Annotated in this window: 45 protein-coding genes and 6 pseudogenes (2 of these 51 only partly in view); 25 read left to right on the top strand and 26 right to left on the bottom strand. The window is 70.0% G+C overall.

From position 1 onward, the window contains the following. A protein-coding gene (gene ngcE, locus QFZ76_RS37785) for an N-acetylglucosamine/diacetylchitobiose ABC transporter substrate-binding protein (protein WP_307677879.1) crosses the window boundary here: on the bottom strand, positions 1-1193 show its 5' portion. The gene continues 262 nt to the left of window position 1, outside the view; 1193 of the gene's 1455 nt are visible here — the first part of the coding sequence; the start codon lies at positions 1191-1193; the stop codon falls past the left edge of the window. Positions 1194-1676: 483 nt separating this feature from the next. Here ngcE and QFZ76_RS37780 point away from each other — a divergent pair, with 483 nt between their 5' ends. Continuing rightward, a complete protein-coding gene (locus tag QFZ76_RS37780; protein ID WP_307680241.1) occupies positions 1677-5423 on the top strand; it encodes a GH92 family glycosyl hydrolase in 3747 nt (1248 codons plus the stop codon). Between the two features lie 21 nt (positions 5424-5444). Continuing rightward, a complete protein-coding gene (locus QFZ76_RS37775) occupies positions 5445-7418 on the top strand; it encodes an alpha-glucuronidase (RefSeq protein ID WP_307677878.1) in 1974 nt (657 codons plus the stop codon). Positions 7419-7450: 32 nt separating this feature from the next. On the opposite strand, the pseudogene QFZ76_RS37770 reads toward QFZ76_RS37775, so the two are convergent. The 6 genes and pseudogenes from QFZ76_RS37770 to QFZ76_RS37745 all read right to left on the bottom strand — a co-directional run bounded on the left by QFZ76_RS37770 (position 7451) and on the right by QFZ76_RS37745 (position 14160). Then, a pseudogene (locus QFZ76_RS37770) lies at positions 7451-9429 on the bottom strand (beta-galactosidase). Then, positions 9426-10109, bottom strand: a complete 684-nt coding sequence (locus QFZ76_RS37765) for a DUF624 domain-containing protein (RefSeq protein ID WP_307677877.1) — start codon at positions 10107-10109, stop codon at positions 9426-9428. The pseudogene QFZ76_RS37770 and the gene QFZ76_RS37765 overlap by 4 nt, the downstream one beginning before the upstream one ends. Further along, entirely contained in the window at positions 10106-10600 is a 495-nt protein-coding gene (locus tag QFZ76_RS37760; RefSeq protein ID WP_307677876.1) for a hypothetical protein, read from the bottom strand. Before QFZ76_RS37760 ends, QFZ76_RS37765 begins: the two co-directional genes overlap by 4 nt. Further along, a complete protein-coding gene (locus tag QFZ76_RS37755; protein WP_307677875.1) occupies positions 10597-12252 on the bottom strand; it encodes an extracellular solute-binding protein in 1656 nt (551 codons plus the stop codon). Before QFZ76_RS37755 ends, QFZ76_RS37760 begins: the two co-directional genes overlap by 4 nt. Positions 12253-12289: 37 nt before the next feature. Then, positions 12290-13171, bottom strand: coding sequence for a carbohydrate ABC transporter permease (locus QFZ76_RS37750; RefSeq protein WP_307677874.1), 882 nt, complete (start codon positions 13169-13171; stop codon positions 12290-12292). Continuing rightward, a complete protein-coding gene (locus tag QFZ76_RS37745; RefSeq protein WP_307677873.1) occupies positions 13165-14160 on the bottom strand; it encodes a sugar ABC transporter permease in 996 nt (331 codons plus the stop codon). Before QFZ76_RS37745 ends, QFZ76_RS37750 begins: the two co-directional genes overlap by 7 nt. A gap of 267 nt (positions 14161-14427) precedes the next feature. Between QFZ76_RS37745 and QFZ76_RS37740 the strand changes: the two genes are divergently transcribed. Next, a complete protein-coding gene (locus tag QFZ76_RS37740; RefSeq protein WP_307677872.1) occupies positions 14428-15426 on the top strand; it encodes an acetylxylan esterase in 999 nt (332 codons plus the stop codon). Positions 15427-15680: 254 nt separating this feature from the next. On the opposite strand, the gene QFZ76_RS37735 is transcribed toward QFZ76_RS37740, so the two are convergent. The 3 genes from QFZ76_RS37735 to QFZ76_RS37725 form a co-directional block, all read right to left on the bottom strand. Then, on the bottom strand, positions 15681-16772 hold the full coding sequence (locus tag QFZ76_RS37735) for a lytic polysaccharide monooxygenase (RefSeq protein ID WP_307677871.1): 1092 nt from the start codon (positions 16770-16772) through the stop codon (positions 15681-15683). A 266-nt stretch (positions 16773-17038) separates the two neighbouring features. Then, entirely contained in the window at positions 17039-17254 is a 216-nt protein-coding gene (locus QFZ76_RS37730; protein ID WP_307677870.1) for a hypothetical protein, read from the bottom strand. A gap of 25 nt (positions 17255-17279) precedes the next feature. Beyond that, positions 17280-18815, bottom strand: a complete 1536-nt coding sequence (locus tag QFZ76_RS37725) for an ATP-binding protein (RefSeq protein WP_307677869.1) — start codon at positions 18813-18815, stop codon at positions 17280-17282. A 358-nt stretch (positions 18816-19173) separates the two neighbouring features. Here QFZ76_RS37725 and QFZ76_RS37720 point away from each other — a divergent pair. The 3 genes and pseudogenes from QFZ76_RS37720 to QFZ76_RS37710 all read left to right on the top strand — a co-directional run. Then, positions 19174-20232 (top strand): annotated as a pseudogene (locus tag QFZ76_RS37720) (S8 family serine peptidase); the annotation flags it as partial. Positions 20233-20302: 70 nt separating this feature from the next. Then, positions 20303-22852, top strand: coding sequence for a S8 family serine peptidase (locus tag QFZ76_RS37715; RefSeq protein WP_307680240.1), 2550 nt, complete (start codon positions 20303-20305; stop codon positions 22850-22852). A 57-nt stretch (positions 22853-22909) separates the two neighbouring features. Beyond that, complete coding sequence (locus QFZ76_RS37710) at positions 22910-23929, top strand: response regulator transcription factor (protein ID WP_307677868.1); 1020 nt, start codon at positions 22910-22912, stop codon at positions 23927-23929. Between the two features lie 73 nt (positions 23930-24002). On the opposite strand, the gene acnA is transcribed toward QFZ76_RS37710, so the two are convergent. After that, on the bottom strand, positions 24003-26720 hold the full coding sequence (gene acnA, locus QFZ76_RS37705) for an aconitate hydratase AcnA (protein ID WP_307677867.1): 2718 nt from the start codon (positions 26718-26720) through the stop codon (positions 24003-24005). Between the two features lie 220 nt (positions 26721-26940). Here acnA and QFZ76_RS37700 point away from each other — a divergent pair, with 220 nt between their 5' ends. The 3 genes from QFZ76_RS37700 to QFZ76_RS37690 all read left to right on the top strand — a co-directional run bounded on the left by QFZ76_RS37700 (position 26941) and on the right by QFZ76_RS37690 (position 29600). Beyond that, positions 26941-27762, top strand: a complete 822-nt coding sequence (locus QFZ76_RS37700; protein WP_307677866.1) for a hypothetical protein — start codon at positions 26941-26943, stop codon at positions 27760-27762. A gap of 24 nt (positions 27763-27786) precedes the next feature. Continuing rightward, entirely contained in the window at positions 27787-27987 is a 201-nt protein-coding gene (locus QFZ76_RS37695) for a DUF4236 domain-containing protein (RefSeq protein ID WP_307677865.1), read from the top strand. An 83-nt stretch (positions 27988-28070) separates the two neighbouring features. Continuing rightward, positions 28071-29600: a UDP-N-acetylglucosamine 1-carboxyvinyltransferase gene (locus tag QFZ76_RS37690; protein ID WP_307677864.1), complete on the top strand. Its 1530-nt coding sequence runs from the start codon at positions 28071-28073 to the stop codon at positions 29598-29600. A gap of 44 nt (positions 29601-29644) precedes the next feature. On the opposite strand, the gene QFZ76_RS37685 is transcribed toward QFZ76_RS37690, so the two are convergent. Continuing rightward, positions 29645-29995 carry a hypothetical protein gene (locus QFZ76_RS37685; protein ID WP_307677863.1) on the bottom strand — a complete coding sequence of 117 codons (351 nt, stop codon included), beginning with the start codon at positions 29993-29995 and terminating at the stop codon, positions 29645-29647. A 431-nt stretch (positions 29996-30426) separates the two neighbouring features. Continuing rightward, positions 30427-31401: an NAD(P)H-binding protein gene (locus tag QFZ76_RS37680; RefSeq protein WP_307677862.1), complete on the bottom strand. Its 975-nt coding sequence runs from the start codon at positions 31399-31401 to the stop codon at positions 30427-30429. 150 nt (positions 31402-31551) lie between these two features. Here QFZ76_RS37680 and QFZ76_RS37675 point away from each other — a divergent pair, with 150 nt between their 5' ends. Further along, complete coding sequence (locus tag QFZ76_RS37675) at positions 31552-31764, top strand: hypothetical protein (protein ID WP_307677861.1); 213 nt, start codon at positions 31552-31554, stop codon at positions 31762-31764. Between the two features lie 25 nt (positions 31765-31789). Here the strand turns inward: QFZ76_RS37675 and QFZ76_RS37670 are convergent, their stop codons facing one another. From QFZ76_RS37670 to QFZ76_RS37655, 4 genes and pseudogenes are all read right to left on the bottom strand, one after another. After that, positions 31790-32359, bottom strand: coding sequence for a TetR/AcrR family transcriptional regulator (locus QFZ76_RS37670; protein WP_307677860.1), 570 nt, complete (start codon positions 32357-32359; stop codon positions 31790-31792). Then, a complete protein-coding gene (locus QFZ76_RS37665) occupies positions 32256-33176 on the bottom strand; it encodes a hypothetical protein (protein WP_307680239.1) in 921 nt (306 codons plus the stop codon). The genes QFZ76_RS37670 and QFZ76_RS37665 overlap by 104 nt, the downstream gene beginning before the upstream one ends. Before the next feature lie 97 nt (positions 33177-33273). Next, positions 33274-33510, bottom strand: a pseudogene (locus tag QFZ76_RS37660) (dihydrodipicolinate synthase family protein); the annotation flags it as partial. Positions 33511-33701: 191 nt separating this feature from the next. After that, positions 33702-34667 (bottom strand): LysR family transcriptional regulator, encoded by a 966-nt coding sequence (locus tag QFZ76_RS37655; RefSeq protein ID WP_307677859.1) that lies wholly within the window; start codon positions 34665-34667, stop codon positions 33702-33704. Between the two features lie 126 nt (positions 34668-34793). Here QFZ76_RS37655 and QFZ76_RS37650 point away from each other — a divergent pair, with 126 nt between their 5' ends. The 4 genes and pseudogenes from QFZ76_RS37650 to QFZ76_RS37635 all read left to right on the top strand — a co-directional run. Beyond that, the gene (locus QFZ76_RS37650; RefSeq protein ID WP_307677858.1) at positions 34794-35801 is read left to right on the top strand and encodes a tripartite tricarboxylate transporter substrate binding protein; all 1008 of its coding nucleotides are present in this window, start codon (positions 34794-34796) and stop codon (positions 35799-35801) included. A gap of 5 nt (positions 35802-35806) precedes the next feature. Then, complete coding sequence (locus QFZ76_RS37645) at positions 35807-36301, top strand: tripartite tricarboxylate transporter TctB family protein (protein ID WP_307677857.1); 495 nt, start codon at positions 35807-35809, stop codon at positions 36299-36301. 36 nt (positions 36302-36337) lie between these two features. Then, a complete protein-coding gene (locus QFZ76_RS37640) occupies positions 36338-37843 on the top strand; it encodes a tripartite tricarboxylate transporter permease (RefSeq protein ID WP_307677856.1) in 1506 nt (501 codons plus the stop codon). After that, positions 37837-38290, top strand: a pseudogene (locus tag QFZ76_RS37635) (transposase family protein); the annotation flags it as partial. The gene QFZ76_RS37640 and the pseudogene QFZ76_RS37635, both read left to right, overlap by 7 nt. Before the next feature lie 160 nt (positions 38291-38450). Here QFZ76_RS37635 and QFZ76_RS37630 read toward each other — a convergent pair. Next, positions 38451-39047: an NmrA family NAD(P)-binding protein gene (locus QFZ76_RS37630; protein ID WP_307680238.1), complete on the bottom strand. Its 597-nt coding sequence runs from the start codon at positions 39045-39047 to the stop codon at positions 38451-38453. A gap of 517 nt (positions 39048-39564) precedes the next feature. On the opposite strand from QFZ76_RS37630, the pseudogene QFZ76_RS37625 reads away from it, so the two are divergent. Together QFZ76_RS37625 and QFZ76_RS37620 are read left to right on the top strand one after the other, a co-directional pair. Next, positions 39565-39917 (top strand): annotated as a pseudogene (locus QFZ76_RS37625) (helix-turn-helix transcriptional regulator); the annotation flags it as partial. A gap of 102 nt (positions 39918-40019) precedes the next feature. Beyond that, complete coding sequence (locus QFZ76_RS37620; RefSeq protein ID WP_266448013.1) at positions 40020-40472, top strand: flavodoxin family protein; 453 nt, start codon at positions 40020-40022, stop codon at positions 40470-40472. Between the two features lie 19 nt (positions 40473-40491). On the opposite strand, the gene QFZ76_RS37615 is transcribed toward QFZ76_RS37620, so the two are convergent. Beyond that, positions 40492-40917, bottom strand: coding sequence for a DUF6299 family protein (locus tag QFZ76_RS37615; protein ID WP_307677855.1), 426 nt, complete (start codon positions 40915-40917; stop codon positions 40492-40494). A 247-nt stretch (positions 40918-41164) separates the two neighbouring features. Here QFZ76_RS37615 and QFZ76_RS37610 point away from each other — a divergent pair, with 247 nt between their 5' ends. Then, positions 41165-41359: a DUF5999 family protein gene (locus tag QFZ76_RS37610; RefSeq protein WP_266432615.1), complete on the top strand. Its 195-nt coding sequence runs from the start codon at positions 41165-41167 to the stop codon at positions 41357-41359. Between the two features lie 51 nt (positions 41360-41410). On the opposite strand, the gene QFZ76_RS37605 is transcribed toward QFZ76_RS37610, so the two are convergent. Continuing rightward, positions 41411-41809: a RidA family protein gene (locus QFZ76_RS37605; RefSeq protein ID WP_307677854.1), complete on the bottom strand. Its 399-nt coding sequence runs from the start codon at positions 41807-41809 to the stop codon at positions 41411-41413. Beyond that, positions 41806-43053 (bottom strand): acyl-CoA dehydrogenase family protein, encoded by a 1248-nt coding sequence (locus tag QFZ76_RS37600; protein WP_307677853.1) that lies wholly within the window; start codon positions 43051-43053, stop codon positions 41806-41808. The genes QFZ76_RS37605 and QFZ76_RS37600 overlap by 4 nt, the downstream gene beginning before the upstream one ends. A 169-nt stretch (positions 43054-43222) precedes the next feature. Here QFZ76_RS37600 and QFZ76_RS37595 point away from each other — a divergent pair, with 169 nt between their 5' ends. The 5 genes and pseudogenes from QFZ76_RS37595 (at position 43223) to QFZ76_RS37575 (ending at position 48471) form a co-directional block, all read left to right on the top strand. After that, a complete protein-coding gene (locus QFZ76_RS37595) occupies positions 43223-44839 on the top strand; it encodes an AMP-binding protein (RefSeq protein ID WP_307677852.1) in 1617 nt (538 codons plus the stop codon). A 15-nt stretch (positions 44840-44854) separates the two neighbouring features. After that, positions 44855-45667: a PaaX family transcriptional regulator C-terminal domain-containing protein gene (locus QFZ76_RS37590; RefSeq protein ID WP_307677851.1), complete on the top strand. Its 813-nt coding sequence runs from the start codon at positions 44855-44857 to the stop codon at positions 45665-45667. A gap of 114 nt (positions 45668-45781) precedes the next feature. After that, positions 45782-46336 (top strand): adenylyl-sulfate kinase, encoded by a 555-nt coding sequence (gene cysC / locus QFZ76_RS37585; protein ID WP_307677850.1) that lies wholly within the window; start codon positions 45782-45784, stop codon positions 46334-46336. Beyond that, complete coding sequence (gene cysD, locus QFZ76_RS37580) at positions 46333-47241, top strand: sulfate adenylyltransferase subunit CysD (protein WP_307677849.1); 909 nt, start codon at positions 46333-46335, stop codon at positions 47239-47241. The genes cysC and cysD overlap by 4 nt, the downstream gene beginning before the upstream one ends. Before the next feature lie 2 nt (positions 47242-47243). Further along, positions 47244-48471 (top strand): annotated as a pseudogene (locus tag QFZ76_RS37575) (sulfate adenylyltransferase subunit 1). Here the strand turns inward: QFZ76_RS37575 and QFZ76_RS37570 are convergent. Then, complete coding sequence (locus QFZ76_RS37570; RefSeq protein ID WP_307677848.1) at positions 48455-50815, bottom strand: bifunctional salicylyl-CoA 5-hydroxylase/oxidoreductase; 2361 nt, start codon at positions 50813-50815, stop codon at positions 48455-48457. The pseudogene QFZ76_RS37575 and the gene QFZ76_RS37570 overlap by 17 nt on opposite strands. Further along, a complete protein-coding gene (locus QFZ76_RS37565; protein ID WP_307677847.1) occupies positions 50815-51642 on the bottom strand; it encodes an enoyl-CoA hydratase family protein in 828 nt (275 codons plus the stop codon). Before QFZ76_RS37565 ends, QFZ76_RS37570 begins: the two co-directional genes overlap by 1 nt. Before the next feature lie 370 nt (positions 51643-52012). On the opposite strand from QFZ76_RS37565, the gene QFZ76_RS37560 reads away from it, so the two are divergent. After that, positions 52013-52465: an ATP-binding protein gene (locus QFZ76_RS37560; RefSeq protein WP_307677846.1), complete on the top strand. Its 453-nt coding sequence runs from the start codon at positions 52013-52015 to the stop codon at positions 52463-52465. A 54-nt stretch (positions 52466-52519) separates the two neighbouring features. Here QFZ76_RS37560 and argF read toward each other — a convergent pair whose 3' ends face one another. Together argF and QFZ76_RS37550 are read right to left on the bottom strand one after the other, a co-directional pair. Then, positions 52520-53533: an ornithine carbamoyltransferase gene (gene argF, locus QFZ76_RS37555; protein WP_307677845.1), complete on the bottom strand. Its 1014-nt coding sequence runs from the start codon at positions 53531-53533 to the stop codon at positions 52520-52522. Positions 53534-53647: 114 nt separating this feature from the next. Further along, positions 53648-54871, bottom strand: a complete 1224-nt coding sequence (locus QFZ76_RS37550; RefSeq protein ID WP_266432638.1) for an arginine deiminase — start codon at positions 54869-54871, stop codon at positions 53648-53650. 132 nt (positions 54872-55003) lie between these two features. Between QFZ76_RS37550 and QFZ76_RS37545 the strand changes: the two genes are divergently transcribed. Then, the gene (locus QFZ76_RS37545) at positions 55004-56041 is read left to right on the top strand and encodes an SPFH domain-containing protein (RefSeq protein ID WP_307677844.1); all 1038 of its coding nucleotides are present in this window, start codon (positions 55004-55006) and stop codon (positions 56039-56041) included. Continuing rightward, positions 56038-56937, top strand: coding sequence for a hypothetical protein (locus QFZ76_RS37540; protein WP_307677843.1), 900 nt, complete (start codon positions 56038-56040; stop codon positions 56935-56937). Before QFZ76_RS37545 ends, QFZ76_RS37540 begins: the two co-directional genes overlap by 4 nt. An 18-nt stretch (positions 56938-56955) precedes the next feature. Here the strand turns inward: QFZ76_RS37540 and QFZ76_RS37535 are convergent, their stop codons facing one another. Continuing rightward, positions 56956-57671: the end of an HEXXH motif domain-containing protein gene (locus tag QFZ76_RS37535; RefSeq protein ID WP_307677842.1), read on the bottom strand. 1033 nt of this gene lie beyond the right edge of the window; only the last 716 of its 1749 coding nucleotides appear in the window; the start codon falls outside the window, past its right edge; the stop codon is at positions 56956-56958.

The following is a 57671-nucleotide window of genomic DNA, read 5'->3' as shown; positions in this document are numbered from 1 at the left end:
GCGGTCAGCGACTTGACCTTGCTGGTGAAGTTCTTCGAGGACGCCTCGCTGAGCATGATGCGCAGCTGCTCCATACCGCCGGCGCCGTTCTTCGCCTTGGCCGGGACGATGAAGGGTTCACCGCCGGAGGCCCAGATGGTGCCGAAGGGCATCTTGTCGGAGGAGTCGATGCCGGTGGGCGCGGAGACGGCGAGGTTGAAGTCGGCCGGGATGACGTTCGCCGACTCGTTCTCCACCCAGGAGCCGTTCGGGATGAACAGCGCCTTGCCCTTGGCCCACGCGGTCTGCGACTGGATGTGGTCCAGACCAGGGGTGCCCTTGAGGATGTAGCCCTTCTTGTAGAGCTCGTAGTAGGCCTCGAAGCACGCCTTGACCGCGGGGTGCTTCCAGGCGTTCGGCTCCAGGTTGTCGATGGCGTCGAGGACTTCGACGCCCCCGACCTTGCCGATCATCGGGTACAGCGAGAAGGGCAGGTAGTACGGGTACTTGCCCGCGTACGTCCAGCCCGCCATGCCCTTCTTCTTGGCCTTCTCGCAGACCGCGAGCATCTCGTCCCAGGTCTCGGGATACGTGGCGTCGAGCGAGTCCAGGGCCTTCTGCGAGTACCAGACGCCGTACACCGTGTAGGCGTAGTACATGATCCAGACCGGGTCGCCCTCCAACTGGCCCATCTCCACGATGCCAGGGCGCAGCGTGTCGCGGACCTTCTTGTTCGGGTCGTCGTAGGACGGGGCGTCGAGGAGCGCGGTGAGGTCGGTGAGCTGGTTCTTGCCGGCCAGGACGCCCATGTCCATCTGCTCGGCGCCGGAGTTGTCGATGAGGTCCGGCGGGGTGCCCTGGTTGAACCGGGGCTGGAGGGTGGACTGGATCTTCTGGGTGGCGGAGAACTTCACCTTGGCCTTGGGGAAGTTCTTCTCGTAGATCTTCACGGCGTCCTCGGCGTACTCCTTGCCGAAGCCGCCGTCGAACAGGACGAATTCCATCCCCGCGGTGTCGTTCACACCCAGCGGGTTCTTCGCGGTCTTCTCTCCGCTCTCGGCCTTGTCCCCGTTGTCGTCGCCGCCACTGCTGGCGCACGCCGACAGGAAGCTCATCGTGGGGACGGAGATCAGGCCCAGCGCGGCGGACCGCTTGATCAGATCGCGGCGGCCGACGCCACCGGTGCCGTTGTTCTCGGCGGAAGTGGATCCCATGCTCAAGTCCTCGCCTTCTCCAGGACTCAGGCGGTGTACCGGATCCTCCCGGGCACCGCGGTCAGGTCAAGCAGGTTCGTGCGGATCATGACGTGCGGATCGTGACGTGCGGATCGTGACGTGCGGATCGTGACGTGCGGATCGTGACGTGCGGATCGTGTGAATCGTCGACAGGTATAGTCCACTTCAGGTCGCTGGAGCAAGATCGAATGCAAGGTTGGCTGCGGGTCTTTCCCGAGTTGAGACCTCCCGGAAATATGAGCGACCTGTGTGCACCTTGCCGGAAAAATCCCTGACATAGAGCCCGAATGCCACAGTCAACACCCTTGACATCACAGTTCACTTGAGCCACAACTGATCCTTGCGCAGAGCAGTTGACAACGTTGTCCACACACGCGCAGGGGAGAGTGCTCGCGTATGCAGCAGCACAGGGTTCGGCACAGACGTGGTGCGGCGGTCCGGGTGTCGGTGGCCGCCCTGATCATGACGGTGGGCTCGCAGGGCGCGGCGGTCGCCCTGCCTGAGGCACCCGCCGCGGCCGACCGGTCCTTCGCCTCGTCCTTCGAGACGGGCGACCCGGCACCCGACTGGCTCAACACCGTCGACACCGCCCCCGACGGCGGCAAACGGGCCTCAGGCGTCGACGGCGGCTACAGCACCGGCATCCCCGGCAACGTCACCGACCACGTCACGGACGTCCGGGCGAGCGCCGAGAACACCGGCGGCGGCGAGGTGAAGGAGAACCTCGTGGACGGCGAGCCGGGCACCAAATGGCTGGCCTTCGAGCCGACCGGCTGGGCCGAGTTCGACCTGGACAAGCCGGTGAAGGTGGTGACGTACGCACTCACTTCCGCGAACGACTTCGCCGAGCGCGACCCGAAGGACTGGACGCTCCAGGGCTCCGCGGACGGCACGGAGTGGAAGTCCCTCGACACCCGCTCCGGCGAGTCGTTCGAAGAGCGGTTCCTGACGAAGACGTACGACCTCGCGGAGCCGGTCGCCGAGTACCGGCACTTCCGGCTCGACGTCACGAAGAACAACGGCGCCTCCGGAGTGTTACAGCTCGCCGACGTCCAGTTCTCCACCGGCGGCAGCGACGGTCCGGTCCCGCAGGACATGCTCTCGCTGGTCGACCGCGGCCCGAGCGGCTCGCCGACCGCGAAGGCGGGCGCGGGCTTCACCGGCAAGCGGGCACTGCGGTACGCCGGCAGGCACACGGCCGACGGACGGGCGTACTCGTACAACAAGGTCTTCGACGTGGACGTGGCGGTTCGCCGGGACACGGCGCTGTCGTACCGGGTCTTCCCGTCGATGGCGGACGGCGACCGGGACTACGACGCCACGAACGTCTCCGTGGACCTGGTCTTCACCGACGGCACCCAGCTGAGCGGGCTGGGAGCCACCGACCAGCACGGGTTCGGGCTGTCGCCGCGGGCGCAGGGGGCCGCCAAGGTGCTCTACGTCAACCACTGGAACAACGTGGTCTCGCGGATCGGGTCGGTCGCGGCTGGGAAGAGGGTCGACCGGATCCTGGTGGCGTACGACTCCCCCGCGGGCCCGGCGAGGTTCCGGGGCTGGCTCGACGACGTGAGGATCGAGCCGGTCACCCCGGAGAAGCCGAAGGCCCATCTGTCCGACTACGCGCTCACCACCCGCGGCACCAACTCCAGCGGAGGTTTCTCGCGCGGCAACAACTTCCCGGCGACGGCCGTCCCGCACGGCTTCAACTTCTGGACGCCGGTGACCAACGCCTCCTCGCTGAGCTGGCTGTACGACTACGCGCGAGCGAACAACGCGGACAACCTGCCGACCGTCCAGGCGTTCAGCGCGAGCCATGAGCCCAGCCCCTGGATGGGCGACCGGCAGACCTTCCAGGTGATGCCGTCCGCCGCGCCCGGCACCCCGGACACCGGCCGTGAGGCCCGCGAGCTGGCCTTCCGGCACGAGAACGAGACCGCGCGGCCGTACTACTACGGCGTGCGCTTCGAGAACGGCCTGAAGGCGGAGATGGCGCCGACGGACCACGCGGCGGCGCTCCGCTTCACCTACCCCGGCGACGACGCGAGCGTGCTCTTCGACAACGTGACCGACCAGGCGGGGCTGACCCTGGACAAGGCCGCGGGGGTCGTCACCGGGTACTCGGACGTGAAGTCGGGACTGTCGACGGGCGCCACCCGGCTGTTCGTGTACGGCGTGTTCGACAAGCCGGTGACCGAAGGCACCTCCAACGGGGTCAAGGGCCATCTGCGCTTCGACGCCGGCGACGACCGCACGGTCACGCTCCGTCTGGCCACCTCGCTGATCAGCCTGGATCAGGCGAAGGACAACCTGCGCCAGGAGATCCCGGACGGCACCTCCTTCGACGCGGTCAAGTCGCGCGCCCAGAAAAAGTGGGACCGGATCCTCGGCAAGGTCGAGGTCGAGGGCGCGACGCCGGACCAGCTGACCACGCTGTACTCCAGCCTGTACCGGCTGTACCTGTACCCCAACTCGGGCTTCGAGAAGGTCGGTTCGAAGTACCAGTACGCCTCTCCCTTCTCGCCGATGCCGGGCCCCGACACGCCGACGCACACCGGCGCGAAGATCGTGGACGGCAAGGTGTACGTCAACAACGGTTTCTGGGACACCTACCGGACGACCTGGCCCGCATACTCACTGCTGACGCCCGATCAGACGGGCGAGATGGTCGACGGGTTCGTGCAGCAGTACAAGGACGGCGGCTGGACCTCGCGCTGGTCCTCGCCCGGGTACGCGGACCTGATGACCGGCACCTCCTCGGACGTGGCCTTCGCGGACGCGTACGTCAAGGGCGTCGACTTCGACGCGAAGGCGGCGTACGACGCGGCCCTGAAGAACGCCACGGTCGTGCCCCCGTCGCCCGGCGTGGGCCGCAAGGGCATGGCGACCTCGCCCTTCCTCGGCTACACCAGCACCGACACCCACGAGGGCCTGTCGTGGGCGCTGGAGGGCTACCTCAACGACTACGGCATCGCGCGGATGGGCCAGGCGCTGTACCGGAAGACCGGCGAGAAGCGGTACCAGGAGGAGTCGGAGTACTTCCTCGACCGGGCCCAGGACTACGTGAACCTGTTCGACTCCAAGGCCGGCTTCTTCCAGGGCCGGGACCCGAAGGGCGACTGGCGGGTCGAGTCGTCCGCGTACGACCCGCGGGTGTGGGGCTACGACTACACCGAGACGAACGGCTGGGGGTACGCCTTCACCGCACCCCAGGACTCGCGCGGACTCGCCAACCTGTACGGCGGACGCTCCGGGCTCGCGGAGAAGCTCGACACGTACTTCGCGACACCGGAGACCGCCTCGCCCGAGTTCGTCGGCTCGTACAGGGGCGTCATCCACGAGATGACCGAGGCCCGTGACGTCCGGATGGGCATGTACGGGCACTCCAACCAGGTCGCCCACCACGTCAACTACATGTACGACGCGGCCGGACAGCCCTGGAAGGCCCAGCGGAACGTGCGCGAGGTGCTGTCACGGCTGTACACCGGCAGCGAGATCGGACAGGGCTATCACGGCGACGAGGACAACGGCGAGCAGTCCGCCTGGTTCCTGTTCTCGGCGCTCGGCTTCTACCCGTTGGTCATGGGCAGCGGTGAATACGCCGTCGGGTCACCGTTGTTCACGAAGGCGACCGTTCATCTGGAGAACGGCGAGGATCTGGTGGTGCGGGCGCCGAAGAACAGCGCGCGGAATGTGTACGTGCAGGGGCTGAGGGTCAACGGCCGTTCCTGGTCGTCGACTTCCCTGCCCCACACGCTGCTCGCCCGCGGTGGCGTTCTGGACTTCGACATGGGTCCGCGGCCCTCTTCGTGGGGTACGGGCAAGAACGCGACCCCCGTGTCGATCACCAAGGACGACAAGGTGCCGGCCCCGCGTGCGGACGTGCTGAAGGGCGAGGGTGCCCTGTTCGACGACACGTCGGCGACCGAAGCCCCGGTGTCCACGGTCGAGTTGCCGATCGCCGGGGATGCGAGGGCGGTGCAGTACACGCTGACGTCGTCGTCGGACCGCACGAAGGCACCGACCGGGTGGATGCTCCAGGGCTCGGCCGACGGAACCAGGTGGAAGACCCTCGACGAACGCTCCGGGGAGTCCTTCACGTGGGACAGACAGACACGTGCGTTCTCGGTGAAAGCCCCGGGTAACTACGAGAAGTACCGTCTGGTCGTCGACGGCGAGGCGGTGGTGTCCGAGGTCGAACTGCTCGCCTGAGCAGCCGAGTTGGGGGTCCTCATGCCGCTTCCCGTGCCCGTACCGCCCGAGGGTGTCGACCCGGCCTGGCTGCCACCGGACGCCTTCCGGGCGGTCGGGACCCGGCGGACGCTGATCCGAGGATCCGGGCTGCTGGTGGACTCGGCGCACGCGGAAGTGGCGGAGGCCTGCGCCCGGTTCGGTGGTCGTGTCGTACGCGACGCCGGGCCGGGCGCTCCTTCGTACGACCTGGTGCTGGAGCTGACGGGCACCGACGGCACCGAGGCGTTCACGTACGTGCGCGAGGGCGGCCGTACGACCGTCACCGCGTCGGGACAGGCCGGGCTCCTGTACGGGTTGTTCCATGTCGTACGGCTCGGCGAGGACGCCTTCACGGGTGAGTGCCCACAGGAGGAACACCGTCCGGCACTGGCGCTGCGGATGCTGGACCACTGGGACAACGTGTCGGTGCACCCGGTCATGGGGCAGGTGGAGCGCGGGTACGCCGGCGGGTCGCTGTTCTGGCAGGACGGGCGGGCGCGCGGCGACCTGGAGCGGGTGCGGGCGTACGGCCGGCTGCTGGCGGCCTGTGGAATCAACGCCGTGGCGGTGAACAACGTCAACGTGCACGACACCGAGGCACACCTGCTCACGGACCGGATCGGTGAAGTCGCCGAGATCGCGGGTGCGTTGAGGCCGTACGGCATCAGGACGCATCTGTCGGTGAGCTTCGCCGCGCCGATGGTGCTCGGCGGGCTGCCGACGGCCGATCCGCTGGACGCCTCGGTACGGGCGTGGTGGGCCGGGGCGACGGCGCGGGTGTACGAGGAGATCGAGGACTTCGGCGGGTACGTGGTGAAGGCCGACTCCGAGGGCCAGCCCGGCCCGTTCGCGTACGGCCGCAGCCACGCCGACGGGGCGAACCTGCTCGCCGCCGCGCTCGAACCGTACGGCGGCACCGTGCACTGGCGGGCCTTCGTCTACGACCACCGCCAGGACTGGCGGGACCGGACGACGGACCGGGCGCGGGCCGCGTACGACCACTTCACTCCGCTGGACGGGGAGTTCGCGTCGAACGCCGTGCTCCAGGTCAAGCACGGGCCGATGGACTTCCAGGTACGGGAGCCGGTGTCCCCGCTGATCGGCGCGATGCCGCGGACCCGGCTCGCGGTGGAGGTGCAGGCCACGCAGGAGTACACCGGGCAGCAGCGGCATGTGTGCTGGCTGGGGCCCATGTGGAGTGAGGTGCTGCGGTCCCGGGTGGACGGCGAGACGGAGGTCGGCTCGCTGGCGCGGGGTGGGCTGGTGGCGGTGTCCAACGCGGGCGACGACCCCTTCTGGACCGGGCATCCGCTCGCCCAGGCGAACCTCTACACCTTCGGGCGGCTGGCCTGGCGGCCGGACGCTGATCCGGACGGCGTTCTCGACGAGTGGATCCGGCTCACCTTCGGGACGGGTCCTGCGGCGGGACTGCGCGCGGTGCTGGCAGGCTCCTGGCGCACGTACGAGAAGTACACCGCGCCGCTCGGCGTGGGCTTCATGGTCCAGCCTGGGCACCACTACGGGCCGAGCGTCGACGGCTACGAGTACAGCCCCTGGGGGACCTACCACTTCGCCGACCGGAACGGCGTCGGCGTCGACCGGAGCGCGGCGACGGGCACGGGGTTCGCGGCGCAGTACGCCAAGCCCTGGTGCGAGGTGTACGAGTCGCCCGACACCTGCCCCGACGAACTGCTGCTGTTCTTCCACCACGTGTCGTACGACCACGTACTGCACAGCGGGAAGACGGTGATCCAGCACATCTACGACACGCACTTCGAGGGCGTCGAGGAGGTGGAGGAGGCCCGGGAGGTGTGGGTTTCGCTGGCGGGCGTGATCGATCCGGCGCGCCACGCGCGGGGGGTGGAGCGTTACGAGGAGCAGCTCCGCAGTGCCCGCGAGTGGCGCGATCAGATCAACAGCTACTTCTTCCGGAAGTCGGGTGTGCCGGACGCGCAGGGGCGCCGCATCTGTTGATCTGCTCTGTTGATCTGCTCTGTTGATCTGCTCTATTGCATGCGCAGGATCGCTGTGCCGAGTGGGTCGAGGGTAAGTGGTTCCCCCTGTTCGACCCGCTTGCCGGTCAGCAGGTCGGTGGCGGTGGCGTGGGCGGTCAGGTGGGCGGGGTCGGTGGTGTGGTTGAGGAGGAAGAGGAGGCCGGTTCCGTCCGGGGCGACGCGGGTCGCGGACTCCAGGCCCGGCTGGTCGGCGTACGGGCCGAGCAGGTGGTGGCGGGCGAGAATGCGGCGTACGACGTGGTCCACGCCCGGCTGGTCGAGGGCGGTGGCGACGTACCAGCCCTCGCCCTCGCCCTCGCCTTCGCCGAACCGGTTCCGGGTCACGGCCGGGGTACCCGCGTAGAAGTCGGTGCCGTAGGTGGCGACCGGCTCGGCGCCGCGTGGCTGCACGATCTCGAAGACGAGACGGGCCTCCGCCCCCAGCTCGGGGACGGTCTGGACGAACTCCGGCGCGCGGGAGTCCCATTCGTCGATCCGGATGCCCATGAGGGGGGCGAGCGGGCCGGGGACGTCGGTGAGGAACGCGCGGTCGTGTTCGTCGACGCGGCCGGAGAGGAAGGTGGTCAGGACAGTGCCACCTCGTGCGGCCACCGCCTCCAGGCGAGCCGCCAGGTCGCCCTTGATCATGTGCAGGGCGGGGGCGAGGACCACGTCGTACGGGGTGAGGTCGGCGGTCTGGGGGATCACGTCCACGTCGGCGCCGGCCTCGCGGGCGGCACGGTAATAGGCGTGGACGGTGTCCTGGTAGCGGACGAGGCGGGAGGGGCCGTCGGAGATCTCCAGGGCCCACCAGCTGTCCCAGTCGAAGACCAGGGCGGTGCGGGCGGGGGTGCGGGCGCCGAGGCTCGCGTCTCCTAGCAGCTCCAACTCCCTTCCCAGGTCGGCTACTTCGCGGAAGACGCGGGTGTCGTCGCGGCTGGCGTGGCCGATGACCGCCCCGTGGTACTTCTCGCAGGCGCCGCGGGAGGCGCGCATCTGGAAGTACAGGGCCGCGTCGGCGCCGTGGGCGACGGCCTGGAAGGTGGCGAGGCGGAGTTCGCCGGGGCGCCTGAGGGGGTTGACGTCGCGGCAGGCGGTGGTGGACGGGGTCTGTTCCATCAGCCAGAAGGGGGCGCCGCCCTTGAGGCCGCGCATCAGGTCGTGGGCGAGGGCGGGCCAGGTGGGCGGTGCGTCGAGGGGCGGGTAGCTGTCCCAGGAGGCGAAGTCGAGGTGGGGCGCCCAGCGGTGGTAGTCGAGGGGGCGGTACATGCCCATGAAGTTGGTGGTGACGGGGGTGTCCGGGTCGTGGGCGCGGATCGCGTCCTTCTCGGCGAGGAAGCAGCCGAGGAGGGCGTCGGTGGTGAAGCGGAAGTAGTCGAGGGTGGTGCCCTGGAAGGCGGTGTGGTCGGGGCCGCGCCAGTGTTCGGTGAGGGCGTTCGGGGGCTCGATCTCGGCCCAGGTGGTGCACCAGGCGTGTACTTCTCGCGGAGCCAGTCCCTGAAGGCCTCGGCGCACAGCTCGCAGTAACAGGCGCCGCCGTACTCGTTGTTGATGTGCCAGGAGAGCAACGCCGGATGCCGGGCGTATCGTTCGGCGAGGCGGGCGGCCATCGCCGTGGCCTGGCGGCGGTACGCCGGTGAGCTGGGGCAGAAGTTGTGGCGCTGTCCGTAGCGGTGCCGGCGGCCCTCGAAGTCGGTGCGGTTGACCTCGGGGTACTTCTTCGCGAGCCAGGGCGGGAGGGCGGCGGTGCCGGTGGCGAGGCAGACTCGGCGGCCCTCGGCGGCGGCACGGTCGAGGATGCGGTCGAGGACCGTGAAGTCGTGGGTGTCCTCAGCGGGCTGGGTGAGCGACCAGGAGAAGACGCCGACGGTGAGGGTGTCGATGCGGGCCGTCTCGAAAAGGCGGTGGTCCTCGTCCCAGACCTCCTCCGGCCACTGCTCGGGGTTGTAGTCACCGCCGTACGGGATCTTGGGAGTGCCGGGCACGGTCATGCGGTGAAGTCCTCCTGGGTCTCGGCGATCACCGGGCGGCCGCTGTGGAGCAGGGACAGCAGCAGCGGGGCGGCCAGCAGGGCGGGCAGGGCCTCGGTCAGCAGGGCGGTCAGTCCGGCGGCCAGGACGAGCAGCGAGGCGGCGCCGAGGGTGGCGCGGCCGTGCCGGAACAGGAAGTACGCGGCGAGGCGGGCCGTGTCGCGGGTACGGAAGGCGAAGAGCGAGGTGAGCACCAGGGCGTGCGCGCCCCAGAGGAGGGAGCCGGCGCCGACGGCCGCGAGCAGCACCGCCCACCAGCCGGGCAGGCCGGTGGCGGAGAAGTGGGTGAGGGTGAAGGCGAGGACGGTCAGCCAGGCGAGCAGCGGCGTCCACAGCTTCAGGGCCGGGAGGGCGTTGAGCCGCCAGCCCCGCCAGTAGGTGCGGGCCGGGTGGAGGTCGGTGAGGTCCCGGTCGCGGTGGTGGAGGGCGTACAGGGCGGCGGACAGGGCCGGGCCGAGGGGCAGGAGGCACAGGGCGGCCAGGGGGAGGTTGGCGGCGTCGGGGCCCACCAGCAGCAGTCCGGCCAGGCCCGGCGCGGCGGCGGCGAGCAGCAGCGCTTCGACGGTGACGAGGGTGTGGATCAGGGCGGCGGCCCGGGAGAGGACGCCCTCCCCGAAGGTGACGGACGTGCTGGTGCTCACTGCGGCTCCTTCCCCAGAGGCCGCCGCTCGTCCGTCCACGGCGGTGCCTCGTCCTCGACGGGGGTCACCTCGACGAGGGTGACCTCATGGCGGCTCGGTGTCAGGTCCAGGTCCACCCGGCCGTCCTGGGCCGGCAGCCTCAGGTGCGGGCGGGCGGGCTCGGCGGCTTCGTGCAGTACGTCGATCTGGTGCGGGCGGGGCGAACGCGGGCCGGCCATGCGCTGCCAGGCCGTACGGGCGTTACCGTGCTCCTCGTCCACGAGCGAGCGTCGTACGAAGGCCTCCCGTGCGGCGACGGGGACGGACCGGCGCGGTGCGTGCCGCTCGGACCCGGGCGTCTCGCCGCTCGCGTCGACCGGCGCCCGGGCGAGGACGGTCACCCGGCCGTCGCCGTGCCGCGTGACCAGGGCAAGATCGAGGCGGCCGGTGCCGACGCGGAACCGCCAGGCGCCGGAGAGCCGGCCGCTCGACCCGGCGGGCACACGGCTCACCCGTTCTCCTTCTTGAAGCGGTCCTGCGCCTTGTTGTGCAGGTCGACCAGCCGGTCCATGTTCTTCGCCTTCAACTCGGCGACATAGGCGTCCCATTCGGACAGCGGGCGCTTGCCGAGGGCGAACTTCAGGGTGTTCTGGGTGACGTGGTCCCGGAGCGGGGTGTCCCAGAGCGTCGCCTGCTCCTGCTCGAAGGACTGGAGCGGGTGCGCCGGGGCGATGGGCAGCTCTCTGCGCTCCGCCATGGCGGCCTGGAACTTCTTCTCGTCCGGGCTGAAGGAGGAGGAGACCAGTGCCCAACTGCCGCCGTAGGTGAAGACGCCGTTGAAGAAGCCGTAGTCCTTCTGCAGGTCCTTCGGGGCGTCCGGGTCGGAGCCCATGAGGCTGATGCCCGACTCCAGCTTCGGGGTGCCGCCGGACTCGGTGTACGTGACGCCCTGGACACCCCACTTGCAGAACTTCTGGCCCTCGTCCGAGTACCAGAGCCAGTCCACGAACTGCATCATCGCGACGAAGCTGTCACTCTTGAGCGCCTTGCTGGAGATCATGACGCCGTTCTCGAGGCGACTGCCGCCGATGAGGACCGGCCCCGCCGGTCCGAGCGGCACCGGGATCATCTCGATCTTCGCGCCCTCGACCTGCTTCTCCAGGTTGTAGCGGTAGTTCTGCACCAGCTCCTGCGGGTTGGCGCTGATCGCGAAGGACTTCTCGCCGAGCAGCTTCTGCACCGCGGCGTCGTCGGTCTGGGTGAAGCTCTCCGGGTCCATCAGCTTCTCGGCGACCAGTTTTCTCAGGAACTCGACCGTCCGGCGGTAGCCGTCCTGCGCGCCGGTGAAGACGAACTTCTGCGCTGTGGAGTCATAGCTGATGTTGTCGTACGTCCAGCCCGCCCTGACCCCGTGCGCCTGCCCGAGGTAGCTGAGGAGGGCGGCCACGGGGTACGGGGTGTTGATGCTCCAGCGGTCGGAGAAGGGGTAGCGGTCCGGGTACTCCGCCCTGATCGCCTTGAAGACCTCGTACACCTCGTCCCAGGTGGTGGGCAGGCTCAGGCCGAGCCTGTCGAGGACGTCCGTGCGGAAGGACAGCGAGTAGCCGGACTTGGCCTTCTCGTGCAGACCGGGCAACAGGTAGTACTTGCCGTCGGACTGCCGGATGGAGTCGAGCTCGGGCTCAAGACGCCACTTCTTCACCTTCGCCCGGTAGTTGGGCATCAGGTGCACGTAGTCGCTGACCGGCAGGATCGCGCCGGAGGACACGAAGGCGACCTCCGCCGGGTGGTACGTCTTGGGGATGAGGAACGGGGCGTCGCCCGCGCCGATCAGGACGCTGCGCTTCTTCTCGTAGTCCACGAGCGGGACGTCGACCGGCTTCAGGGTGACACCGGTGCGCTTGGTGAGCTCCTTCCAGAACAGCCAGCTGTCCTTCGTCGGATAGACCGGGTTGTTGTTGTGCAGGACCGAGAAGGACAGCGCCTTGGCGGCCTTGAACTGCTGGCCGGCGCGGTACTCCTTCATCGCCCCGTTCTGCTTCTTCGCCAGGTCCTTGGAGTCCCCGCCGTCGTCCCCGCTGCCGCAGCCGGTGAGGGTGGCGAGGCCGATGAATCCTGCGGCGGCCAGAATCTGACGCCGGGACAACTCTCCTGCGTTCGTCACGGATACTCCTTTGTTCCGTAAGTGAATTGAGGTGCCGTCAGCCCTTGACCGCGCCGAGCATCACGCCCGAGACGAAGTACCGCTGGACGAACGGGTACACGCAGAGGATCGGCAGCGCGGTGAGCACGATCGTGACCGACTGGATGTTCGCCCCGACCTGGCTGAGCTGCTCGGTGGCGGCACCGGCGTTGCCGCCGCCGGTGGCGCCCGAGATGAGGTTGCGCAGATAGACGGTGGCCGGCATCAGCTCGGTGCTGTCCATGTACAGGAACGCCGCGAACCAGGAGTTCCAGAAGGCCACCGAGTAGAACAGGATCATCGTCGCGACGACCGCCTTGGACAGCGGCAGCACGATCCGCAGGAGGATGCCGTACGTGCTGAGGCCGTCGATCTGCGCGGCCTCCTCCAGATCGGTCGGCAGGCTCTCGAAGAAGGCCTTCATCACCAGGAGGTTGAAGACGCTGATCGCGTTCGGGATCGCCAGCGCCCAGATGGTGTTCTTCATGCCGAGGCTGCTGATCAGCACGTAGTTGGGGATCAGACCGCCGGTGAAGAACATGGTGAACACGGCGATGCCGACGAGCAGTCCGCGCCCGCGCAGCTGCTTCTTCGACAGGACGTAGGCGTAACAGGTCGTCAGGACCATGGCGATGACGGTGGACACGACCGTGTAGAGCACGGTGTTGCCGTAGTTCCGCCAGAACATCGAGTCCTGGAACACGATCTTGTATGTGGTCAGGTTGAAGCCCTTGGGCCACAACGCCACCTCGCCGGCCCGGATCTGCCGTTCTCCGCTGAAGGACCGCGCGACGATGTTCACGAACGGGTACAGGGTCACGATCACGACGAGGGTGAGGATCACCCCGTTGACGCCCTGGAAGACGCGGTATCCACGCGTGGGCCGGTTGACGCTCACCACAGGCTCGTCCCCACCGTGCGGCGCGAGAGCTGGTTGGCGGAGAAGATCAGCACCAGGCCGATGACCGCCTCGAACAGGCCGATGGCGGCGGCGTAGCTGAAGCTGTTGGACTCGACACCGGTCCGGTAGACGTACGTGGAGATCACGTCGGCCTTCGGATACGTCAGCGGGTTGTACAGCAGCAGAACCTTCTCGAAGCCGACCGCCATGAACGTGCCGATGTTGAGGATCAGCAGCGTGATCATCGTGGGCCGGATGCCGGGCAGGGTGACGTGCCAGATCTGCTGCCAGCGGTTGGCACCGTCGATGCGCGCGGCCTCGTACAGGTCCTCGTGGACCGTGGTGAGCGCGGCGAGGTAGAGGATCGTGCCCCAGCCGGCGGTCTGCCAGATCTCGGAGCCGACGTAGATCGTGCGGAACCACTCCGGTTCCTGGATGAACCGGATCGGCTCGTGCCCGAACCAGCCGAGCGCGTGGTTGACCGGGCCGTCCGTGGCGAGCATCTGCATCGTGATGCCCGCGACGATCACGATCGACAGGAAGTGCGGAAGGTACGACACCGACTGCACGAACCGCTTCAGCGAGCGTCTGCGCACCTCGTTGAGGAGCAGCGCCAGCACGATCGGGATCGGGAAGCAGAAGACCAGTGTGAGTCCGCCGAGCCACAGGGTGTTGCGGAACACCTGCCAGAAGGTGGGGTCGGTGAGGAACATGCGCACATAGCGCAGCCCCACCCACTGCTCGCCGAAGATCGAGCCGCCCGGCTCGAAGCGCCGGAAGGCGATGACGTTGCCGATCATCGGCAGATAGCGGAAGACCAGGAAGAACAGCAGCGGCAGCACCGCCAGCGAGTACAGCTGCCAGTCCCGGCGCAGGGTCCGCCGCCATCCGGGGCGCGCGGCCTTTCGCGTACGGCGGCGGGGCGCGGCCCGGGCCGGAGGGGGGTCCTGGGTGCCCGGCGGTGGGGCCGACGTGGTGGACGTGCTCATGCTCGGGCCTCCCGTGGCATGGGACGCGGAACCGAAACTTTCGAGCTCTTACCGGTAACTTCGCGGCAACTTAGGGGCAGCAGAAAGCGCTGTCAATGGGAGCTGCAGTGGGGAAAGTTGAGCCATGAGACGACTGCGCCGCCCTGGATTCACCTCGGGACGAGGGTGGAAGAGATGAAGGGATCGGCGCGATCGCGACGGAACTTTCCGACTTGTGGCCGCAACGATCGGACCGAGCCGCCCCGTTGACGCCTGTGAGGTGCCGCCGTGCCCGCGTTCGACCTGCCCCCGAGAGAGCTCGAGCAGTACCGACCGGACCCCGAAGAGCCCGCCGACTTCGACGAGTTCTGGCTCGGCACCCTGAAGGAGGCCGGACAGAGGGACCCGGTGGCGTCGGCCCGCCCGGCGGACAGCGGTCTACGGCTGACGGAGACCTGGGACGTCACCTTCCGCGGCTTCGCCGGCGATCCGGTCCGCGCCTGGTACAGCCGACCCGCCGGGGTGCGCGAGCCGCTCCCGGCCGTCGTCGAGTACACCGGGTACGGCCGTGGACGCGGCCTCCCGCACGAGCGGCTGACCTGGGTGAACGCCGGATACGCGCACCTGCTCATGGACAACCGGGGCCAGGGCGACCAGTACGGCTGCGGCGGCGACACCCCCGACCCGCACGCGGGCGCCCCGGGCGGCCCCGGCCCCGCGGTACGCGGCCTGCTCGCGCCGCGGGACCACCACTACCGCCGCCTGATCACGGACGCGGTGCGCGCGGTCGCCGCGGTGCGGGAACTGCCCGGGACGGACAGCGGCCGCGTCGCGGTCGTCGGCAACAGCCAGGGCGGCGGCCTCGCCCTGGCCGTCGCGGGGTTGGTGCCGGACGTGGCGGCGGCCCTGGTCACGGCCCCCTTCCTGTGCGGCATCCGACGCGCCCTCGACCTCACCGACGCGGCCCCGTACGGCGAGATCACCGCGTACCTGTCCGTCCACCGGGGCGCCGAACAGGCGGCCTACCGCACCCTGTCCTACCTGGAGGGCATCTCCTTCGCCCGGCGCGCGCAGGCCCCGGCACACTTCGGCGTGGGCCTGCGCGACACGGTGTGCCCGCCGAGCGGGGCGTACGCCGCGTTCAACCGCTATGGGGAGCTGGCCGACGTGGATCCCAGCAAGGAGATCCACGCCTATCCGTACAACGGTCACGAAGGCGGCGACGCGGTGCATGTGCGACGCCAACTGGACTGGCTGGCAGGCGTGTTGAGTCCAGCGCGGGCTTGAATGAGCGGACGTGAATGAGCGGGCGGGGCACCTGAAGGGCTCAGCGCCCACCGGATGACATCGTTGTCCGTTGGAGCGGTAGAGTCATGCACAGGTCATCGGACAACGTTGTCGCCCCATGGCCTCGCACAAGCCGACCTCACCCGGCCGGACGTTCTCCCCCCACGCCCGGCCGGCTCGCGGACCCGGTGGCACACAGCCCACCGGGTCCGCCCTGAGCAGCGGTTCGAGGCGACGGACCGGCCGGCGGCGGTTCAGCCGACCCGGCAGGGAAGGGTCGTCGCCGTGTCACCGCCGGAGCCGGAGACGACGTAGCCGAACGTCGTACTCTCCCCCGGATCCAGCGAACCGTTCCAGTCGGCGTTGTGGACCATCACCGCCTGGCCGGCGTAGGTCGCGTTGCCGCTCCACAAGCTGTCGACCTTCTGGCCGCCCGGCAGCGTCCAGTCGACCATCCAGCCCAGCATCGGCACGTCGCCGGAGTTGGTGACGGTCACCTCGGACTGGTAGCCGCCGTTCCAACTGCCCGTCGTCTTACGGGTGGCCGTGCAGGTGCCCGGCACCGGGTCGGTCGGGTTGCCCGGGTCGTGAATGCCGGTGACCTCGCCGTTGCCGCCGTCGAAGACGACGTCGGAGCAGGAGTAGAAGGTCTCGGCGCTGTCCGAGCGCTGCCACACCATGTAGATGAGGTGGCGTCCCGACTTGCCGTCGGGGAGCTTGCCGTTCCAGGAGTAGTTGGCCTCGACGTTGCCCGGGCTGCCGTTGAGCGGCGGGTGGTCGACGCTGAGGAAGGGCTGGTCCTCCATGTCGTCCCAGGTGAGGGTCTGCTTCGGGTCGAAGCCGTCCTTGGTGATGTAGACGTAGAACCAACCCGGGTGCGCCGCCCAGGCGTTGTACGAGAAGTCGACGGTCGCGCCCGAGGTGAGGTGGGTGAGCGGCCAGTCGTCGCGGGCCGCGTTGAAGCCGGTGAAGTTGGTGTTGCCGCCGCTGCACAGCTCGCCGTCCGGCACGAAGCCGCGGGTGCGGCCGGCGCCGTCCGAGCGCAGTACCGAGAACCAGTTGTAGAACGGCGTGGTGCCGCTGACCTGTTGGGCGTTCTTGCAGGCCGGGTTGACCGGCTTGATCTCACCGGTGTCGGTGAGGCCGTCCTGCCAGCACAGGAAGGTACGGCTGCCGGGCTTCATCGGGGTGCCGTGCGCCTCCGCCTCGCCGCCGGCCGTGACGACCAGGCTGAGCGCCGGGATCGTCGCGAGCAGGGCCACGAGGACGAGGAAGAGGGCTCTGGCGCGGGTGGGGAGCACTAATCGGCGCGGGGATCCCGCCGAGGCTGTTTTTGTCGTGATCATGACATATCAGTCCGTTCCTTGAGGTACGGGCCGTGTGTGGGTGTGCGGGTGCGCAGCGGATACGCCTGCGCGGACGTTTGTGCGGATGCGGGGGGTGGGGGCGACCACGGGGCAGGTTCCGGTCCACCCTGTGGGAGCGCTCCCACCCACCTGTGGGGGAAGCTAGCGCCGAGTGGCCCACTTGTAAACGGCCGGCGCACAAGGGCCGCACCTCGGTGAGTGCGGCCCCCGAGGTACTCGTGCCGTCAGTAGTGGTGCGGGGGAGGTCAGGAGGTGCCGGTGCGGTCCGGGCGTACGGAGAAGGCCGTGTCGCCCGCCACGGCCACGATCGCGTCCTTCACGAGCAGCACGCTCGGGATCCTGTCCTGCGCCGACGTATCCGGGTCGTCCAGCTTGTCCGTGGTCCACCGCACGGCGCCGGTCTTCCGGTCGAGCGCGAGGCGGCGGCCGTAGCGGTTGGCGAAGGAGAACGCCTGTGCCACGGGCGTGTCGCCGAGACCGGATCGCCTAGACCGACGCCGGCCTGCTCCGGGCCGCCTGCACCCCCGCCGGCTGATCCGCTGCCGGGAGGTCGACGGTGAACTCCGTGCGCCCGGGGACACTGTGCACGTCGATGCGACCGCCGTGCGCGGACGTGATCGCCGCCGCGATGGCCAGTCCCAACCCCGCCCCTCCCGCTCGCGCGTCCGTGCGGGACCGGGAGGCGTCGGCGCGGGTGAAGGGCTGGAAGACGGTGGGGAGGAGGGCGGGCGGGATGCCGGGGCCGTCGTCGCGGACCCGGATGACGCAGCGGGCGGGCGCGGCCTCGACGGACACCACCACGGTCGTGCCAACAGGCGTGTGCATACGCACGTTGGCCACCAGGTTGGCCACCACCCGGCGGAGCCGGGCCGCGTCACCGGCGACCAGCGCGGGCGCGTCGAGGGGCAGTTCGAGTTGCCAGTCGTGGCCGCGGCCCGCGGCCCGCGCGTCCCACACCGCCTCCGCGACCAGCGCCGCCATGTCGACCTCGGCGGACTGCAACGGGCGCCCCTCGTCGAGCCGGGCCAGCAGGAGCAGGTCCTCCACCAGGCCGGTCATCCGGGCCGACTCGGCGGACACGCGACGCCAGGCCAGTACCGGCTCGATGGGACCGGTCCCCCGGTTCATCAGCTCCGCGTATCCGGCGATGGACGCGAGCGGCGTACGGAGTTCATGGCTGGCGTCGGCGAGGAAGCGGCGCATGCGTTCCTCGCTGCGGCGCACCTGCTCCTCGCTGCGCCGGCGCTCGGTGATCGAGGACTCGACCTGGTCGATCAGGCGGTTGAGCGCGGCCCCGACCTGGCCGACCTCGTTGCCAGGGGCGGTGTCGTGTTCGGGCACCCGGGTGAGAGCGGCGGGCTCGTGGTGGCTCGGGAGGGACCAAGAGGCCTGGGCGGCGGTGGCCCGCGAGACCTCGGCGGCGGTGGCCGCCATCCGGCCGAGGGGACGCAGTTGGCGCCGGACGACGACCGCGCACACACCGCCCGCTGCGACGAGGCCGGCGCCGGCCACCCCGGCCTCGACCGCGATCAGGTTGCGGATCATGTCCTGTACCTCGCCCATCGCAAGGCCGGTGAGGACGAGGCTCCCGTCGGCGTCGAAGGCGGAGACCCGGTAGGTGCCCAGGCCGGGAAGCGTCCGGGTGTGCAGGGAGCCGTCGGCCTCGATGCCGGCGAGGGGGGCGCGTTGGGGTGCCGTGAGCGCCTGCGACCCGCCGTCCTTGGTCACGACCTCGGCGGCCACGATGTCCCCGTCGTCGTCGAGCCGGGCGGCGAGCGTGCCGACCGCCTGGCCCTGTCGAGTGAGGAACCCGAGGTCCGTGCCGATGCCCGGCCCGGTCCGGACGACGCCCCGGCTGTGCTCCGCGGCGTTGGCGACCCGCTGGTCGAACTCGCCGAGCAGGTAGGCGCGCTGGACCAGGACCGTGGTGAGAGCCATGGCCAGGCAGACGCCGACGAGTACGACGCCGACGAAGACGAGGAGCCGGGTGCGCAGGGACCGCCCACGCGAGCGCGCGCTCATCTCCCGTCCTCCGGCGGCCTGACGGCGTGCGGCTCGGTGAGTCCGGGCTCGTGGTCGGCGCTCGGCGCGCCGAGGCGGCCGTATCGGGTCGGGGGAATGCCAGACATGTCTCGATCCTGTCCCGGCAGGCTGAGGGAACCCTGTGATCCGACTGAGCCGCAGCCGTGCGACGACAAGACCTGACGAAGACCTACGAAAGCGCCGGTTCCCCTGGCCGAAGGGGGCATTGGCACTCCCCGGCCACAGGATTCCCTTGAGCCGCTTTCCACGCAGCGCTCACTCTGATCACTGGCTCCCGCTCACCAGGCCGGGAGCGTTCAGCGTTCAGCGTTCAGCGTTCAGGGGAGGAAGTCCACACATGCGAAGACTCCACGCCCTCTGGGCCGTGGCAGCCGCGGGCGGTCTGCTCACGGGGGCCATCACGCCCTCAGTGGCCGATCCCGCGTCCCCGGTCACCAAGTCGGCCACCAAGCCCGGCACCACGAGCACGCAGACCGTCACCCTCATCACCGGCGACACGGTCACACTCACCACCGGCGCCGACGGCAAGTCCGCCGTCGACGTCCGACGCGGCAAGGGCCGCGAGTCCGCCACCTTTCTGTCGAGCGAGGAGAACGGCGAGGTCAGCGTCGTACCGAACGACGCGATCCCGCTGCTTCAGGCGGGCCGTCTCGACCCGGCCCTGTTCAACGTCACCCAACTCGTCAAGCAGGGGTACGCGGACTCGAAGACCGGCGCCATCCCGCTGATCGCCACCTACCGCCAGGGGAACACCACCCCCGAGGGCGCGCGCAGGACGCTGTCCCTTCCCGGCATCGACGGCGCCGCGCTCAGCGCGAAGAAGTCCACCGCCGAGAGGTTCTGGGCGGACATCGCCCCCGACGCCGAGAAGACGGCCGCCGATCCCACGGCCAAGGCGGCCGGGGAGCTCGACGGCGGCCTCGACAAGCTCTGGCTGGACGCCAAGGTCAAGGCGTCCCTCGACGTCAGCGTCCCGCAGATCGGCGCCCCCGAGGTCTGGCAGGCCGGCTACGACGGCAAGGGCGTCAAGATCGCCGTCCTGGACACGGGCGTGGACGCCGGACACCCGGACCTCGCGGGCAAGATCGCGGAATCGAAGACCTTCGTGCCCGATCAGGAGGTACAGGACGGCCACGGTCACGGCACCCATGTCGCGTCCACGATCGCCGGCTCGGGTGCCGCCTCCGACGGCAGGCGCAAGGGGGTGGCGCCGGGCGCGGAGCTGATGGTCGGCAAGGTCCTCAACAACGCGGGCTCCGGCCAGTCGTCGTGGATCATCGCCGGCATGCAGTGGGCGGCGGAATCCGGCGCGGACATCGTCTCCATGTCCCTCGGCGGCACGGCCTCCGGCCCCTCGGACCCGCTGAGCGAGACGGTGGACGAGCTGTCCGCGTCGACCGGCACGCTCTTCGTGATCGCCTCGGGCAACTCGGGCCCCCGGGAGCAGACCGTCGGTACCGCCGGGCATCGCCGACTCGGCGCTCACGGTCGGCGCGGTCGACAAGTCCGACAAGCTCGCCTCGTTCTCCAGCCGTGGCCCGCGCCCCGGCGACTACGCGGTCAAGCCGGAGATCACCGCGCCCGGCGTGAGCATCACGGCGGCCCGCGCCTCCGGCACCGCCATGGGCACGCCGCTCGACGACAACTACACCGCGGCCAGCGGCACTTCGATGGCGACCCCGCACGTGGCAGGCGCGGCGGCGCTCGTCGCGCAGGCGCATCCGGACTGGACGGGCGAGCAGATCAAGGAGGCCCTGGCCAGTACCGCGAAGACGAACGCCGACAACTCCGTGTTCCAGCAGGGAGACGGCCGCGTCGACGCCGTGCGGGCGGTCACGCAGAACGTCTTCGGGACCTCGACGCTGAGCTTCGGCAAGTACGAGGACGGCGACACCGAGGTCGACAGCAAGGACATCACGTACACCAACACCACTGACGCGCCAGTGGAGTTGAAGCTCGCGTCGTCCCTCGCCGGTGTCACCCTGGGGGCCGGCACCGTGACCGTGCCCGCGAAGGGCACCGCCACCGTCCCGGTCGGCGTCGACCCGGCGAAGCAGGCCCAGGGCCGGTACGCGGGCCACATCACCGCGACCGCCGACGGCATCCTGGTCACGACGGGCGTCGGCTTCGAGAAGCAGCCGAAGAAGTACGACCTGAAGGTCTCCCTGGTGGGCCGCGACGGCAAGCCGACCACCGCGGCGTCGCTCTACACGTTGCATGAGCTCAACGGCGCCTACGCCAACGAGTACGGCTACATTGGCGCCACCGGGACCTGGGAGGTCCCGGCCGGTACGTACTCCATGGCCACCTGGATCTACGACACCGACGCGGGCGGCGTGGCCGTCGGCACGTCGGTCGTCGGTAATCCCGAGATCAAGGTCGACGGGGACACCGAGGTCACGCTCGACGCCCGTAAGGCGGTGGAGATCAAGCCGAAGACCAAGGAGGACGCCGAGCACCAGGGGTTCAGTACCTCCTGGCACCGCGAAGGGCCGGGCAGCTCCTGGGGGTTGACGTACAGCCAAGGCCCCTGGACCGACCACGTCTATGTGGCGCCGACCGAGAAGGTCACCGAGGGAACCCTCGAGTTCTACGCCAAGTTCCGTTTGTACGCGAAGGAGTTGACGGCGAGCGTCACCAGCCCCGAGAAGTACGCGCTGCCGCTCGACTACGCGAACACGTACAACGACTTCCCGGTGAAGATCACCGGTGACCGGAAGGTGCAGGCGGTGGACGCGGGCGCCGGCACGGCGGCCGACTTCGAGGGGCTCGACGTCAAGGGCAAGGCGGTGGTGGTCGGAGTCGACGCCGAGACGTGGGGGCCGGACGAGGCAATGGCCAACGCGGCCGAGGCGGGGGCGAGTTATCTGATCGCGTACCGCAAGAAGGCCGGCCACTGGATCACGGCCGTGGACAGGGCGACGATGCCGGTGATGATCGCCACCGGCGAGGACGGCGAGAAGCTCACCACCCTGCTGAAGAGCGGCAAGAAGGTCACGCTCAAGCTGGGCGGCACAGCGGTCAGCCCGTACGTCTACAACGTGACCCTCCCGCAGTCCGGAGCGATCTCACCGGACCAGACGTACACCCTGGACCGCTCCACCACGGCGAAGGTGACAAGCCGTTACCACGCGGGAACAGCGGGCGAGTTGGGGGCGGACACGGTCTACACCTTCCGCCCCTGGCAGCTGTACGCGATCGAGTCCAGCGACTACATGCAACTCGGCCGGGAACGCACCGAGTACTTCAACGTGAGCCCCGACACCCGCGTCTGGCACACCGTCTCCCCGTCCTGGGAGTCGAACGCGAGTCAGTGGAACACCTTGCGGACCTACGGCAAGGCGGGCACCCAGCCGAGCGAGGACTGGCTGCGGCAGGTGGTACGTCCGGCGACGAGCACCGAGTACGGCCTCTCGGAGCGCACCGGCGACAAACTCACCGTCTTCGTACCGGAGTTGAGCGATGCGATGCCCGGTCACTACGGGTACGTCAGAGACGTCAACGACACCGCGCAGGGCAAGCTCTACGCGGACGGTCAGCTGGTCGGCGACTCGGCGATCGGCGGGTACGGCGTCTTCGACGTCTCGGCGGCGAAGTCCTCGTACCGCTTCGTGCTCGACACCCAGCGCAAGGCCGACTGGACGCCGTACTCGACGAGCACCCACACCGAATGGTCCTTCGCCTCGGCGCACACCGATGAGGAGACGGCGTTGCCCCTGCTCTCCGTCGACTACGACCTGGACGGTCTCGACCTCCTCAACCGTGCTGAGTCCAAGCGGGAGTTGGATCTCCGACTGTCCGTCCGGGATCAGGAGGGGAGCGTCAAGGCCAAGGCCCTCAAGGCCTGGGTCTCGTACGACGACGGAACGTCCTGGAAGGAGACGAAGGTCCGGAACGGCAAGGCCGAGATCAAGCACCCGAAGGGCGCGGAGTCCGTGTCGCTGCGCGTGCAGGCCGCCGACGGTGCCGGAAACCAGGTCGATCAGACCGTCCTGCGGGCGTATGGCCTGAAGTAGGAGCGCCGCCAAAAGCGGTGCGGCATCCTTAACAAAGATCCTCTAGCGTGCCGAGCCATGGTGAACACGGCATACGACTCGGCAATCAGACAGCCGGCACTCAGACAGACCCCTGCCGCGAGCCCCTGGGCCGCGGTGGGGGTCTCCGCCTTCGACGAGCTGCTGTACCAGGCGGTTCTCCATCAGCCCGACGCGGGCGCGGCCGGCTGGGCACAGCTCACCGGCGCGTCCCCGGCCCGGGTGCGCGAAGCCTGCGACCGGTTGCTCACGCTCGGTCTGCTCCAGCCGCCCGACTCCACGGGCGGGTTACGGGCCGTCGATCCGCGCGTGGCGATCCGGGCCCTGATCCGGCGGCGCGAGACGGAGTCGGAGCTGCTTGCCGCCACTGCCGACGAGATGGCGACGGCGTACGAGGCGGGGCTGCTGCGCGAGAACCCGTCGCGCCTGGTCGACGTCGTGTCGGGCGAGGGCGCCAACGCCGCGCGCCTGGAGGAGTTGTACGCGCGCGCCGAGCACGAGGTGTGCGTCTTCGACACTCCCCCGTATCTCGCCCCGCGCACCCCACAGTTGGACCTCCAGGCGGATCTGCTCAGCCGTGGCATCGTCTACCGCACGGTGTACGCGGCCACCGCCCTGGAGGACCCGGACGTGCTGTACCACGCCTGGAAGATGGTCGAACTCGGCGAGCAGGCCCGGGTGTTGCCCACCGTGCCGATCAAACTGCTGGTCGTCGACGGCCGCACGGCGATGCTGCCGCTGACCGCCTCTGCCGCCGGCGGCTACTGCGCGGCGGTGGTGCGGCACTCGGCGGTGACCGAAGCGCTGCAGAAGCTCTTCGAGCTGGCCTGGCAGCAGGCGACGCCGCTCGGTCAGCCGGTCACCGACGGCGAACTCACCGAGGGCGAGCGGGCGTTGACGAGGCTGCTCGCCGCAGGCATGAAGGACGAGGCGGTGGCCCGGCACCTGGGGGTGAGCCTGCGGACGCTGCGTCGACGGGTGAGCGAACTGCAGGAGCGGCTGGGCGCGGCCAGCCGTTTCCAGCTGGGGGTACGGGCGGCGCAGCGCGGGTGGGTGTGACGGTATGACGCGAAGGGGCCGCGTCCCTGTGTCCTTCCAGGGATGCGGCCCCTCAACTGCCGTACGGGACGGCTTACTGGCGAATCAGGCTGCGCAGCACGTACTGCATGATGCCGCCGTTGCGGTAGTAGTCCGCCTCGCCGGGGGTGTCGATGCGGACGACCGCGTCGAACTCGACACCGGTGTCGGTGGTGACCTTGACCGTGCGCGGGGTGGTGCCGTTGTTGAGCTCCTCGACGCCGGTGAAGGAGAAGGTCTCCTCGCCGGTCAGGCCGAGGGAGGCGGCCGAGGCGCCCTCCGGGAACTGGAGCGGCAGGACGCCCATGCCGATGAGGTTCGAGCGGTGGATGCGCTCGTACGACTCGGCGATGACGGCCTTGACGCCGAGGAGCGCGGTGCCCTTGGCGGCCCAGTCGCGGGACGAGCCGGAGCCGTACTCCTTGCCGGCCAGGATGGCCAGCGGGGTGCCCTGCTCGATGTAGTTGCGGGAGGCGTCGTAGATGAACGACACGGGCGCGTCCGGCTGGGTGAAGTCGCGGGTGTAGCCGCCCTCGGTGCCCGGCGCGATCTGGTTGCGCAGGCGGATGTTGGCGAACGTGCCGCGGATCATGACCTCGTGGTTGCCTCGGCGCGAGCCGTAGCTGTTGAAGTCACGACGCTCCACACCGTGCTCGGTGAGGTACTTGCCGGCCGGGGTGTCGGCCTTGATGGCGCCGGCCGGGGAGATGTGGTCGGTGGTGACCGAGTCGCCCAGCTTGGCCAGGACGCGGGCGCCCGTGATGTCGGAGACCGGGGTGGTCTCCATCGTCATGCCCTCGAAGTACGGGGGCTTACGGACGTACGTCGACTGCGGGTCCCACTCGAAGGTGTTGCCGGTCGGGATCGGCAGCGCCTGCCACTGGGCGTCGCCCGCGAAGACGTCCTGGTAGGACTTGTTGAACATGTCCTCGCCGATGGCGTTCGCCACGACGTCGTTGACCTCGGCCTCGGAGGGCCAGATGTCCTTCAGGTAGACCGGGTTGCCGTCCTGGTCGATGCCCAGGGCGTCCTTGGTGATGTCCACCTTCATGGAGCCGGCGAGGGCGTACGCGACGACCAGCGGCGGGGACGCCAGGTAGTTCATCTTGACGTCGGGGTTGATCCGGCCCTCGAAGTTCCGGTTGCCGGAGAGGACCGAGGTGACCGCGAGGTCGTGGTCGTTGACGGCCTTGGAGACCTCCTCCGGCAGCGGGCCGGAGTTGCCGATGCAGGTGGTGCAGCCGTAGCCGACGAGGTTGAAGCCGACCTTGTCGAGGTAGGGGGTGAGCCCGGCCTTGTCGAAGTAGTCGGTGACGACCTTCGAACCCGGGGCGAGGGTGGTCTTGACCCACGGCTTGCGGGTCAGGCCCTTCTCCACGGCCTTCTTCGCGACGAGCGCGGCGGCGACCATCACGTAGGGGTTGGAGGTGTTGGTGCAGGAGGTGATGGCCGCGACCGTCACCGCACCGTGGTCGATCTCGTACGTCGAGCCGTCGGGGGCGGTCACGGTGACCGGGTTGGACGGAGCGCCGTTGGGCGCCATGGCCGGGGAGTCCGAGGCCGGGAAGGACTCCTGGCCCGCCTCGTCGACGCTGTCGACGTAGTTGCGGACGTCGACCTTGAACTGCTCGGCTGCGTTCGCGAGGACGATACGGTCCTGCGGGCGCTTCGGGCCGGCGATCGACGGGACGACCGTCGACAGGTCGAGCTCCAGCTTCTCGGAGAAGTCCGGCTCAGCCTTCGGGTCCAGCCAAAGGCCCTGCTCCTTGGCGTACGCCTCGACGAGCGCGAGCTGCTGCTCCGAGCGGCCGGTGAGCTTCAGGTACTTGATGGTCTCGTCGTCGATCGGGAAGATCGCGGCGGTGGAGCCGAACTCCGGCGACATGTTGCCGATGGTGGCGCGGTTCGCGAGCGAGGTGGCGGACACGCCCTCGCCGTAGAACTCGACGAACTTGCCGACGACGCCGTGCTTGCGCAGCATCTCGGTGATCGTGAGCACCAGGTCGGTGGCGGTGGTGCCGGGGGTGAGCTCACCGGTCAGCTTGAAGCCGACGACGCGCGGGATGAGCATCGAGACCGGCTGGCCCAGCATCGCGGCCTCGGCCTCGATACCGCCGACGCCCCAGCCCAGCACACCGAGGCCGTTGACCATCGTGGTGTGCGAGTCGGTGCCGACGAGGGTGTCGGGGTACGCCTGGCCGTTGCGGACCATGACGGTACGGGCCAGGTGCTCGATGTTGACCTGGTGGACGATGCCGGTGCCGGGCGGGACGACCTTGAAGTCGTCGAAGGCGGTCTGGCCCCAGCGCAGGAACTGGTAGCGCTCGCGGTTGCGGCCGTACTCCAGCTCGACGTTCTGCGCGAAGGCCTCGTTGGTGCCGAACTTGTCGGCGATGACGGAGTGGTCGATGACCAGCTCGGCCGGGGAGAGCGGGTTGACCTTCGCCGCGTCGCCGCCGAGCTCCTTGACGGCCTCACGCATGGTGGCGAGGTCCACGACACACGGCACACCGGTGAAGTCCTGCATGATCACGCGGGCCGGCGTGAACTGGATCTCCTGAGAGGGCTGGCCCTGCGAGTCCCAGCCGCCGATGGCGCGGATGTGGTCGGCGGTGATGTTCGCGCCGTCCTCCGTGCGGAGCAGGTTCTCGAGCAGGACCTTGAGGCTGTACGGCAGGCGGGCCGAGCCCTCCACCTTGTCCAGCCGGAAGATCTCGTACGACTCGTCGCCCACCTGCAGCGTGCTGCGGGCGTCGAAGCTGTTCGCCGACACGACAGTCTCCTTCATTCTTGTGCGCCTACCACCGCATCCTGCCGCCACGCCCTCTTGGCCGATCCGCTAAGGTAAGGCTAAGTTAGGCATGCCTTACTGCCGGACTGATGACGACGTGCGACCGCGGCGCGCCTCGGCAGATATCTCGATGTCGAGATAACTCTAGTACATGGGGCCGGGTTGGTCATGTCCGGCCTCCCTGTGATGTCCTCCTGCGACCATGAACCGAGCCGATTTCTCCTGGGACGAGTTCGCCTGGATGACCCGCGTGCCGCTGCCGCCGGACACCTGGGCCGCCACCGCGGGGGCGCTCGTCCCCCTCTATTACGCGCCGGAGGGGCGGGAGGGCCACCCGCTGGACGACGCCGAGATCGCATCGGCCGCGTGGACGGTCGCCCGGCTGCCGGCCCTGCTCGCCGCGGCCCGGCCCGCCCTGAGCGCCCACGCCGTCCACACCCTGGAGCCGGAGGACCTGGCGACCGCGTCCGACCTGGCCGATGCGGTCCGTGTCAGCGCCCTCTACGTCCACTCCGTCTCGAGGGACGGCATCCCCTACGTGGGCATCGAACTCTCCTGCCCGTGGGACGAGGAACACGGGCTGGGCGTCCTCATGCACGGCCCGCGTGTCGTCGACGCCGGCGGGGCCGACACCGCCCTCCTGCGCTGGATCGCCGAGCGGGACGCCACGGACCCGCGGGCAGGCCTGGACGAATCACTCATCGGCCACTGGGGCAGCACCCCCTTCGACCACGGCGTCATGGAGACGTCCGAGGTGGAGCTCCGCGCCAACGGCGAGGGGTGGAGCTCGCTGGCCAACCTCGGCGGGGAGTACGTCACACGGCTGACGTGGAGTTGCCCGGAGCCGGGGGTCCTCCAGCTGCGGGACGAGGACGGTCACGTCACGCGGCACCGGTACGTCGTCGGTCCGGCCGTACCGCCGTACGGCACGGAGCCGGTGACGTCGGTCACCTTCGAGGAGGCGGTGCAGTACGGCCATCAGTTCGCCAAGTCGGGGTATCCGACAGAGGTTGGGAGCAACTGACCCCGATCCTGAAGCGAGGCCCACATGCCCCTCACCTTCCGCAAGAGTTTCCGGATCCTGCCGGGCGTACGCCTGAACATCAACCGGCGCTCCTGGTCCGTCACCACCGGTGGTGGCCGCCACGGGCCGCGGCACACGAGCAGCAGCACAGGACGACGTACGACATCAGTGGATTTGCCCGGACCTTTCGGATGGCGCCGCACTCGTACGGCCAAGCGCCGTTGACGAACCCTCAGGTCTCTCGCCGTCATCACCCGAACGGCCCCCATCGAGAGGCACCATCTCATATCTGAGATAGCCTCAAGCTCATGGCAGACGACTACCTCGTACGCATCGGCAAGCTCATCCGTGACGCCCGGCAGCACCGGGGCTGGACACAGTCACAACTTGCCGAAGCGCTCGGCACCAGTCAGAGTGCCGTCAATCGCATCGAGCGCGGCAACCAGAACATCAGCCTTGAGATGATCGCTCGCATCAGTGAAGCACTGGACAGCGAAATCGTCTCTCTGGGCTATGCGGGCCCGATGCACCTGCGCGTGGTCGGCGGTCGCCGGCTGTCCGGCGCCATCGACGTGAAGACGAGCAAGAACGCGTGTGTGGCCCTGCTGTGCGCCTCACTGCTCAACCAGGGGCGCACGGTGCTGCGCCGGGTCGCGCGCATCGAGGAGGTGTACCGCCTGCTGGAGGTGCTCAACTCCATCGGCGTACGCACCCGCTGGATCAACGACGGCGTCGACCTGGAACTCGTCCCGCCGGCCGAGCTGAACATGGCGGCGATCGACGCGGATGCCGCCGTACGCACGCGGTCCATCATCATGTTCCTCGGTCCGCTGCTGCACCGCATGGACCGCTTCAAGCTGCCGTACGCCGGCGGCTGCGACCTCGGTACGCGGACCATCGAGCCGCACATGATCGCGCTGCGCCGGTTCGGGCTGGACATCGCGGCGACCGAGGGCCAGTACCACGCGGTGGTCGACCGGTCCGTACGGCCCGGCCGGCCGATCGTGCTGACCGAGCGCGGGGACACGGTCACCGAGAACGCGCTGCTGGCCGCCGCCCGGTACGACGGCGTCACCGTCATCCGCAACGCCTCCTCCAACTACATGGTCCAGGACCTGTGCTTCTTCCTGGAGGCGCTGGGCGTCAAGGTGGAGGGCATCGGCACCACCACACTCACCGTGCACGGCGTGCCGGACATCAACACCGACGTCGACTACTCCCCCTCCGAGGACCCGGTCGAGGCGATGAGCCTGCTGGCCGCCGCGGTCGTCACGGAGTCGGAACTGACGGTGCGCCGGGTGCCCATCGAGTTCCTGGAGATCGAGCTCGCGGTCCTGGAGGAGATGGGCCTCGACCACGACCGCACGCCGGAGTACCCCGCCGACAACGGCCGCACCCGCCTGGTGGACCTCACCGTCCGGCCCTCCAAGCTGGAGGCGCCGATCGACAAGATCCACCCGATGCCGTTCCCCGGCGTGAACATCGACAACGTCCCCTTCTTCGCGGCCATCGCGGCCGCCGCGTCGGGCAAGACCCTGATCCACGACTGGGTCTACGACAACCGCGCCATCTACCTGACGGACCTCAACCGCCTCGGCGGCCGCCTCCAACTCCTGGACCCCCACCGGGTCCTGGTCGAGGGCCCGACCCGCTGGCGCGCCGCCGAGATGATGTGCCCGCCGGCCCTGCGGCCCGCCGTGGTCGTCCTGCTGGCGATGATGGCGGCCGAGGGCACGTCCGTACTGCGGAACGTGTACGTCATCAACCGGGGCTACGAGGATCTGGCCGAGCGGCTCAACTCGGTCGGGGCGCAGATCGAGACGTTCCGGGACATCTGATACGACGATGCCGCCGCACCCCGCCTGACCTGCTAGGTGACGGGTCAGGGAGGTATGCGGCGGCATCTCCGGGACTCTCTGGGACTTTGGGCCTGCGGCGGCAGGAAGTGGGAGTAGCTCCGCAGCGTGAACCCCGGATCGGAGTGCCCCAGCCGGCGTGCCAGGGAGACAACGGATTCGCCGGCCCCCAGTTCCTCGGATACGGAGAAGTGGCGCAGAGCGTGGAAGCCGTGCTCCCGGGACGGCTTCCACACGTAGGAGTTGAAGTAGTTCCGGTTGACGGCCTTCCTCTCTCCTCCCGTCGCCAGGAGGCTGTAGGTCCTCGGCCGCCGGTGTTTGGCTTCCTCCGGCGTCTCGGCAGGAGTCGGGTCGTCCCAGGGCAGCGTGACCGCCACCGGCGCGAAGTGCTCCACAGAGGTTGCCGGCAGGACGGTGAATTGCCGGTCGAGTGCGTCTGGCGGAACCGGCGCCGCTGTCGTGTTCAGTCGCCGGGACAGCCGCGTGATCAGCAGGGGCGGCGTTCTGGAGACGATCGGCCGCAGCCCTCGCTGGTGTGGCCTCGGGAGTGGAATGCCTCCTGCGGACGCGATCACGGAAAGTCTCAGGGGTCATCCCTCGGTCCTTGCATCGAGCGCCCAGTCGCACGACGCCGCTCGCCGGCGCCGCCTGTGGACCGTCGCGCGGAAGCCGGCCGGGGTCCTTCGCCATCGGCGAGGCAGGCGTGCGGTACGTCTCCGCTTCGCCGCCGGCGAGGGCGTTCGTCCGGGCTGCGCCGGGACCTTCGGGGGGCGTGGCGACCTTGTCCTGCTCCGGGCCGCTCAGCGGCTCAGGCGGCCGCCGGCTTCCGGACGCGCGGGTGGTTCTCCAGAGCCCACCGCACGGTCTTCGGCGGGCGTCCGAGCAGGGTTTCCAGCTCGTCGGTGATGCCGCCGTATCCTCCGCGGCCGATGATCCGGGTCAGGGTCTTCAGGTGCTCCGCGATGTGCGGGTACGCGGACATGTGGGTGTCCACGTAGGTCGTGTTCCAGGTTTCGATGTCTTCGGGAACGTAGGTGACCGGGCTTCCCAGCACGGCCGCGAAGTCCTTCGCGATCCCGTGCCCGTCCTTCATTTCCGGGCCGGTGAGCGCGTAGGACTTGGAGATGTGCGGCGTCGGGTCGGCCAGGATCTTCGCGCACAGTTCCGCGACGTCGTAACCGGCGATGGGTGCGAGCCGGTGGTCGCCGAAGGGCAGGCGCAGCTCACCGTCGGCCAGTGAGCTGAGGGCCAGCCAGGTCATGATGGGGTTCTCGACGAAGAAGGCCGCCTGGATGTTGACGGTCGGGACGCCGGACCACTCCAGCACCCGCTCGGCGACCCAGTGGGCGCGTTGCTGCGGCGACCAGTTGGCGACGAGTCCGCCGAGCCGCGCGCGCCGCTCTTCCTCCGGCGCGGTCATCTTGTCGAAGGTCATGAACGACTGCTCGTACTCGGAGATGTTGACGAACACCTCGATGTCACCCTGGGCCCGCGCTGCCGCGGCCATCAGGCTGACGGCGTCGGTGTAGTACGGCGACAGGCTCATGCTGAAGTAGATGCGCCGGACGCCCTTCAGCGCGGCGGTCACATCGGCGATGGTGAGCAGGTCACCGACGAAGACCTCGGCCCCGGCCTGGCGGAGTGAGTGCGCGCGTTCATCGTCCTGGCGCACGAACGCGCGCACCGGGTGCCCTTGGTCGAGCAGCATGTCGACCATCGTCCGGCTCACACCACCGATTTCGCCGGCGGCACCGGTGATCAGGATGGGGTTGCGCTCTGGCATCAAGGTGTCCTCTGTCTGGTGGGGGTGGGTCAGTTGTGCGGAAAGTCAGGGAGGTGAGCGGCGACCGTCGTGCCGGGTGACCGTCTCCGTGCGAGCCTGCGCGTAAGCGCTTACGCGCAGCTCATCTCGACGCGCCCCGAAACGCTCCTGATGCAGATGCAGGGATATGCCGCCGTGGCGGCCGCCGAGGCGCAGGGCGATGACCTGACCGGCGAACTCGTCCGGGCCGACTGGATGAGGATCCGGAAGACCGTGCACCAGTCGCCGGGTGCCGATGCCGACCGGACCGCAAGCTTCTTCGCCTGGGCCATGCTCGGCAACACTCTTGCGGCTATGGGGCTCCCCCCGAACGCCGGGCGGTAGGGAAGCGTTCTGGCGGGGCGATGCGTCAGCGCATGCCTGCCGCGTCGAGCAAGGTGATCACCGTGGGCGCGATGAGCCCCGTCAGTTTGTCCGCACCGATGCCCGCGCGGGCACTGGCACCGTCGAAGACCATGCTGAGCTGCCGGGCCAGCAGATCGGGATCGCTCGCCCCGCCATGCTCGGCCTCGGCGCGGAAGAAGGCGGTCAGGCTCTCCTTGGCCCCATGGGCGACCCGGCTCGCGGGGTGGCTCTGGTCCTTGAGCTCGATCTGCGCGGCCAGGAAGGGGCAGCCGTAGAAATCGGGCGCCCGCGACTGCGATTCCACCTGCTCGAAGACGTGCAGGATCCGCTCGCGGGGCGACCGGCCGTCGTCCGCCGCGGGCAGGAGTGCTGTCACATAGGCGGAAGTGCGCTGCTCCAGACTCGCCGCGAGCAGTTCGTCCTTGCTGTCGAACAGCTGGTACATGGAGCGCTTCGACACTCCCGCCGCCTTACACAGCGCTTCGACGCCGATGCCGACGCCTCCTCGGTAGGTGAGTGTGGCCGCCGCCTCCAGCAGCCGCTCCCTGGGGCTTGGTTTCACATTGGTGGTCATGCTGCGAGGTTAACTCGATTCCAACAGAATGAAAACCGATCGGTTTCCAGAGTGGAGTCCGGGCGAAGGCTCGGCGACAGCCTGGGGAAAGGCCGTCGCCGAGCCCTGATGGTGTGCGCCCGTCGTCCCCGGCACGGCGACACACACCGGGACCACTCCGAGTGATGGTCCCGTCCTGGGGGATGTGGGGCCGGCCTTCGCCATGCCGGGATCGTCGTCTTCTCGGGCGTCGTCTCCACCGGGATGCGGTGCAGCGCCTTGCCCACCTGGGTCTTCTCCGCCCCGTGGTCTTCCTGTTCCTGCTGGTCGCGTTCGGCGGTCTGGCCGCGGCCTTCCCGTTACCGGCCGGATTCGGGGGGGGCAGCATCGAATCCAGGCCGTGCCGGCGATCGCCCAGGACCCGCTCGCACACGAGCGCCTCATCGGCCGCGCGGAAACCCTGGGCGGACCGGCGGCGGGCCACTGCCTCGTCGGCGTGGGCGTTCACCAGGTCGGCGTTGATCGCCGCAGCCGCAGCCGCAGCCGGAGCCGCCGCCGTGAGGCCGGCTTTGATGATGGAGACCGCGTAGCCTCGGGCGCGGTTGCGGATGTCGATGTAGTGGATGATGAAGTCGTTGATCATCCCGTAGACGAAGTCCTTGTCCTGAGCGCGGACCGCCTCGAAGAACCGCAGGGCGAAATGCGGGACGAAGTTGTAGATCGCCGACGAGTAAGTGTTCACGCCCAGCTGCAGCAGGGGCAATGCGAAGGTCTCGGCTGTCGGCAGGCCGCCTGTGTAAATGAGGCGGTCGCCGACCTTGGCGTACGTGCGGGTCATGCGCTTGATGTCGCCGACGCCGTCCTTCAAGGCCGATGAGGTTGGGGCAGCGCTCCGCGAGTTCGGCGACTGTGTCGTCCTCCAGCACCGCGTTGGCCCGGCTGTAGACGATGACGCCGAGGTCGGTCACCTGGCAGACAGCACTGATGTGCGCGATGAGCCCGGCCTGGCCGGCCTCGGTGAGGTAGGGCGGCATCAGCAGGATGACGACCGCGCCGGCGTGCTGGGCGGCGACGGCTTGAGCGGTTGCCTGGGCGGTGCCGCCGGTGGCCGGGGCGATGACCGGCACACGGGATCCGACCTCGTCGACGGCGCTGCGCACGACGTCGTCGATCTCCTGCGAGGTGAGCGAGAAGCCCTCGCCGGTGCCGTCGGCGGCGAACAGCTCGACGACGTCGAAGTCGGCTTGCCATGCGTCAGAGGGAAGGAGAGCAAGCCGGTGGTCAATTGGCGGGCGAGTTCAGCAGGGTGAGTCAGCGTCACGCCGCCACGGTGAGAGCGGCCTTGATGCTTGCCCACGAGTGTTTACGCATTGCGTGATGCCGCTTCGATATCAGTCTCCTCGCCGGCGCGGGGCGAAATCACCGGCCCGCTCGGGTGCACCCGCGGGTCCAGGTCCTCAAGCGCGGCCAGCACCTGCGCGAGGGCGGGATTGCGCGAATGCCGCGGCCACAGCAGATGCAGCTCCACCGGTCGGGGCACATGCGTGGCCAGCGGGATGAACGCGACATGGGGAATGTGGAGCAAGGTGGCGGAGGCGGGCACGAAGGCGACACCCCGCCCGGCGGAGACCAGCCACAGCATGGTGAGGATCTGGCTCACGCTGTGCACCACCCGTTCCTGGGCCGGCGGGACCATGCTGACCATCAGGTCGTAGAAGTACCGCGCCTTGCGCTGCGAGTGGAAGATCAGCGGTTCGCCGGTCAGGTCGTCGGCGCAAGCGGGCCGGTCCAGGCCGGCCAGCCGGTGGCCGGCCGGCACCGCCAGCAACAGCGCCTCCTGCTGGATCAGGCGCGAGTCGAAGAGTTCGGAGTCGAACGGCGGGCGGGCGAGTCCGAGGTCGATGTCCTCGCCGGCGAGGGCGTCGATCTGCTCGCGCGTCACCATCTCGAACAGCTCGATGCGGACCTCCGGCAGGCTCTGCTCCAGCCGGTTGAGGATGCGGCCGAGCGTGCCGAAGGTCGACGCGGCGGTGAAGCCGAGCCGCACCACCCCACGGGAACCTGAGTGGATGCGGCGGGCCAGGTCCGGGGCGGCCTCGGCGATCGCCAGGATGCGCCTGGCCTCCACCAGGAACGCCTCACCGGCCGGCGTGAGAGCCACATGCTGCTTGTCCCGCTCGAGGAGCTGCACGTCAACGGCCGCTTCGAGCTTCTGGATCTGACGGCTCAGCGGCGGCTGGGTCATCCGCAGTCGTGCCGCCGCCCGGCCGAAGTGAAGTTCCTCGGCAACGGCGACCAATCCACGCAATTGCCCCAAGGTGTACGTCATGCAAGAAAGGTATCACCCCATGCGCTAACGGAGTTGGACAGGCATGACAGGCGATCATAGGCTGCGCGACACCGTGGACTGAGACCCATATCACACCTCCCACCCAACTCGCTTGAGGAGACGCTCATGCACACCAGGCTTCGGCTTCACCGCCGTATAGCCGCGGTCGCCGTGTTCGCCGCGATGATCGCGCTGCCCGGCTGCGGTGGCAACGTCGGGGATGAGGGATCCAAGGACGAAGCCTCGTTCCCGGACAGCGCCATCACCTTGCTCGTCGGGCAGGACCCCGGCGGCAGCACCGACCTCATCGCCCGCGCGGCCGCCGAACCTGCAGGCGCCGACCTCAAAGAGACCATCACGGTTGTCAACAAGCCCGGCGCCAACGGCGCCGTCGCCGCCAAGGAACTGGCCGGCGCCAAGGCCGACGGCCACACCATCATGCTCTTCGTGGGCTCGCTGGCCTACATCACGCCCTTGGCCGTATCCGCCGACGAAGCCGTCGACATCAACAACTACGAAGTCATCACCGGCCTGTCCCAGGACGACTACGTCCTGGTCGCCAGCCCCAAGTCCGGTTTCAAGACGGTCAAGGACATCGTCGACGCCGGCCGCTCGATCAAGTACGGAACGACCGGCGTCGGCACGGGCAGCCACCTCAGCCAGGCGCTGCTGTTCTCCCAGGCGAAGGTGAAGGCGACCGCCGTGCCGTTCGACGGCGGAGCCCCCACACTCACCGCCGTCCTGGGCGGTCAGGTCGACGTCGCCTCGATCCAACTCGGTGAGGCCCAGCCTCAGATCAAGGCCGGGAAGATCACCCCTCTCGTCACCTTCGCGGAGAAGCGGCCCACGTACATGGCCGACATCCCCACCGCGGTCGAGGCCGGCTATGACGTCCCGGTGCAGCAGTCGCGTGCCGTCGTCGCCCCGAAGGGCACTCCCAAGGAGGTTCTCGACCGGCTGCGGACGGCGTTCCGCAAGGCTTTCGAGGACAAGAAGTACCAGGACTTCAACACTCAGCGGCTGCTCACACCCAACGAGGCCGAGGGCGCCGAGCTGCTCAAGCAGTGGACCGGTTCGCTGGAGAAGTACCGTGCCCTCGCCGACGAGTACCAGATCGACATGAGCGGAAGCTGAGGCCCATGTCCACCGAGAACCCGTCGACCGCCGACGAACCCTCCGACGACACCCGGCCGCCGGCAGCGGGCACGGTGACCAACCTCGTCACGGCCACTGTCGTCGTGGTTCTCGGTGGCGCGGCGCTCGCCGGGGCATTGAGCCTGGGCATAGGCAGCCCCTCGAAACCCGGGCCCGGCACCTGGCCGGCCCTGGTGAGCACAGCCCTGATCATTCTCGGTGTGCTCCTGGCCGCCGCTGCCCGACGCATGGACGACGCCGAGAAGTTCACCCGCACCGGCTTCCTGGTGATCGTGGCGGTCGGGACCATGGTGGCCTACGTAGCGGTCATCGGCGTGATCGGCTTCGAGATCCCCACAGCCCTCCTGGCCTTCTTCTGGCTACGGATCCTGGGCCGGGAGAGCTGGCGGACCTCCATCGTCGTCAGCCTCGCCGCCACCTGCGCGTTCTACGCCCTGTTCGTCGGCGCACTGAAGGTCACCATCCCGCACCTGTTCTGACCGCACACCACCACACGTTTGGGAGGATCGTTGGACGTGTCCCCCGTGCTCGACGGCTTCGCCGTCGTCCTCGAGCCGACCAACCTCTTGTACTGCCTTGTCGGTGTCGTCATCGGCATGCTGGTCGGTGTCCTGCCCGGTCTGGGACCAGCCGCCACCATAGCCATTCTGCTTCCGGTCACCCTGGGCTTCGAACCCGTCACCGCGATCATCATGCTGGCAGGCATCTTCTACGGAGCCCAATACGGCGGCACCATCACCTCCGTACTGCTGCGCCTACCCGGTGAAGCATCCTCCGTCGTCACCGTCTTCGACGGCCACGCCCTCGCCCGCCAAGGCAAAGCCGGCACCGCCCTGGGCATCGCCGCCATCGGCTCCTTCGTCGGCGGCACCCTCTCCGTCATCGCCCTCAGCCTGGTCGCCCCCCTGGTCGCCGAATTCGCACTGGACTTCGGCCCACCCGAATACACGATGCTGGCGCTGCTCGGCATCCTGCTGGTAGCCACCGTCTCCAACGGCGGCATGCTCAAAGCCCTCATCGCCGCCGCCCTCGGCCTGCTGCTCGCCACCGTCGGCCGAGACGGCTTCACCAGCGCCGAACGGTTCACCTTCGACAACCTGTCACTCGCGGACGGCCTGGACTTCGTCCCCATCGCAATGGGCCTCTTCGGCCTGGGCGAGATCCTCTACACCCTGGAAGAACGCCACCGCGCGGTCCACGCCCCCACCAAGGTCGCCAACGTCTGGCCCAGCCGCTCCGACCTGCGCCAGTCCTCCGGCGCGATCGGCAGAGGCGGCGTCATCGGCTTCATCCTCGGCATCCTCCCCGGCGGCGGCGCGGTCCTCGCCTCGCTCGCCGCCTACGCCCTGGAAAAACGCCGATCACGCACCCCGGAGCGCTTCGGCCGCGGCGCCGTCGAAGGTGTCGCCGCACCCGAGACCGCCAACAACGCGGCCGCCACATCCTCGTTCATCCCGCTGCTGTCCCTCGGCATACCCGCCAACGCCACCATGGCGGTCATCTTCGGCGCCCTCCTGATCCAGGGCATCACCCCCGGCCCCCAGCTCGTCACCGAGCACCCCGAGCTGTTCTGGGGCGTGGTGAACTCGATGTACATCGGAAACATCCTTCTGCTCATCATGAGCATCCCGCTCGTAGGACTGTTCGTACGCATCCTGCGCATACGCCCGACCATCCTCGCCCCCATCACCGTCCTCATCACCCTCATCGGCGCCTACACCGTCAACAACAGCGTCTTCGACATCGGACTCGTGGTCTTCTTCGGCGTCCTCGGATACCTCATGAAGAAACTCGGATTCGACCCCGGCCCACTCGTCCTCGCCTTCGTCCTCGGATCACTCCTGGAAAGCTCACTCCGCCGCTCACTGCTGCTCTTCGAAGGCGACCCCGGCGGCTTCCTCACCCGCCCGATCTCGGGAACGCTGTTCGCGCTCTTCCTCGCCGTCGCGCTGGTGCCGGCCGCCCGGGCGATCTGGCACAACCGCAGAACCGACCCCCGGCACAGCAACGAACCGGTATGACCGTCCTCGTCGGCTACCTGCCCACCCTCGAAGGGAACGCCACGTTCCCGGCCGCCCTCGAGCGCGCGGCGGCAGCCGGGTACACCCACCTCAACCTCGACGGCACCGTGATCCAGTACCGACCGCGTGGCCGCCGCCGGGCCCAATGGCGCTGACCTTTGGCGGTCCGGAATACACAAGCACCACGGAGGGAACGTGCAGGTGATCGCCGCCCCGGACGGCTGGCCAATATGGGTCTCCCCGGTCCGCCCGGGCCGCGAGCACGACACCACCTGCGCCCGCGCCCACGGCCTGGTCGACGCCCTGAACCGGCTCGCCGCCACCCTGGGCATCCCAACCCTGACCGACCTGGGCCACGAGAACGCCGAGCGGACGTTGAACGCCATCATCCGCGGTGTCCATGGTGTGGCCGAGCGCGCCAACGCCCTGCTCAAGGTCACCTTCAAGGACGGCCGCACCACCTGAACGAAGATCACAAACCGTCACGAGACGTTACCGAGAAGGGTTCACCGGGCTGGTCATCTGCACTGCCCATCCGGAGAGCCCACCCCGCGTGGAGTACCAACTCACCCCGGCCGGCGCACCTCCGGACGTGCGATGGGGCCGTCTACAACTTGCCCGTCCTGAAGTCCGCGCTGCTCTTGAGGACCGCGGAGTCCATGCTCCAGTTCTCCGGCTGGACCCTCTCCCAGAGAATTCCCTTGCCGAGTTCCCTTCCCAACTGGTCCTCGCGACGGAACCACTCCTCAGCACTTCTGATCCTGTTGGGGTGGATTTCGTCGAGCAGAGCGTAGTCCCTGGTGATGATCCCGTGCTTCCACACATTCCAGAAGCCCGTGAAATTGTCACGGAAGCTCATGGTGCTCTTGTCGTTGGGATCGGCGTTGTATCCGGCAGGGTGATCGGCAATACCTGTCAGGTCCGGACTGTTCCAATATGCGTCCAGGTCGGGGGGGATGTACTGTGCCGGGTGCCCGGTGACCTTCTCGAATGCGGCAGCCATGTCGGCGTAGGGCATGTGCTCGATGGCGACTTCGAGGTCCATGCCATTGGCCCGTTCCGGATGGTCGAAGAGCCAGCGGACATAGAATCCGCAGTCTTCGAGAGCCACATGCGGAACGGCTCCCTCTCCGAGCGGGACTCGCCACGTGACGACACCGTCCTCGATGCTGGGGGTCATGGGCGTGAGCGGTGAGATCACCATCTCGATGTAGGGCCCAGAGGTGAAGACCTCCGCTCCCATCCGGTCCCTGTTCTTTTCGTTCTGGAACCACCTGCGCCAGGACGTCGAGTTCCCGGGGTGCCAGAAGCGGGCCCGGCGCCGAGTGGGCGGCGGACGGCGGGGCCAGTCGGCCGGCCACGTCGAGCAGCCGACCGCGCAGGTCGCCGTCGGGGACCTGCTGGGCTATGCGTCGCAACTCGGCGTGGACCTGGCGGAGTTCTTCCAGTGGCAGGCCCCGTTGCCCGCCCTCGGCAGGGCCCTGCGTGGCGTCCAGCAGGCGCAGCCGGTGGTCGACCTCGTCACGGATGACCAGCTCGGCGGCCAGTCGCCGGGAGGCGTCGGCGACCGCTTCGGCCGCCCGGTCCCCGAGCGGGGCGGGGCCGCGGCTGGCCCCGTAGAGCACCGCGCGCACCGTACCGGACACCATGACGGGCAGGGCTACGACGGAGCGGATCCCCTCCGTCAGCACGGGGCGGTCGTAGTCGTGCGTGATCGTGCGGGCCGATCTGTAGTCGGTCAGCGCCTGATGCAGGCCGATCCCGCGCGCACCCGTGGACCCTGCCGGCCCTGGCCGCCAAGGCGGGCGTGTCACGGGCGAACCTGGCCCGGCGCTTCACCGCGCTGGTCGGACAGCCGCCGATGAGCCATCTGCGGGAACGGCGCCTCGCCCTGGCCGCCGACCTGCTGCGCGAGCCCGCCGCGACGCTCGACACGGTGGCGGACCGCGTCGGGTTCGCCAACGCCTTCGCCCTCAGCGCCGCGTTCAAGCGGGAACACGGGGTCAGCCCGAGCGAGTACCAGACGCACGCGAGCCGCACGGACTCCGGACGCCGAGCCGCACCGGACTCCTGACCGCGCGCCGCCGGGCACCTGCCGCGGCGAACCCGGCCCGGCGGTGCCGGGCCACCCCGTCCCCGTTTGCGGCTCGCGGAGCCCGCACGGCAGGGTGCGGGGGTGGCTACTTTGCTGATCGTGCATCACACGCCCTCGCCGAACTGCCAGGCGCTGTTCGAGGCCGTCGTCGCCGGTGCGACGGACCCGGAGATCGAGGGAGTCCGCGTCGTGCGACGGGCCGCGCTGGCCGCGACGGCGTCCGACGTGCTGGAGGCCGACGGGTTCCTGCTCGGTACGCCGGCGAACCTCGGCTACATGTCCGGCGCGCTGAAGCACTTCTTCGACCAGGTCTACTACCCCTGCCTGGACGCCACGCAGGGCCGCCCGTTCGGCTACTACGTGCACGGCGGCAACGACGTCACCGGAGCGGTCCGCGGCATCGAGGCGATCACGACCGGCCTCGGCTGGCGGCGTGCCGCCGAGGCCGTCACCGTGACGGGCGAGCCCGGCAAGGCGGACGTCGAGGCCTGCTGGGAGCTGGGCGCCACCGTCGCCGCGGGGCTCATGGACTGACGCGGCGGTCAGCCCTCGGTCAGGGTGACCTCCTGCCGCTGGGCCGCTGGGCCGCGTGGAAGCGGGGCAGCGGCAGACCGCCCTGCGGGCGCAGCTCCATCAGGGTGGCCTCGACCTGCGCCGCGCCGGGTGCGAGGGAACTCCGCCACGGCTTGCCGGTGTTCGACCAGGCGTGCTCCAGCCCGTCGCACACCGCGCGGGTGCCGCCGATGCCGTGGCGGACGGACAGGGAGCCCTGGCCGACGGACGAGCTGACGTACACCGGGCCAGTGCTGCCGGTGCAGCGGTAGGTGCCGGACAGGGTCACGGTGCCGTCGGACGCGATACGGCCCGTCGGGTCGACCGTCACGATCTCGAACGGGTCCGCGGTCGCCGGCCCGACGGGGGCGGCCAGCAGGAGCAGCGCGGCACCGGCGACGGCGACGAGGGCAGGGCGCAAGGACATGGGAAGACCTCCTGAAGTAGGGGCTCCACTGGTACCGGGCAGGAGCCCCCGCAGCCGTGATCGTCACCCCTTCGATAGCGAGTCCGCACCGGCGGTCGCGGAACGGTCCGCGTGCTGTCCCCGTGTTGTCCCCGTGTTGTCCGCGTGTTGTCACGCTTCGGGGCAGGCCGTTCCGATGAGTTCGCGGCGGGAGGATGGTCTATCCATAGGACCGGACCCGATGGTCCAACCGACGTGGAGGTGCGCCATGCGTTCCCACCAGCCTTCGTGCCCCGCAACCGACGACCACACCCCGCACATCGTCGCCGCCCACCCCGAGCAGGGCTGGAACCTGCTGTGCGACGGCGCGATCGTGTTCGACGACACCGGCGAGCTGCTGCCGGACGGCCGGATCGTCGCCCCGCACCGGGTGCCCGTCGAGCGGCTGACGATCGCGGCCTGATCGCTTCCTGATCGCTTCCTGATCGCCCTTGCGGGAGCGGTTCACGCTCGGTCAGGGCAGCACCGCGAAGCCGTCGAGCTCCACCATCGCCTGGTCGTCCCACAGGCGTACGACCTCGACGACCGCCATCGCCGGGTAGTCCCGGCCCGCCAACTGACGCCAGACACGCCCGAGTTCGGGAGCGTGGGTGCGGTACGTGGCGATGTCCGTGGCGTACACCGTGACGCGGGCTAGGTCGGCGGGGGTGCCGCCGGCGGCGGTCAGGGCCGTGAGGAGATTGGCGAGGGCTCGCTCGAACTGCTCGGGGAGGGTGTCGCCGACGACCTTGCCGTCGGTGTCGAGAGCGGTCTGGCCCGCCAGGAACACCACGCGCGTCCCGGTGGCGACGACCGCATGGGAGAAGCCGGCGGGCGGGGAGAGTTCGGGCGGGTTGATGCGCTGGGCGCTCACAGGGCCTCCTGGTTCGCGTACAACTCCTTGGCGATGATGCCCCGTTGGACCTCGCTGGCCCCCTCGTAGATGCGTGGGGCGCGTACCTCGCGGTAGAGGTGTTCGAGCAGGTGGCCGCGGCGCAGGGCGCGGGCGCCGTGCAGTTGGACGGCCGCGTCGACGACGTACTGCGCGGTCTCGGTGGCGAGCAGCTTCGCCATCGCCGCGCGCTTCGGGACGTCCGGTGCGCCCGCGTCGTACGCCGTCGCCGCCGCGTACACCATGAGGCGGGCCGCCTCGGTGCGCAGGGCCATCTCGGCGACCTGGTGGGCGACCGTCTGCAGGTCCCTCAACTTGCCGCCGAACGCGTCCCGTTGGGCAGTGTGCGCGAGGGCGGCGTCCAGGGCCGCCTGGGCCATGCCGACCGCGAAGGCGCCGACGCTGGGGCGGAACAGGTTGAGGGTGCCCATGGCGACCCGGAAGCCGCGGTCGACCTCGCCGAGCACGTCGTCGGCGGTCACCGGCACCGCGTCGAAGTCGAGGGCGCCGATGGGGTGCGGCGAGAGCAGGTCGAGGGCCGTGCCGGTGAGGCCGGGGCGGTCGGCGGGCACGAGGAAGGCGGTGACGCCACGGGCGCCGGCGCCCGGGGTGGTGCGGGCGAAGACGGTGTAGAAGTCGGCCTCGGGCGCGTTGGAGATCCAGCACTTCTCCCCGGTGAGCCGCCAGCGGGCGGGGCCGTCGGGGTCGGCGGCGAGTGCGGCGTCGGCGGGCGACTCGGCGCCGGAGGGGCCGCCGGCGACGGTGTCGGCCGACGACTCGGCACCGGCGGGGCCGTCCGGCCGAGCGGTCGGCGAGCCGTCCGGCCGGGCGGTCAGCGACAGCGCCGCCGCGTCCGAGCCCGCACCCGGCTCGCTCAGCGCGAAGGCCGCCACCGCCGTGCCGTCGGTGACCCGGGGCAGCCAGCGGTCCCGCTGGGCCGGGGTGCCGTGGGCGTGGACCGGGTGGGCGCCCAGGCCCTGGAGGGCGAGGGCGGTCTCCGCCTCGGTGCAGGCGTGGGCCAGGGACTCCCGCATCAGACAGAGGTCGAGGGCGCCGGAGGTGAACAGGCGGGACAGCAGGCCCTGTTGGCCGAGTTCCGCGACCAGGGGACGATTCACGTGGCCCGGTTCGCCCTTCTCCGCGAGGGGGCGCAGCCGGTCCGCGGCCAGGGTGCGCAGCTCCGCACACCAGGCGATCTGTGATGGTTCGAGTGAGAATGCGGGCATTGCCGGTCCTCTCTCCCCCGCAGCCCTGCGGCCACTCCCGACGGTATCGCGCACCGTTGACTGTCGTCACCAACACGATACGCTCGATGCGCGAGCCCACCAGAGATGCCCACCAGGGATGCCGTCCACGCCCACCACCGACGCCCACAAGGCAAGGGGGCGAACCGCCATGAACCCCTCGGCGCACGTCGACACCTTCGCCCGCGACCATCTCCCGCCCCCGGACCAGTGGCCCGAGCTCCGCTTCGACCTGCCGGAGCTGGACTACCCCGATCGGCTGAACTGCGCCGCCGAACTCCTTTCCGGGCCGGCCGCGGACCGACCGGTGTTCCACACCCCGGCGGGCGGCACCTGGACGTACGGCGACCTCCGCACCCGCGTCGACCGCATCGCGCACCTCCTCACCCGTGACCTCGGTGTCGTCCCCGGCAACCGCGTCCTGCTGCGCGGCCCCACCACCCCCTGGCTGGCCGCCTGCTGGCTGGCGGTGCTGAAGGCCGGCGCGGTCGCCGTCACCGTGCTGGCCCAGCAGCGCCCGCACGAGCTGGCCACGATGTGCGAGATCGCCCGCATAGACCACGCCCTGTGCGACATCCGGTCCGTCGACGACCTCGCCAAGGCAGAGATACCGGGGATCAGGATCACCACGTACGGCGGTGACGCCCCCGACGACCTGCTGAACCGGGCGGCGCCCGAGGAGCCGTACACCGCCGTGGACACCGCGGCCGACGACGTCGCGCTGATCGCGTTCACCTCCGGGACCACCGGCCGCCCCAAGGGCTGTATGCACTTCCACCGGGACGTGCTGGCGATCGCCGACACCTTCGCCCGCCATGTGCTCGGGCCGCACCCCGAGGACGTCTTCACCGGCAGCCCGCCGCTCGGCTTCACCTTCGGCCTCGGCGGACTGGTGGTCTTCCCGATGCGCGCCGGGGCCAGCGCCCTGCTCCTCGAACAGGCCGGTCCCCGGCAGCTGTTGCCCGCGATCGCCGAGCACCGGGTGTCGGTCCTGTTCACCGCGCCGACTGCCTACCGCGCGATGCTCGACGAGGTCGACGCGTACGACGTCTCCTCCCTGCGCCGCTGCGTCTCGGCCGGCGAGAACCTGCCTGCCGCCACCTGGCGGGCCTGGCACGAGCGGACCGGGCTGCGCGTCATCAACGGCATCGGCGCCACCGAGCTGCTGCACATCTTCATCTCGGCGGCCGACGAGCACATCAGGCCGGGGACGACGGGGGTGCCCGTACCGGGGTGGCAGGCGCGCGTGCAGGACGAGAGCGGCGCGCCGGTGCCCGACGGCGAGCCCGGGCTGCTGGCGGTGCGCGGGCCGGTCGGCTGCCGGTATCTCGCCGACCCGCGGCAGCGGGAGTACGTGCGCGACGGCTGGAACGTCACCGGCGACACGTATGTCCGCGAGCCCGACGGCTACTTCCGGTACGTCGCCCGCGCGGACGACATGATCATCTCGGCCGGGTACAACATCGCCGGACCGGAGGTCGAGGAGGCGCTGCTGCGCCACCCGGACGTGCTGGAGGCGGCGGTCGTGGGGCGGCCCGACGAGGCGCGCGGGGAGGTCGTGGTGGCCTACGCCGTCCTCAAGGAGGGCGCCTCACGCGACACCGAGGCGCTGCGCGTCTTCGTCCGGTCCGAACTGGCGCCCTACAAATGCCCGCGCGAGATCGTCCTCCTGAACGCGCTGCCGCGCACGGCGACCGGCAAGCTGCAGCGGTTCCGGCTGCGCGCCGCATCCGGCGACGCAGGTGACACCGATGGTGACCAGCAGTGATGCCGACGACCTAAGATGATCAACGTGTCCGACCAGCATGCACCACGGTCTCTCATCGTCACGCTCTACGGCGCGTACGGCCGCTTCATGCCCGGCCCCGTACCCGTCGCCGAGCTGATCCGACTGCTGGCCGCGGTCGGCGTGGACGCCCCCTCCGTACGCTCCTCCGTGTCCCGGCTCAAACGCCGCGGGCTGCTCCTGCCGGCCCGTACGGCACAGGGCGCGGCGGGGTACGAACTGTCGCCGGACGCCCGCCAGTTGCTCGACGACGGCGACCGTCGCATCTACGCCGTCACACCGCCGGAGGACGAGGGCTGGGTGCTCGCCGTGTTCTCCGTCCCGGAGTCCGAGCGGCAGAAGCGGCACGTGCTGCGTTCACGCCTGGCCGGGCTCGGCTTCGGCACCGCCGCGCCCGGCGTGTGGATCGCGCCGGCGCGGCTGTACGAGGAGAGCCGCCACACCCTCCAGCGGCTGCGGCTCGACCCGTACGTCGACTTCTTCCGCGGCGAGCACCTCGGCTTCGCGCCGACCGCGGAGGCGGTCGCCCGCTGGTGGGACCTGGCGGCGATCGCCAAGGAGCACGAGGCGTTCCTCGACCGGCACGCGCGCGTGCTGCACGACTGGGAGCGACGGGCGGACACCCCGGCCGAGGAGGCGTACCACGACTACCTCCTCGCCCTGGACACCTGGCGCCACCTCCCCTACGCCGATCCCGGGCTGCCCGCGGGCCTGCTCCCCCCGGACTGGCCGGGCGCCCGCTCGGCCGCGGTGTTCCGAGGGCTGCACGAGCGGCTGCGGGACGCGGGGGCCGCCTTCGCGGTCGTGTGACCTCATGAACATCACGGGCCCCTAAGGGAACCCTCAGGTTCCTCTGTCCCTCTTCTCAAGGTTCTTACCTACCGTCCCTGGGGTCGTAAGCAAGAGGGAAGAGGACCGTTGCGCATGACCACCACGGCAAGGGCTGCTCAGGGAGCCACCGTCTGGCTCACGGGGCTGCCGAGCGCGGGCAAGACGACCATCGCCCGCCACCTCGGCGACCGGCTGAAGGCCGAGGGACATCGCGTGGAGGTCCTCGACGGCGACGAGATCCGCCGCTTCCTCTCCGCGGGCCTCGGCTTCTCCCGCGCGGACCGCAACACGAACGTGCAGCGCATCGGGCTGGTGTCCGAGGTGCTCGCGCGCAACGGCGTGCTCTCCGTCGTCCCGGTGATCGCCCCGTACGCCGACAGCCGCGAGGCCGTCCGGGGGCGGCACGAGGCGAGCGGGACGCCGTACATCGAGGTGCATGTGGCGACCCCGGTCGAGGTGTGCAGCGAGCGGGACGTGAAGGGGCTGTACGCCCGTCAGGCCGCGGGCCGGCTGACCGGGCTCACCGGCGTCGACGACCCGTACGAGCCACCGACGGACCCGGCGCTCGTGCTGCCGACGCAGGACCAGACCCCGCGGGAGTCGGCGGCCGCGGTGTACGCGGTGCTGGCGGAGCGGGGGTTGGTGTGACGACGACCGCGTTCACGCTGTCGCACCTGGACGCGCTGGAGTCCGAGGCGGTGCACATCTTCCGTGAGGTGGCGGGTGAGTTCGAGCGGCCGGTGATCCTGTTCTCCGGCGGCAAGGACTCCATCGTCATGCTGCACCTGGCCCTGAAGGCGTTCGCCCCAGCCGCGGTGCCCTTCTCGCTGCTGCACGTGGACACCGGACACAACTTCCCCGAGGTCCTCGAGTACCGGGGCCGTACGGTCGACAGGCATGGGTTGCGGCTCCATGTGGCCTCCGTACAGGACTACATCGACCGGGGTGTGCTGCGCGAACGTCCCGACGGGACCCGCAACCCGCTGCAGACGCTGCCGCTGACGGAGAAGATCCAGGCCGAGCGCTTCGACGCGGTGTTCGGCGGTGGCCGTCGCGACGAGGAGAAGGCCCGGGCCAAGGAGCGGGTGTTCTCACTGCGGGACGAGTTCTCCCAGTGGGACCCGCGCCGCCAGCGGCCCGAGCTGTGGAACCTGTACAACGGCCGGCACGCCCCCGGCGAGCACGTCCGCGTCTTCCCGCTGTCCAACTGGACCGAGCTGGACGTGTGGCAGTACATCGCCCGCGACGGCATCGAGCTGCCGCAGATCTACTTCGCCCATCACCGCGAGGTGTTCCGGCGGGGCGGAATGTGGCTGACCCCGGGTGAGTGGGGCGGCCCGAAGGACACCGAGACCGTCGAGAAGCGACTGGTGCGCTACCGCACGGTCGGCGACATGTCCTGCACCGGTGCCGTCGACTCCGACGCCGACACCATCGAGAAGGTGATCGCCGAGATCGCCGCCTCCCGGCTCACCGAGCGCGGCGCCACCCGCGCCGACGACAAGATGCCCGAGGCCGCGATGGAAGACCGCAAGCGCGAGGGGTACTTCTAATCATGACCGGCACGATCGGTACCACCATCGACACGCTGCGGTTCGCCACCGCCGGCTCAGTGGACGACGGCAAGTCCACGCTCGTCGGACGGCTGTTGCACGACTCCAAGTCGGTCCTCACCGACCAGCTGGCGGCCGTCGAGCACGCCTCCCGCAGCCGCGGCCAGGACACCCCGGATCTTGCGCTCCTCACCGACGGCCTGCGCGCCGAGCGGGAGCAGGGCATCACCATCGACGTGGCCTACCGCTACTTCGCCACGCCCCGCCGCCGGTTCATCCTCGCCGACACCCCGGGCCATGTGCAGTACACCCGCAACATGGTCACCGGCGCCTCCACCGCCGAGCTGGCGATCGTCCTGGTCGACGCCCGCAACGGCGTCGTCGAGCAGACCCGCCGGCACGCCGCGATCGCCGCGCTGCTGCGCGTGCCGCACGTCGTGCTCGCCGTGAACAAGATGGACCTGGTCGGGTACGTGGAGAAGGAGTTCGACCGGATCGTCGAGGACTTCGCGGGCCACGCGGCGGAGCTGGGACTGCCCGGCTTCACGCCGATCCCGGTCTCGGCGCTCGTCGGCGACAACGTCGTGGACCGGTCCGCCCGCATGGACTGGTACGAGGGCCCGGCGCTGCTGGAGTTCCTGGGGAACGTCCCCGTCGGCACCGAGGCCGCGGACGCACCCACCCGCTTCCCGGTCCAGTACGTGATCCGCGACGGCGAAGTCCGCTACTACGCGGGCCAGTTGGTGTCGGGCTCACTGCGGGTCGGCGACCACCGTCCACCCGTCCGGCGAGACCTCCGAGATCACCGGCATCGACGTGCTCGGCGTCGCCGCTCAGGTGGCGTACGCGCCGCAGTCGGTCGGTGTGCGGCTGGCCGACCGGCGGGACGTCTCGCGCGGCGACATGATCACCGCGGGGGCCGGCGTCGTCCCGGCGCTCACCCGGGAGGTCCGGGCGGCCGTGTGCCACCTGACCGACCGCCCGCTGAGGGTCGGTGACCGCGTGCTGGTCAGGCACACCACCCGGACCGTCAAGGCGGTCGTCGAGAACCTCGCCGGAGCCGCCGAGCTGACGGCGAACGACCTGGGCCGGATCACCCTGCGCACCGCCGAGCCACTGGCCCTCGACGACTACGCGGTCTCCCGGCGCACCGGCGCGTTCCTCCTGATCGACCCGGCGGACGGCGCGACGCTGACCGCGGGCATGGTCGAGCTCAACTGCCCAGGCTGAGGCGGGGTTTGGGCGCGTCCGTCCGTCCGGTCTGCGGGCGGCGGCTGCCTGCCCGGTACGGGGCCGGCCAAGCGACGCCCGGTCCGTCGTAGCCCTGCTCGGCCGCCGCGTGCAGGGTCCAGTGCGGGTCGTAGAGATGCGGGCGGGCGAGGGCGCACAGGTCCGTGCGCCCGGCCAGGATCAGGGAGTTGACGTCGTCCCAGGAAGAGATCGCGCCGACCGCGATCACGGGGATGCCGGTGGCGTGGCGGATACGGTCCGCGTACGGCGTCTGGTACGACCGCCCGTACTCCGGCCGTTCGTCGGCCACGACCTGCCCGGTCGACACGTCGATCGCGTCGGCGCCGTGCGCGGCGAAGGCACGGGCGATCTCGACGGCGTCCTCCGCCGTGTTCCCGCCCTTGGCCCAGTCGGTGGCGGAGATGCGGACGGTCAGGGGCTTCTCCTGCGGCCACACGCCCCGTACGGCGTCGAAGACCTCCAGCGGGAAGCGGAGCCGTTTCGCGAGCGAGCCGCCGTAGGCGTCGGTGCGGCGGTTGGTCAGCGGGGAGAGGAAGCCGGAGAGCAGGTAGCCGTGCGCGCAGTGCAGTTCGAGCAGGTCGAACCCGGCCCGGGCGGCCCGCCAGGCGGCGGACGTGAACTGCTCGCGCAGGTCGGTGAGTTGGGCACGGGACAGCTCGCGCGGGGTCTGGCTGTGCGGCTTGTAGGGGATCGGGGACGCGGCCACGAGCGGCCAGTTGCCGTCGTCCAGCGGTTCGTCGATGCCCTCCCACATGAGCTTGGTCGAGCCCTTGCGTCCACTGTGGCCGAGCTGCACGCCGATCGCGGTGCCGGGCGCCTGCGCGTGCACGAACTCGGTGATCCGTCTCCAGGCCTCGGCCTGCTTACCGGTGTAGAGGCCGGTGCAGCCGGGCGTGATCCGGCCCTCGGGGGACACGCACACCATCTCGGTCATCACCAGGCCGGCGCCGCCGAGGGCCCGTGCGCCCAGGTGGACGAGGTGGAAGTCGCCGGGGAGGCCGTCGGTGGCCGAGTACATGTCCATGGGGGAGACGACGACCCGGTTGCGCAGGGTCAGGCCGCGCAGCCGGAGCGGGGTGAACATCGGGGGCGTGCCGGGCGGGCAGCCGAACTCGCGCTCGACGGCCTCCGTGAAGCGGGGGTCGCGCAGGCGGAGGTTGTCGTGGGTGACACGGCGGCTGCGGGTGAGCAGGTTGAAGGCGAACTGGCGGGGCGGCTGGTCGAGGTGGAGAGCGAGGTTCTCGAACCACTCCAGGCTGGCGCGGGCCGCGCGCTGGGTCGAGGCGACGACGGGGCGCCGCTCTTCCTCGTATGCCGCCAACGCCCCTTCCAGGGAGTCCTGTTCCTCCAGGCAGGCGGCCAGCGCGAGGGCGTCCTCGACGGCCAGCTTGGTGCCCGAGCCGATGGAGAAGTGCGCGGTGTGGGCGGCGTCGCCGAGCAGGACCACGTTGCCGTGCGACCAGCGCTCGTTGACCACCGTACGGAAGGTGCTCCAGGCGGAGTTGTTGGACCTGAGCGGCCGGCCACCCAGCGCGTCAGCGAAGATCTTGGCGCAGTGCTCGATCGACTCCTGCGCGTCGAGCTCCTCGAAGCCCGCCGCCCGCCAGACCTCCTCCCGCATCTCGACGATCATGGTGGAGGCGTCCGCCGCATACGGGTAGCCGTGCAGCTGCATCACGCCGTGCTCGGTCTCGGCGATCTCGAAGCGGAAGGCGTCGAGCGCGAAGTCGGCGGCGAGCCAGATGTAACGGCAGCGGTGGGCGGTCACCTGGGGCCGGAACACCTGGGCGTACGCCTCGCGGGTGGTGCTGTGGACTCCGTCGGCGGCGATGACGAGGTCGTACGCCTCGGCCAGCCGGGCAGGGTGGGGCGCCTCGGAGTGGAAGCGGAGCTCTACGCCGAGTTCGCGGCAGCGGTCGTGCAGGATTTCGAGGAGGCGTCTGCGGCCGAGGGCGGCGAAACCGTGTCCTCCGGAGGTGTGGCGGGTGCCTCGGTGAACGATGTCGATGTCGTCCCAGCGGGTGAAGTGCTGTTGCAGGGCCGCGTAGACGTTCGGGTCGGCGTGTTCTATGCCGCCGAGGGTCTCGTCGGAGAGGACCACTCCGAAGCCGAAGGTGTCGTCGGGGGCGTTGCGTTCCCAGACGGTGACTTCGCGGTGGGGGCGGAGACGTTTCAGCAGGGCTGCGGCGTAGAGGCCGCCGGGGCCGCCGCCGATGACCGCGATGCGTCGGGGGTGGCTGGTCTCGTGGGGCGAGTGCGGGCCGGTGGGGGCTGGTCGCGCAGTTCCCCGCGCCCCTGAGGTACGTGTCCCTGGGGTCGGCATTACCGCCCCCGCCACTTCGGAGGTCGCTTTTCCTTGAACGCTGCGTGGAACTCGGCGTAGTCCTCGCCGTTCATCAACAGGGCCTGGGTGGCGGCGTCCAGTTCCACCGCTGCCGCCAACGGCATGTCCAGCTCGGCTGTCAGGAGCGCCTTCGTCTGGGCGTACGCCAGTGCCGGGCCCTCGGCCAGGCGGTGGGCCAGGGACTGGGCGGCCTCGTCGGCGCGGCCCTCCTCGGTCATTTCGCTGATCAGGCCGATGCGCTCGGCCTCGGGGGCGCGGACCGGCTCGCCGAGCATGAGGAGGCGGGTGGCGTGGCCGAGGCCCACGACGCGGGGCAGCAGGTAGGCGGCGCCCATGTCACCGCCGGAGAGGCCGACGCGGGTGAAGAGGAAGGCGAAGCGGGCCGAGGGGTCGGCGACCCGGAAGTCCGCGGCCAGGGCGAGCACCGCGCCGGCGCCCGCCGCCACTCCGTGCACCGCCGCGATCACGGGGAACGGGCACTCCCGTACGGCCCGCACCACCTGGCCGGTCATCCGGTTGAAGTCGAGGAGCTGGGCGGTGTCCATGGCGAGGGTGGCGCCGATGATCTCGTCGACGTCACCGCCTGAGCAGAAGCCGCGCCCCTCCCCCGCCAGCACCAGGGCGCGCACGGACCGCTCCCGGGACAGTTCGGCGAGCAGGTCGCGCAGGTCGGCGTAGGCACCGAAGGTGAGCGCGTTGAGCTTGTCGGGGCGGGCGAGGGTGACGGTGGCGACGCCGTCGGTGAGGTCGACGCGGAGGTGTTGCCAGTGGGGGGTGCGGGCGGCGGAGCCGGTGAAGGGACTCACGAGGTGCGGCCTCCTCGTTCGGTGGCGGGCACTGCCTCACGGAGCTCTGTCCTTCGAAGCTATCACTCATCCGTGACTGTCGTCACGAGTGCGCGATACGTCGGTCGGGCGGTCGGGCGGTCGGGCGGTCGGGCGGTCGGGCGGTCGGGCGGTCGGGCGGTCGGGACATGACTCCGGATCTGACCCGGGGCCGTCACATCCGTCACGACTCGTCGACACACCCGTAACGGCGGGAGCAACCGCGCGAGGCCCGCCGTTCATCCGGGTAAGCCGCCCGCAACGGGGCCGAAGGTCCCGCACGGTGCCCGTCGGACTCCTCTGCCGGGCGGCGCCGTACCATTCATAAGGTTGAAAGCAGGACAGCCTGCTCATGAACGGACCCGCCTTGTACGAACGCCCCGCAGCCTCCGCCTCCTGGCGCATCGCGCTGCCGCACTCCGCCGCGGCCGTGCCGGTGGCCCGCGCCCTGGTGCGCACCGCGCTGGCCGAGCTGGAGCACGGGGCCGACAGCGACACCGCGGAACTGCTGACGGCGGAGCTGGTGGCGAACGCCGTGGAGCACACGGCAGGGGACGCGCCGATAGAGCTGGTGGTGGAGCTGCTGCCGAGCGGCTGCCAGGTCGAGGTGCACGACCCGGATCCGGCGCCGCCCGGCAACCTCACGCGCCCGGCGGCGGCCGAGCCCGACCCCTGGCAGGAGCACGGGCGTGGTCTGCTGCTGATCCGCGCCCTCAGCTCGTCCTGCGGTCACCGCCCCACCGAGTCCGGCAAGGCGGTGTGGTTCAGGCTGCCGACGGTGCCGCCTCAGCGGCGTCCGGTGTGACCGGCTGACGTCCGCCCGGGCCTGTTGCAGGTCTGTTCAGCCTGTTCAGCCTGTTCAGGCCAGGGTGGCCACCATGACCGCCTTGATGGTGTGCATCCGGTTCTCGGCCTCGTCGAAGACGACCGAGTGCGGCGACTCGAAGACCTCGTCGGTCACCTCGAGGGACGTGAGGCCGCGGGTCTCGTAGATCTCCTGGCCGACCTTGGTGCCCAGGTCGTGGAAGGCCGGCAGGCAGTGCAGGAACTTGACGTCCGGGTTGCCGGTGGCACGCAGGACGTCCATGGTCACGGCGTACGGGGCGAGGGCGGTGATCCGCTCGTCCCAGACCTCCTTGGGCTCGCCCATGGAGACCCAGACGTCGGTGGCGACGAAGTCGGCGCCCGCGACGCCCTCCTCGACGGACTCGGTGAGCAGGATGGCCGCCCCGCTGTCCTCGGCCAGCTTGCGGGCCCGGTCGACGACCTCGTCGGCGGGCCAGTACTCCTTGGGCGCGACGATACGGACGTCCAGGCCGAGCAGCGCGCCGGTGACCAGGTAGGAGTTGCCCATGTTGAACCGGGCGTCGCCGAGGTAGGCGAGGACGAAACCGTCGTCGACGAGGTCCTTGCTGCAGTGCTCGGTCATGGTCAGCACGTCGGCGAGCATCTGGGTGGGGTGCCACTCGTCGGTGAGGCCGTTGTAGACGGGCACGCCGGCATACGCGGCGAGCTCCTCGACCTTGGCCTGGCTGTCCCCGCGGTACTCGATCGCGTCGTACATCCGGCCCAGCACCCGCGCGGTGTCCTTCACGGACTCCTTGTGGCCGATCTGGGAGCCCGAGGGGTCGAGGTACGTCGTCGAGGCGCCCTGGTCGGCGGCGGCGACCTCGAACGCGCAGCGCGTGCGCGTCGAGGTCTTCTCGAAGATCAACGCGATGTTCCGGCCCCGCAGGTACCGCGTCTCGGTCCCGGCCTTCTTGGCGGCCTTCAGCTCGGCGGCCAGCTCGATCAGGCCGCGGAACTCCTGCTCGGTGAAGTCGAGCTCCTTGAGGAAGTGGCGGCCGGCGAGGGCGGTCGGGACTGTCGCCATGGGGGGCGCTCCAGGGATATGAGAACAAGTACGCTGGAAGTCTATACGACGAGTCACATTTCTATACAGCCCCCCATACGGCACCTACAGGCACCTTCAGGCACCTTCAGGCACCTACACGGCCTCGCGCTCGACCGGGCAGCTCATGCACCGCGGCCCGCCCCTGCCCCGCCCCAGCTCGCTGCCCGGGATCTCGATCACCTCGATGCCCTGTTTGCGCAGGTGGGTGTTGGTCGTGGCGTTGCGCTCGTAGGCGACGACGACGCCCGGTTCGACGGCCAGGACGTTGCAGCCGTCGTCCCACTGCTCGCGCTCGGCCGCGTGCACGTCCTGGGTGGCGGTCAGGACGCGGATCTCGTTGAGGCCGAGCGCGGCGGCGATCGCACGGTGCATGTGCTCCGGCGGGTGGTCGGTGACCTTGAGCTCCTTGTCGCCGACGCCCGGTTCGATGGTGTACGAGCGGAGCATGCCGAGCCCGGCGTACTGGGTGAAGGTGTCGCCGTCGACCATCGTCATCACGGTGTCGAGGTGCATGAAGGCGCGTCGCTTGGGCATGTCGAGGGCCACGATCGTCTGCGCGGAGCCCGCGTCGAACAGCTTGTGCGCGAGCATCTCGACGGCCTGGGGGGTGGTCCGCTCGCTCATGCCGATGAGCACCGCCCCGTTGCCGATGACGAGGACGTCCCCGCCCTCGATGGTCGATGGGTAGTCGGCCTGCCCCTGCGACCAGACGTTGAACATTTCGTCGCGGAAGAGCGGGTGGTGCCGGTAGATCGCCTCGAAGTGCACGGTCTCGCGCTGCCGGGCCGGCCAGCGCATGGCGTTGATGGAGACGCCGTCGTAGATCCAGGCGGAGGTGTCGCGGGTGAAGAGGTGGTTGGGCAGCGGGCCGAGCAAGAAGTCGTCGAGCTCCATGACGTGGAAGCGCACGGAAGTCGGCTCCGCGTGCGCTTCCAGGAACTCCCGCTTGGTCATGCCGCCGACCAGCACCTCGGCCAGGTCGCGGGCGGGCAGCGTCTCGAAGGCGGCCCGGAGGTGGTCGGTGGCGAGCACCCCGTACTCCTTCTCGTCGAAGACCCGGTCCAGGACGAGGGCCCTGGCCGCCGGGATCTCCAGCGCCTCGCCGAGCAGGTCGCCGAAGAGGTGGACGGCGACGCCGCGGTCCCGCAGCACGTCGGCGAACCCGTCGTGCTCGGCGCGCGCCCGGCGCACCCACAGCACGTCGTCGAAGAGCAGGGCGGTCTTGTTGCTGGGCGTGAGCCTTTTGAGCTCGAGATCCGGCCGGTGCAGGATGACGCGGCGCAGCCGCCCGGCCTCGGAGTCGACATGCATTCCCATGCCTCCATCCTGACCATCGCAGGGCGTCTTGACCCGTCGCTCACGTGTTTCTGCGTCCACTTGTTTTCGTCCTCTTGACGATAATCACACCCGCCAGTTATCGTCGTTCAGACGAAAAGCGAGGGGATCTTCATGGCTGACATCACCCGGCGCCTCGGCCTGCGCCACCTGCGCGGCGCACCGACGGCGCACATCCGGCACCACCGCGCGGGCCGGCTGCTGCACGACGGGCCGGGCCTGAGCTTCTGGTTCCGGTCGCTGACCGCCGCGCTGTCGGAGGTGCCGGTCGACGACCGGGAACTGGCGATGACGTTCCACGCCCGCACGTCCGACTTCCAGGACGTGGCGGTGCAGGCCACGGTCACCTACCGGATCGGCGACCCGGGTGTGGCCGCCGCCCGCCTCGACTTCTCCATCGACCCGGACACCGGCGTGTGGCGGGGCACGCCGCTGGAGCAGCTCGGCACGCTGCTCACCGAGACGGCCCAGCAGCACGCCCTGGACGTCCTGGCGCGTACGCCGCTGGCGGCCGCGCTGGTCGACGGCGTGACCGCGGTGCGCGAGCGGATCGCGGCCGGCCTGGACGCCGAGCCGCGGCTGCCCGCGACCGGCATCGAGGTGGTCGCCGTACGCGTGGTGGCGCTGCGGCCGGAGCCCGAGGTGGAGCGCGCGCTGCGCACCCCGGCCCGCGAGCAGATCCAGCAGGAGGCGGACCGGGCGACGTACGAACGAAGGGCCGTCGCGGTGGAACGGGAACGGGCCATCGCGGAGAACGAGCTGGCCAGCAAGATCGAACTCGCCCGCCGCGAGGAGCAGTTGGTCGACCAGCACGGCACGAACGCCCGGCGCGAGGCCGAGGAGCACGCGGCGGCGGACGCCGTACGGGCGCAGGCGGAGGCGGCACGGACGGTGCGGCTCGCGGAGGCCGAGGCGGCCCGTGCCGTACGGCTGTCCCGTGCGGAGGCGGAGGGGGCGCGCGAGGTCGGCGAGGCGCGCGCCCAGGCGCAGGCCGCGTGGCTGCGGGTGCACGCGGAGGTGGACGTGGCGACGCTGCACGCGCTCACGGGGACCCGGATCGCGGAGAACCTGCCGCGCGTCGAGAGCCTGACGGTGTCGCCGGACGTGCTGACCGGGCTGCTGGCCAAGCTGGGTGCGCGGGAGCGGGCGTGAGCCTGGCGCCGCGGGTGGTCGTCGTCCATCGCACCACGGAGTACGAGGAGTTGGTGGCCCGGCACGGCACCCACGGGCAGGCCGCGTTCTTCCTGTCCTCCCGGGGCCGGGACCTCGCCGAGCTCGCCGAACGGCACCGCCGGACGCGGCAGGCCTTGGCCGAGGTCGGCTCGGCGGTGCCGCTGACCTGGCGTCAGGCTCGGGTCGAGCGAGCGGACTTGGACCGGTTCCTGTTCGCGCCCGAGGACGTGGTGGTCGTGGTGGGGCAGGACGGTCTGGTGGCGAACGTCGCCAAGTACCTCGCGGGACAGCCGGTGGTGGGCATCGACACCGACCCCGGGCGCAACCCGGGGGTACTGGTCCGGCACCGACCCAAGGACGCGGCGGCACTGCTGCCGGCCGTTCTCGCCCGCTCCGTCGGCGTCGAGGAGCGCACCATGGTCGAGGCCGTCGCCGACGACACCCAGCGGGTCGTCGCGCTCAACGAGATCTGTCTGGGAGCCGTCGGACACCAGACAGTCAGATACCGCCTGGGCCTGGAGGGCGACGGGGGTGTCGTCGAGGCCCAGGCCTCGTCCGGGGTGCTGGTGGGCACGGGCACCGGGGCGACCGGGTGGATCCGGTCGGTGTGGCAGGAGCGCGGCGGCCATTGGCCGCTGCCCTCGCCCACCCAGGCGCGCCTGTTGTGGTTCGTGCGCGAGGCCTGGCCGTCCCCGGCCACCGGCACGTCACTGGTGGCCGGGGAACTCACCGCGTCGGCCCGTCTGTCCCTCACCGTCGAGTCGGAGCGGCTCATCGCCTTCGGCGACGGAATGGAGACTGATGCGGTGGAGCTGACCTGGGGGCAGTCGGTGCGGGTGGGGGTGTGCGGGGAGCGGTTGCGGCTGGTGGGGTGAGGGCACGCGGCGGCCGGGTCAGCCGCTGGGCTGGGGCTGGAGCAGTTCGGGGCGGGCCAGCATACGGCGGGCCGCGCGGCCGGGGTCGAGGGTGGCGCGGGCGACGATCCAGCCCGCGAGGGCGTGCGGTTCGGCGGGGTCGGCGGCCAGTTCCTCGGCGTACCGGGCGAGCGCGGCGGCCGGGTCGCCGGCGGCGAGGTGCTCGTCGGCGGTGTACGGAGTGGTGGGGCGGACCGCGAAGGCGTGGGTGCGCACGTCCGGCCACGAGGTGCGGTCGGGTCGGAAGCGGGGGCTGTCCGCCGATGGCGCCGCACCGTCCGTCGGAGCCACGTTGCGCAGCCGCCACTCGGTGCGGTGCAGGGCGGCGGCCGTACGGGCACGGGCGAGGGCGGACGCGGGGACCGGCTCCCGCAGCCAGCCGTCCAGCGTGCGCGCCAGGCCCGAGACCAGGGCACGCCCCTGAGCGGTGAGACGCCCCTCGGCCAGCAGGGTGCGCACGACGAGCCGGCTCTGCAGGCGACGCAACGCGAAGTGGTAACCGGCCTCCTCCTCAAGGCTCTTCTCCTTGACGCCCTCCTCCACGGCCGCCCGGTCGTCCCGCGCGGCCGCCATGCGGTCGCGCCAGAAGCCCGCGACGCCCGTGAAGGCGTACGCGCCGTGCAGCAGGCCGGTGAGATGGCGGGGGTCGGGGCGCCACGGGGCGTAGTAGCGCTCGGCCCGGTCGTCGTCGAGGA

Source organism: Streptomyces sp. V4I2, from assembly GCF_030817655.1.
In the GTDB taxonomy this organism is placed as follows: Bacteria; Actinomycetota; Actinomycetes; order Streptomycetales; family Streptomycetaceae; genus Streptomyces; species Streptomyces plumbiresistens.
The sequence above is the reverse complement of the archived record's forward strand: the minus strand, read 5'-3'. Positions and strand labels throughout refer to the sequence as shown.

Excerpts from the sequence above, each read along its gene's own strand:
- QFZ76_RS37610 (WP_266432615.1), top strand. The coding sequence starts at position 41,165 with ATGCGTTCCCACCAGCCTTCGTGCCCCGCAACCGACGACCACACCCCG.
- QFZ76_RS37700 (WP_307677866.1), top strand. The coding sequence starts at position 26,941 with ATGAACCGAGCCGATTTCTCCTGGGACGAGTTCGCCTGGATGACCCGC.
- QFZ76_RS37675 (WP_307677861.1), top strand. The coding sequence starts at position 31,552 with ATGCAGATGCAGGGATATGCCGCCGTGGCGGCCGCCGAGGCGCAGGGC.
- QFZ76_RS37630 (WP_307680238.1), bottom strand. The coding sequence starts at position 39,047 with ATGGTGATCTCACCGCTCACGCCCATGACCCCCAGCATCGAGGACGGT.
- QFZ76_RS37695 (WP_307677865.1), top strand. The coding sequence starts at position 27,787 with ATGCCCCTCACCTTCCGCAAGAGTTTCCGGATCCTGCCGGGCGTACGC.
- QFZ76_RS37780 (WP_307680241.1), top strand. The coding sequence starts at position 1,677 with ATGACGGTGGGCTCGCAGGGCGCGGCGGTCGCCCTGCCTGAGGCACCC.
- QFZ76_RS37550 (WP_266432638.1), bottom strand. The coding sequence starts at position 54,871 with ATGGGAATGCATGTCGACTCCGAGGCCGGGCGGCTGCGCCGCGTCATC.
- QFZ76_RS37690 (WP_307677864.1), top strand. The coding sequence starts at position 28,071 with ATGGCAGACGACTACCTCGTACGCATCGGCAAGCTCATCCGTGACGCC.
- QFZ76_RS37560 (WP_307677846.1), top strand. The coding sequence starts at position 52,013 with ATGAACGGACCCGCCTTGTACGAACGCCCCGCAGCCTCCGCCTCCTGG.
- QFZ76_RS37745 (WP_307677873.1), bottom strand. The coding sequence starts at position 14,160 with ATGAGCACGTCCACCACGTCGGCCCCACCGCCGGGCACCCAGGACCCC.
- QFZ76_RS37645 (WP_307677857.1), top strand. The coding sequence starts at position 35,807 with ATGTCCACCGAGAACCCGTCGACCGCCGACGAACCCTCCGACGACACC.
- QFZ76_RS37710 (WP_307677868.1), top strand. The coding sequence starts at position 22,910 with ATGGTGAACACGGCATACGACTCGGCAATCAGACAGCCGGCACTCAGA.
- QFZ76_RS37665 (WP_307680239.1), bottom strand. The coding sequence starts at position 33,176 with ATGACCCGCACGTACGCCAAGGTCGGCGACCGCCTCATTTACACAGGC.
- QFZ76_RS37735 (WP_307677871.1), bottom strand. The coding sequence starts at position 16,772 with ATGATCACGACAAAAACAGCCTCGGCGGGATCCCCGCGCCGATTAGTG.
- QFZ76_RS37600 (WP_307677853.1), bottom strand. The coding sequence starts at position 43,053 with ATGCCCGCATTCTCACTCGAACCATCACAGATCGCCTGGTGTGCGGAG.
- QFZ76_RS37545 (WP_307677844.1), top strand. The coding sequence starts at position 55,004 with ATGGCTGACATCACCCGGCGCCTCGGCCTGCGCCACCTGCGCGGCGCA.
- cysC (WP_307677850.1), top strand. The coding sequence starts at position 45,782 with ATGACCACCACGGCAAGGGCTGCTCAGGGAGCCACCGTCTGGCTCACG.
- QFZ76_RS37680 (WP_307677862.1), bottom strand. The coding sequence starts at position 31,401 with ATGCCAGAGCGCAACCCCATCCTGATCACCGGTGCCGCCGGCGAAATC.
- QFZ76_RS37670 (WP_307677860.1), bottom strand. The coding sequence starts at position 32,359 with ATGACCACCAATGTGAAACCAAGCCCCAGGGAGCGGCTGCTGGAGGCG.
- QFZ76_RS37590 (WP_307677851.1), top strand. The coding sequence starts at position 44,855 with ATGATCAACGTGTCCGACCAGCATGCACCACGGTCTCTCATCGTCACG.
- QFZ76_RS37725 (WP_307677869.1), bottom strand. The coding sequence starts at position 18,815 with ATGAGCGCGCGCTCGCGTGGGCGGTCCCTGCGCACCCGGCTCCTCGTC.
- QFZ76_RS37775 (WP_307677878.1), top strand. The coding sequence starts at position 5,445 with ATGCCGCTTCCCGTGCCCGTACCGCCCGAGGGTGTCGACCCGGCCTGG.
- QFZ76_RS37615 (WP_307677855.1), bottom strand. The coding sequence starts at position 40,917 with ATGTCCTTGCGCCCTGCCCTCGTCGCCGTCGCCGGTGCCGCGCTGCTC.
- QFZ76_RS37655 (WP_307677859.1), bottom strand. The coding sequence starts at position 34,667 with ATGACGTACACCTTGGGGCAATTGCGTGGATTGGTCGCCGTTGCCGAG.
- argF (WP_307677845.1), bottom strand. The coding sequence starts at position 53,533 with ATGGCGACAGTCCCGACCGCCCTCGCCGGCCGCCACTTCCTCAAGGAG.
- QFZ76_RS37570 (WP_307677848.1), bottom strand. The coding sequence starts at position 50,815 with ATGCCGACCCCAGGGACACGTACCTCAGGGGCGCGGGGAACTGCGCGA.
- QFZ76_RS37650 (WP_307677858.1), top strand. The coding sequence starts at position 34,794 with ATGCACACCAGGCTTCGGCTTCACCGCCGTATAGCCGCGGTCGCCGTG.
- QFZ76_RS37595 (WP_307677852.1), top strand. The coding sequence starts at position 43,223 with ATGAACCCCTCGGCGCACGTCGACACCTTCGCCCGCGACCATCTCCCG.